This window comes from Shigella sp. SIG3 (assembly GCF_053555855.1).
Window position 1 is genome coordinate 1 of the sequence record NZ_JBQZXE010000016.1, and the last position, 44120, is coordinate 44120.

At 51.2% G+C, this 44120-nt stretch carries 38 protein-coding genes and 3 pseudogenes; 30 read left to right on the plus strand and 11 right to left on the minus strand.

Features of this window, described 5'->3' with window-relative positions; all coding sequences use genetic code 11:
- Positions 1 to 711: DNA-binding transcriptional regulator YqhC (yqhC, locus tag ACUU1I_RS05430; protein WP_449144813.1), on the plus strand; the 711-nt coding region annotated here is incomplete at its 5' end.
- A gap of 39 nt (positions 712 to 750) precedes the next feature.
- Here yqhC and yghB read toward each other — a convergent pair.
- Both yghB and metC read right to left on the minus strand, forming a co-directional pair.
- Positions 751 to 1410 (minus strand): DedA family general envelope maintenance protein YghB, encoded by a 660-nt coding sequence (gene yghB / locus ACUU1I_RS05435; RefSeq protein ID WP_000268419.1) that lies wholly within the window; start codon positions 1408 to 1410, stop codon positions 751 to 753.
- Between the two features lie 139 nt (positions 1411 to 1549).
- Positions 1550 to 2737 (minus strand): cystathionine beta-lyase, encoded by a 1188-nt coding sequence (gene metC, locus ACUU1I_RS05440; protein ID WP_001302355.1) that lies wholly within the window; start codon positions 2735 to 2737, stop codon positions 1550 to 1552.
- A 251-nt stretch (positions 2738 to 2988) separates the two neighbouring features.
- On the opposite strand from metC, the gene exbB reads away from it, so the two are divergent.
- Both exbB and exbD read left to right on the plus strand, forming a co-directional pair.
- Positions 2989 to 3723 (plus strand): tol-pal system-associated acyl-CoA thioesterase, encoded by a 735-nt coding sequence (gene exbB / locus ACUU1I_RS05445; RefSeq protein ID WP_000527844.1) that lies wholly within the window; start codon positions 2989 to 2991, stop codon positions 3721 to 3723.
- A 6-nt stretch (positions 3724 to 3729) separates the two neighbouring features.
- Complete coding sequence (gene exbD, locus ACUU1I_RS05450; protein WP_001240712.1) at positions 3730 to 4155, plus strand: TonB system transport protein ExbD; 426 nt, start codon at positions 3730 to 3732, stop codon at positions 4153 to 4155.
- A gap of 271 nt (positions 4156 to 4426) precedes the next feature.
- Here the strand turns inward: exbD and yghA are convergent.
- Positions 4427 to 5312: pseudogene (gene yghA / locus ACUU1I_RS05455) on the minus strand (NADP(+)-dependent aldehyde reductase).
- 190 nt (positions 5313 to 5502) lie between these two features.
- Between yghA and ACUU1I_RS05460 the strand changes: the two are divergent.
- A complete protein-coding gene (locus ACUU1I_RS05460; protein ID WP_005070900.1) occupies positions 5503 to 5997 on the plus strand; it encodes a TIGR00645 family protein in 495 nt (164 codons plus the stop codon).
- 39 nt (positions 5998 to 6036) lie between these two features.
- Here the strand turns inward: ACUU1I_RS05460 and gpr are convergent, their stop codons facing one another.
- Positions 6037 to 7077, minus strand: a complete 1041-nt coding sequence (gene gpr, locus ACUU1I_RS05465; protein ID WP_000262148.1) for an L-glyceraldehyde 3-phosphate reductase — start codon at positions 7075 to 7077, stop codon at positions 6037 to 6039.
- Positions 7078 to 7233: 156 nt separating this feature from the next.
- Between gpr and yghX the strand changes: the two genes are divergently transcribed.
- From yghX to hybG, 10 genes are all read left to right on the plus strand, one after another.
- Entirely contained in the window at positions 7234 to 8121 is an 888-nt protein-coding gene (yghX, locus tag ACUU1I_RS05470) for a YghX family hydrolase (RefSeq protein WP_005051897.1), read from the plus strand.
- Positions 8122 to 8239: 118 nt separating this feature from the next.
- The gene (gene yghW, locus ACUU1I_RS05475) at positions 8240 to 8527 is read left to right on the plus strand and encodes a DUF2623 family protein YghW (RefSeq protein ID WP_001059136.1); all 288 of its coding nucleotides are present in this window, start codon (positions 8240 to 8242) and stop codon (positions 8525 to 8527) included.
- 188 nt (positions 8528 to 8715) lie between these two features.
- A complete protein-coding gene (hybO, locus tag ACUU1I_RS05480; RefSeq protein WP_000145413.1) occupies positions 8716 to 9834 on the plus strand; it encodes a hydrogenase 2 small subunit in 1119 nt (372 codons plus the stop codon).
- Between the two features lie 2 nt (positions 9835 to 9836).
- Positions 9837 to 10823 carry a hydrogenase 2 operon protein HybA gene (gene hybA / locus ACUU1I_RS05485; RefSeq protein ID WP_001081870.1) on the plus strand — a complete coding sequence of 329 codons (987 nt, stop codon included), beginning with the start codon at positions 9837 to 9839 and terminating at the stop codon, positions 10821 to 10823.
- Positions 10813 to 11991, plus strand: a complete 1179-nt coding sequence (gene hybB / locus ACUU1I_RS05490) for a Ni/Fe-hydrogenase cytochrome b subunit (protein WP_000017699.1) — start codon at positions 10813 to 10815, stop codon at positions 11989 to 11991. Before hybA ends, hybB begins: the two co-directional genes overlap by 11 nt.
- The gene (gene hybC / locus ACUU1I_RS05495; RefSeq protein WP_000083076.1) at positions 11988 to 13691 is read left to right on the plus strand and encodes a hydrogenase 2 large subunit; all 1704 of its coding nucleotides are present in this window, start codon (positions 11988 to 11990) and stop codon (positions 13689 to 13691) included. The genes hybB and hybC overlap by 4 nt, the downstream gene beginning before the upstream one ends.
- Positions 13691 to 14185: a HyaD/HybD family hydrogenase maturation endopeptidase gene (locus ACUU1I_RS05500; protein WP_001221958.1), complete on the plus strand. Its 495-nt coding sequence runs from the start codon at positions 13691 to 13693 to the stop codon at positions 14183 to 14185. The genes hybC and ACUU1I_RS05500 overlap by 1 nt, the downstream gene beginning before the upstream one ends.
- Positions 14178 to 14666 carry a hydrogenase-2 assembly chaperone gene (gene hybE / locus ACUU1I_RS05505; RefSeq protein WP_000134012.1) on the plus strand — a complete coding sequence of 163 codons (489 nt, stop codon included), beginning with the start codon at positions 14178 to 14180 and terminating at the stop codon, positions 14664 to 14666. The genes ACUU1I_RS05500 and hybE overlap by 8 nt, the downstream gene beginning before the upstream one ends.
- Positions 14659 to 15000: a hydrogenase maturation nickel metallochaperone HypA gene (gene hypA, locus ACUU1I_RS05510; protein WP_000544953.1), complete on the plus strand. Its 342-nt coding sequence runs from the start codon at positions 14659 to 14661 to the stop codon at positions 14998 to 15000. Before hybE ends, hypA begins: the two co-directional genes overlap by 8 nt.
- A gap of 133 nt (positions 15001 to 15133) precedes the next feature.
- The gene (gene hybG, locus ACUU1I_RS05515) at positions 15134 to 15382 is read left to right on the plus strand and encodes a hydrogenase maturation factor HybG (RefSeq protein WP_000334896.1); all 249 of its coding nucleotides are present in this window, start codon (positions 15134 to 15136) and stop codon (positions 15380 to 15382) included.
- A 122-nt stretch (positions 15383 to 15504) separates the two neighbouring features.
- Here the strand turns inward: hybG and yghU are convergent, their stop codons facing one another.
- Entirely contained in the window at positions 15505 to 16371 is an 867-nt protein-coding gene (gene yghU, locus ACUU1I_RS05520; RefSeq protein ID WP_005051894.1) for a glutathione-dependent disulfide-bond oxidoreductase, read from the minus strand.
- 204 nt (positions 16372 to 16575) lie between these two features.
- Between yghU and gss the strand changes: the two genes are divergently transcribed.
- Complete coding sequence (gene gss / locus ACUU1I_RS05525; RefSeq protein ID WP_005070888.1) at positions 16576 to 18435, plus strand: bifunctional glutathionylspermidine amidase/synthase; 1860 nt, start codon at positions 16576 to 16578, stop codon at positions 18433 to 18435.
- Between the two features lie 291 nt (positions 18436 to 18726).
- Entirely contained in the window at positions 18727 to 20226 is a 1500-nt protein-coding gene (gene pitB / locus ACUU1I_RS05530; protein WP_000933274.1) for an inorganic phosphate transporter PitB, read from the plus strand.
- Between the two features lie 48 nt (positions 20227 to 20274).
- On the opposite strand, the gene ACUU1I_RS05535 is transcribed toward pitB, so the two are convergent.
- On the minus strand, positions 20275 to 20967 hold the full coding sequence (locus ACUU1I_RS05535) for a dTMP kinase (RefSeq protein ID WP_001190781.1): 693 nt from the start codon (positions 20965 to 20967) through the stop codon (positions 20275 to 20277).
- A 173-nt stretch (positions 20968 to 21140) separates the two neighbouring features.
- Between ACUU1I_RS05535 and ACUU1I_RS05540 the strand changes: the two genes are divergently transcribed.
- Genes ACUU1I_RS05540 through lptG form a run of 7 tightly spaced genes read left to right on the plus strand, consistent with a single transcriptional unit; the run spans position 21141 to position 27612 of the window.
- A complete protein-coding gene (locus tag ACUU1I_RS05540) occupies positions 21141 to 21854 on the plus strand; it encodes a dTMP kinase (RefSeq protein WP_001076236.1) in 714 nt (237 codons plus the stop codon).
- A gap of 31 nt (positions 21855 to 21885) precedes the next feature.
- Positions 21886 to 22644 carry a hypothetical protein gene (locus tag ACUU1I_RS05545; RefSeq protein ID WP_000339534.1) on the plus strand — a complete coding sequence of 253 codons (759 nt, stop codon included), beginning with the start codon at positions 21886 to 21888 and terminating at the stop codon, positions 22642 to 22644.
- Between the two features lie 45 nt (positions 22645 to 22689).
- A complete protein-coding gene (locus ACUU1I_RS05550) occupies positions 22690 to 24039 on the plus strand; it encodes a lipopolysaccharide biosynthesis protein (RefSeq protein ID WP_000896845.1) in 1350 nt (449 codons plus the stop codon).
- A complete protein-coding gene (locus ACUU1I_RS05555; protein ID WP_000984979.1) occupies positions 24039 to 24863 on the plus strand; it encodes a hypothetical protein in 825 nt (274 codons plus the stop codon). Before ACUU1I_RS05550 ends, ACUU1I_RS05555 begins: the two co-directional genes overlap by 1 nt.
- Before the next feature lie 11 nt (positions 24864 to 24874).
- Positions 24875 to 25435, plus strand: a complete 561-nt coding sequence (locus ACUU1I_RS05560; protein ID WP_005070884.1) for a YtfJ family protein — start codon at positions 24875 to 24877, stop codon at positions 25433 to 25435.
- 30 nt (positions 25436 to 25465) lie between these two features.
- Entirely contained in the window at positions 25466 to 26536 is a 1071-nt protein-coding gene (gene lptF, locus ACUU1I_RS05565; RefSeq protein ID WP_000779647.1) for an LPS export ABC transporter permease LptF, read from the plus strand.
- The gene (gene lptG / locus ACUU1I_RS05570; protein WP_001100482.1) at positions 26533 to 27612 is read left to right on the plus strand and encodes an LPS export ABC transporter permease LptG; all 1080 of its coding nucleotides are present in this window, start codon (positions 26533 to 26535) and stop codon (positions 27610 to 27612) included. Before lptF ends, lptG begins: the two co-directional genes overlap by 4 nt.
- A gap of 35 nt (positions 27613 to 27647) precedes the next feature.
- Here lptG and spt read toward each other — a convergent pair whose 3' ends face one another.
- From spt to ACUU1I_RS05590, 4 genes and pseudogenes are all read right to left on the minus strand, one after another.
- The gene (gene spt, locus ACUU1I_RS05575; protein ID WP_000524976.1) at positions 27648 to 28820 is read right to left on the minus strand and encodes a serine palmitoyltransferase; all 1173 of its coding nucleotides are present in this window, start codon (positions 28818 to 28820) and stop codon (positions 27648 to 27650) included.
- On the minus strand, positions 28820 to 29068 hold the full coding sequence (locus tag ACUU1I_RS05580; RefSeq protein ID WP_000248099.1) for an acyl carrier protein: 249 nt from the start codon (positions 29066 to 29068) through the stop codon (positions 28820 to 28822). Before ACUU1I_RS05580 ends, spt begins: the two co-directional genes overlap by 1 nt.
- A gap of 32 nt (positions 29069 to 29100) precedes the next feature.
- On the minus strand, positions 29101 to 30015 hold the full coding sequence (locus ACUU1I_RS05585) for an NAD-dependent epimerase/dehydratase family protein (protein WP_001077169.1): 915 nt from the start codon (positions 30013 to 30015) through the stop codon (positions 29101 to 29103).
- Positions 30012 to 31700, minus strand: a pseudogene (locus ACUU1I_RS05590) (fatty acyl-AMP ligase). The gene ACUU1I_RS05585 and the pseudogene ACUU1I_RS05590 overlap by 4 nt, the downstream one beginning before the upstream one ends.
- 403 nt (positions 31701 to 32103) lie before the next feature.
- Between ACUU1I_RS05590 and yghO the strand changes: the two are divergent.
- A pseudogene (yghO, locus tag ACUU1I_RS05595) lies at positions 32104 to 33246 on the plus strand (protein YghO).
- Positions 33247 to 33369: 123 nt separating this feature from the next.
- Here yghO and glcC read toward each other — a convergent pair.
- The gene (gene glcC, locus ACUU1I_RS05600) at positions 33370 to 34140 is read right to left on the minus strand and encodes a transcriptional regulator GlcC (protein ID WP_005070876.1); all 771 of its coding nucleotides are present in this window, start codon (positions 34138 to 34140) and stop codon (positions 33370 to 33372) included.
- Between the two features lie 245 nt (positions 34141 to 34385).
- On the opposite strand from glcC, the gene glcD reads away from it, so the two are divergent.
- The 6 genes from glcD (at position 34386) to glcA (ending at position 42810) form a co-directional block, all read left to right on the plus strand.
- On the plus strand, positions 34386 to 35885 hold the full coding sequence (glcD, locus tag ACUU1I_RS05605; protein WP_000026136.1) for a glycolate oxidase subunit GlcD: 1500 nt from the start codon (positions 34386 to 34388) through the stop codon (positions 35883 to 35885).
- The gene (gene glcE / locus ACUU1I_RS05610; protein ID WP_000943079.1) at positions 35885 to 36937 is read left to right on the plus strand and encodes a glycolate oxidase subunit GlcE; all 1053 of its coding nucleotides are present in this window, start codon (positions 35885 to 35887) and stop codon (positions 36935 to 36937) included. The genes glcD and glcE overlap by 1 nt, the downstream gene beginning before the upstream one ends.
- A 10-nt stretch (positions 36938 to 36947) precedes the next feature.
- Entirely contained in the window at positions 36948 to 38171 is a 1224-nt protein-coding gene (gene glcF / locus ACUU1I_RS05615; protein WP_001194824.1) for a glycolate oxidase subunit GlcF, read from the plus strand.
- Between the two features lie 4 nt (positions 38172 to 38175).
- Complete coding sequence (locus ACUU1I_RS05620; RefSeq protein WP_000853256.1) at positions 38176 to 38580, plus strand: GlcG family protein; 405 nt, start codon at positions 38176 to 38178, stop codon at positions 38578 to 38580.
- 21 nt (positions 38581 to 38601) lie between these two features.
- Positions 38602 to 40773 carry a malate synthase G gene (gene glcB / locus ACUU1I_RS05625; RefSeq protein ID WP_000084121.1) on the plus strand — a complete coding sequence of 724 codons (2172 nt, stop codon included), beginning with the start codon at positions 38602 to 38604 and terminating at the stop codon, positions 40771 to 40773.
- 354 nt (positions 40774 to 41127) lie between these two features.
- Positions 41128 to 42810, plus strand: a complete 1683-nt coding sequence (glcA, locus tag ACUU1I_RS05630; RefSeq protein WP_000259306.1) for a glycolate permease GlcA — start codon at positions 41128 to 41130, stop codon at positions 42808 to 42810.
- Positions 42811 to 44120 lie beyond the last annotated feature (1310 nt).

Here is a 44120-nt window from a genome sequence, read left to right on the forward strand (position 1 = left end):
AATGAACGCGTGTTTCGTTATGATGCCAATGAATACCTGCTGCTGACGGTGCCGTTGCCGTTTGAGTGCGAAACCTATGCCACGTCAGAGGTGCCGCTGGCAGGGTTGCGTCTCAATGTCGATATTTTGCAGTTACAGGAACTGTTGATGGACATTGGCGAAGATGAGCATTTCCAGCCGTCGATGGCAGCCAGCGGGATTAACTCCGCCACGTTATCAGAAGAGATTTTATTCGCGGCGGAGCGGTTACTCGACGTGATGGAGCGACCACTGGATGCGCGTATTCTCGGCAAACAGATCATCCGCGAAATTCTGTACTACGTGCTGACCGGACCTTGCGGCGGCGCGTTACTGGCGCTGGTCAGTCGCCAGACTCACTTCAGTCTGATTAGCCGCGTGCTGAAACGAATTGAGAATAAATACACCGAAAACCTGAGCGTCGAGCAACTGGCGGCAGAAGCCAACATGAGCGTATCGGCGTTCCACCATAATTTTAAGTCTGTCACCAGCACCTCGCCGTTGCAGTATTTGAAGAATTACCGTCTGCATAAGGCGCGGATGATGATCATCCATGACGGCATGAAGGCCAGCGCAGCAGCGATGCGCGTCGGCTATGAAAGCGCATCGCAATTTAGCCGTGAGTTTAAACGTTACTTCGGTGTGACGCCGGGGGAAGATGCGGCAAGAATGCGGGCGATGCAGGGGAATTAAATACGTTCCCGGTACAGCAGCCGGGAACGGGGAAAATCGTCAGGCGTTACAGTATTTTTTTTTAATCACCACAAACAGCGTGCCTAACAAGCCAGCGGTTAACAAGGCAATTGGCAGGATCATCAGGAACGTCATTACCTGATCTTCATGGCGTTTAACGAACGGAATCATACTTAAGGCATAGCCAAAACTGGTTACCACGCTGACCCACAGCAATCCACTTAACCAGTTGAAAAACTGGAAGCGGCGGTTTGGCAGACCGGAAATTCCCGCCATGGTTGGCAGCAGCGTACGGACAAATGCAAGAAAACGTCCAGCCAGCAGCGCCAGCAGACCGTGGCGGTCAAACATGCAGGTGGCGCGCTGGTGATATTTAGCAGGAAGCTGTGCCAGCCAGCCTTTCACCGTTTTGGTATTCCCTAACCAGCGCCCCTGAATATAACTTAGCCAGCAGCCCAGACTTGCTGCGGCGGTCAGAATCGCAATCGTAGGCAGAAAATCCATAACCCCTTGGGCAATCAATGCGCCTGCCAGTATCAACAAGCTGTCGCCTGGCAAAAATGAGGCGGGCAGCAGGCCGTTTTCTAAAAACAGCGTGGCAAACATGACAAAGTAAACAACGCTAACAATATGAGGATCCGCCAGCGCGGCAAAGTCGTGTTGCCAGAGCGCAGCGATGATATCTTGAATAACAGCCATGGACTTTCCTGTGGAACAGCGTTTAAGCTTTTATCTGCCTATTGTACTCCTGAATCGTCCGGGACGCCTTGATCCCGGACGCAACAATTTAAGACTTTTCACAATAAAATGTCTGCAAAATTGTCCAAAAGTGGCAATGTTATACAATCCGTGCAAAACCGGCGTCCAGATCGGCAATCAGATCGTCGACATCTTCCAGACCAATATGCAGGCGAATCAAGGTCCCGCTAAAATCGATCTCGCCTTGTGGGCGAATGGCGGCGATATGTTCTGGTTGATTTGCCAGGATCAACGATTCATACCCGCCCCACGAGTAGGCCATGCTGAATAAACTGAAGTTATCCAGATAGTTCGCCAGCTCTTCATCATTGAGTTTTTTCTTAAGCACAAAGGAAAATAGCCCGCTGCTGCCTGTAAAGTCTCGTTTCCAGAATTCGTGTCCTTTACTGCCAGGCAGGGCAGGGTGGTTAACTCGCGCAACTTGCGGATGTTCTGCCAGCCATTCGGCCACTTTCAGACTGCTTTCATGATGTTGACGCAAACGCACACCTAATGTGCGCAGGCCACGGCTGGTTATATAGGCGGTATCGGCATCGACCATCTGGCCCATCAGATAGGCATTTTCCCGTAGCTGCTCCCAGCAACGGGCATTGCACACGGCAGTGCCAATCATCGCATCTGAATGCCCAACCAGATATTTGGTGGCGGCCTGAATAGAAACATCGATGCCAAAATCCAGCGCCTTAAACAGCACACCGGCTGCCCAGGTGTTGTCGATCATAATGATGGCATCCGGCACCACACTGCGCACGGCGGCAACAATCGCCGGAACGTCGTGGACTTCCATAGTGATGGAACCCGGCGATTCCAGAAACACGATTTTAGTGTTTGGCTGCAGATGCTTAACGATATCGGCACCAATCAGCGGATCAAACCACGATGTCGTTACGCCCAGTTTGCTGAGGATTTTGCTACAGAAATCCTGACTCGGTTCATAGGCGGTGTTGGTCATCAACACATGATCGCCCTGTTCGACAAAAGCAAGAATCGAATTAGCAACCGCTGCCGCCCCGCAGGGAAATAGCGCGCAGCCTGCGCCACCTTCCAGTTCACACATCGCTTGTTGTAAGGAAAAATGGGTTAACGTTCCGCGCCGTCCATAGAACAACTCGCCATTGGCGCGATTGCGCGTCGCGTGCTTTTTGGCTTCCATACTCTCAAATACCAGCGAAGAAGCGCGCTGAATCACGCTATTTACCGCGCCAAGAGTGTATTTTTTGCTGCGTCCTGCATTCACCAGTTGAGTATCAAGCTTTTTGTCCGCCATGTCGGGATTCCTGTTTTTATACGTCTGGATGTCTAAACTAGCATGAATATTCGCGGGCGCATCCTGAAGAATTGGCATAAAGCAGAAAATTTTCGCAAATGGCGTGCTGGTGACTTTTTTACTGCGTAAACGCAAGGAAAAGAAAGCAAAGGTACGGCAGTATGCAAATAGTAATGAGAACGACTATCAATTCGACGTCGTTTTGATATTATTATGCGCAGATTTTGTGACTTGCGTCCTGGAGATACACAGTGGGTAATAATTTAATGCAGACGGACCTTTCCGTCTGGGGTATGTATCAGCACGCCGATATTGTCGTTAAGTGCGTGATGATTGGGCTTATTTTGGCCTCCGTAGTCACCTGGGCAATCTTCTTCAGTAAGAGCGTAGAGTTCTTCAATCAGAAGCGTCGCCTTAAGCGCGAGCAGCAACTGCTGGCTGAAGCACGTTCCTTAAACCAGGCCAACGATATCGCCGCTGATTTTGGTAGCAAAAGCTTAAGCCTGCATTTGCTCAATGAAGCGCAGAATGAGCTGGAACTGTCAGAAGGCAGCGACGATAACGAAGGTATTAAAGAACGTACCAGCTTCCGTCTGGAGCGTCGGGTCGCCGCAGTGGGTCGTCAAATGGGCCGCGGTAACGGCTATCTGGCAACCATCGGCGCGATTTCTCCGTTCGTTGGTCTGTTTGGTACGGTCTGGGGCATCATGAACAGCTTTATTGGTATCGCGCAAACGCAGACCACTAACCTGGCAGTCGTTGCGCCGGGTATCGCAGAAGCTCTGTTAGCAACGGCAATCGGCCTCGTGGCAGCGATTCCTGCGGTCGTTATCTATAACGTATTTGCACGCCAGATTGGCGGCTTTAAAGCGATGCTGGGTGATGTTGCAGCGCAGGTATTGTTGCTGCAAAGCCGTGACCTGGATCTGGAAGCCAGCGCCGCTGCGCATCCGGTTCGTGTCGCACAAAAATTACGCGCAGGATAATGTCCGATGGCAATGCATCTTAACGAAAACCTCGACGATAACGGCGAAATGCATGATATCAACGTGACGCCGTTTATCGACGTGATGTTGGTTCTGCTGATTATCTTTATGGTGGCGGCACCGTTAGCGACGGTAGATGTGAAGGTGAACTTGCCTGCTTCTACCAGCACGCCGCAGCCGCGCCCGGAAAAACCGGTTTATCTGTCGGTGAAGGCAGACAACTCGATGTTTATCGGTAACGATCCGGTCACCGATGAAACAATGATTACGGCGTTGAATGCGTTAACCGAAGGCAAGAAAGACACCACCATCTTCTTCCGAGCGGACAAAACCGTCGATTACGAGACGTTGATGAAGGTAATGGATACGCTGCATCAGGCGGGTTACCTGAAGATAGGTCTGGTCGGCGAAGAAACCGCCAAAGCGAAGTAAAGTAGAATTGCCTGATACGCTACGCTCATCAGGCCTACAAAATCTATTGCAACATGTTGAATCTTCGTGCGTTTGTAGGCCGGATAAGGCGTTCACGACGCATCCGGCATTAGGTGCTCAATGCCTGATGCGCTACGCTTATCAGGCCTACAAAATCTATTGCAACATGTTGAATCTTCATGCGTTTGTAGGCGGATAAGGCGTTTTCGCCACATCAGGTAAGAGTGAATTCACAATGATGCCCGGTTGCTTTTCACAACCGGGCATTTTTTTAACCTAAATGCTCGCCGCCGCACACGCCGTGCACTTCTGCGGTGACGTAGCTCGACTCCTGACTTGCCAGATAAACATATACAGGGGCCAGTTCCGCCGGTTGCCCCGCACGCTTCATCGGCGTTTTCTGACCAAACTGCGGGATCTTATCCTGCGTTTGTCCGCCGGAAATTTGCAGTGCCGTCCAGATAGGGCCTGGCGCGACAATATTCACCCGAATACCTTTCTCCGCGACCTGTTTTGCCAGGCCACGGCTGTAGTTCAGAATCGCCGCCTTCGTAGCCGCATAGTCCAGTAAATGCGGACTTGGCTGGTATGCCTGGATTGACGAAGTGGTGATGATACTTGCACCTTTCGGTAGCAGGGGGATCGCTTCCTGGGTTAGCCAGAACAGCGCGAAAACGTTAATGGCAAAGGTCTTTTGAAACTGTTCGCTGGTGAGGTCTGCAATATCCGGAATGGCAACCTGTTTCCCGGCGACCAGCGCCATAATATCCAGCCCGCCTAACGCCTTGTGCGCTTCGTGAACCAGCGAACGGGCGAATTTCTCATCGCTTAAATCGCCTGGCAGCAGAACGGCTTTGCGTCCGCATTCTTCAATGATCTTTTTCACATCCTGAGCGTCTTCTTCTTCCACGGGAAGATAACTGATCGCCACGTCAGCCCCTTCTCGCGCGTAAGCGATGGCGGCAGCGCGACCTATTCCGGAATCGCCCCCTGTCACCAGTGCTTTACGATCTTTCAGGCGAGCGCTACCAACATAGGTTTTCTCGCCGCAATCCGGTATCGGTGTCATCTTCGCCTGGATGCCTGGCGTCGGTTGTTTCTGTTTGGGATATTCACCAGTGTAATACTGCGTGGTCGGGTCATTTTAAATGAGACATCGTTTTTCTCCCTTCAGGTTCAACGTCCTTTAAGGGTAGACGCTCTCGATGCGTTGATAAGGGAACCAGGAAGATCCCTAAACCTCAGAATTATGCGACAAAGGTTTAACGTATATGTTGATTTGCTGTTGCGTGCTGTTTACTCAATTGCGATATACTGTTGCCCGTTTTAACTACACGACAGGAATGTATGGAACGTTTTTTTGAAAATGCAATGTATGCTTCTCGCTGGCTGCTTGCCCCCGTGTACTTTGGCCTTTCGCTGGCGTTAGTTGCCCTGGCGCTGAAGTTCTTCCAGGAGATTATTCACGTACTGCCGAATATCTTCTCGATGGCGGAATCAGATTTGATCCTCGTGTTGCTGTCGCTGGTGGATATGACGCTGGTTGGCGGTTTGCTGGTGATGGTGATGTTTTCCGGTTATGAGAATTTCGTCTCACAGCTGGATATCTCCGAGAACAAAGAGAAGCTGAACTGGCTGGGGAAAATGGACGCAACGTCGCTGAAAAACAAAGTAGCAGCGTCGATTGTGGCAATTTCTTCCATTCACTTACTGCGCGTCTTTATGGATGCGAAAAATGTCCCGGATAACAAACTGATGTGGTACGTCATTATCCATCTGACGTTTGTGCTTTCTGCATTTGTGATGGGCTATCTTGACCGACTGACTCGTCATAATCACTGATCTGATTCGGGCGCGGTTCGCGCGCCCGTTATTAACAGGTCATTTATCGGACGACGCCTGCCACAGATTCAGTTCGCCATCGGCGATATGCTGATCAATCTGCGCCAGCTCCTCGGTGCTAAATGTCAGATTATTCAGCGCCTGCACGTTCTCCTCTAGTTGCTCCGCGCGGCTGGCACCAATCAATACCGACGTCACGCGATCATCTTTCAGCAACCAGCTTAACGCCATTTGCGCCATTGATTGTCCACGCTGCTGTGCCATTTCATTCAATAAGCGCAGGCTGTTGAGGTTGGCTTCGGTAAGCATTTTCGGCGTCAGACCACGAATTTTATTCCCTTCACGATGCATCCGTGAATCTTGCGGAATGCCGTTGAGATATTTTCCGGTCAGCAATCCCTGAGCCAGAGGAGTAAAGGCAATACAGCCCACGCCGTTATTTTGCAGGGTATCCAGCAGGCCGCTTTTATCCACCCAGCGGTTCAGTAAATTGTACGAAGGTTGATGAATTAAAAGCGGAATTTTCCACTCGTGCAGCAACTCGACCATTTTTTGCGTCCGCTCTGGCGAGTAAGAGGAGATCCCGACATACAGCGCCTTACCGCTTTGTACCGCATGAGCCAGCGCAGAGGCGGTTTCTTCCATCGGCGTATTTTCATCGACGCGATGAGAGTAAAAGATATCGACATACTCAAGCCCCATACGCTTCAGGCTTTGGTCGAGGCTGGCGAGCAGGTATTTACGTGAACCGCCAGAGCCGTACGGGCCGGGCCACATATCGTAGCCAGCCTTGGTAGAGATAATCAGTTCATCGCGATAAGCAGCAAAATCCTCGCGCAGCAGGCGACCAAAGTTCTCTTCTGCGCTTCCTGGAGGCGGCCCGTAATTGTTGGCTAAATCAAAGTGCGTAATGCCTAAATCAAACGCTTTACGCAGGATTGCACGCTGTGATTCCAGCGCGTTAACGTGACCGAAATTGTGCCATAAACCGAGCGATAACGCGGGCAGGCGTAAACCACTTTTTCCGCAATAGCGGTACTGCATCTGCCCGTAACGTTCGGGATTCGCTAACCAGACCATGACCTCTCCTTTCCACCGTTCAATTTCGAAACAATGTTTCTAGTTTAGCGATTCGCCAGCGCGTATCCCGTAGTCTGGCTCACAGAGTGACGAAAAACTGGGCAAAAACACGCGCTTATGCTTTGCTTAAAAAAACACCAGTTGAGGAATGCAACGATGCCGCGTTTAACCGCCAAAGATTTCCCACAAGAGTTGTTGGATTACTACGACTATTACGTTCACGGGAAAATTTCGAAACGTGAGTTCCTCAACCTTGCGGCGAAGTATGCGGTGGGCGGGATGACGGCATTAGCGTTGTTTGATTTGCTCAAGCCAAATTATGCGCTGGCGACTCAGGTAGAGTTTACCGACCCGGAGATTGTTGCTGAGTACATCACGTATCCTTCGCCAAATGGTCACGGCGAGGTACGGGGTTATCTGGTGAAACCCGCAAAAATGAGCGGCAAAACGCCAGCCGTGGGGGTGGTGCATGAGAATCGTGGACTGAATCCGTATATCGAAGATGTGGCACGGCGAGTGGCGAAGGCGGGGTATATCGCCCTGGCACCTGACGGATTAAGTTCCGTTGGAGGTTATCCGGGAAATGATGATAAAGGTCGTGAGCTGCAACAGCAGGTTGATCCAACCAAACTGATGAATGATTTCTTTGCCGCAATTGAGTTTATGCAACGCTATCCGCAAGCGACAGGTAAAGTGGGTATTACCGGATTTTGCTATGGCGGTGGCGTATCGAACGCGGCGGCTGTCGCGTATCCGGAACTGGCCTGCGCGGTGCCGTTTTATGGTCGTCAGGCACCCACTGCCGATGTGGCGAAGATTGAAGCGCCTTTACTACTCCACTTCGCGGAACTGGACACCCGAATCAACGAGGGCTGGCCTCCTTACGAGGCGGCGTTGAAAGACAATAATAAGGTTTATGAGGCTTATATCTATCCGGGGGTTAATCACGGATTCCATAATGATTCCACGCCCCGTTATGACAAATCTGCCGCCGATCTTGCCTGGCAAAGGACACTGAAATGGTTCGATAAATATCTCTCCTGATAGGTTTATCTCTTACGGGATTACGTCTTAAACAAGTATGAAAAAATAGCGTGCGCAAAAGTCGTTCTTTGCCTAAAATATCGCTATATATGGCGATATATAACGAATGGGGTGAACGATGAATAACCATTTTGGTAAAGGCTTAATGGCGGGATTAAAAGCAACGCATGCCGACAGTGCGGTTAATGTGACAAAATTCTGTGCCGATTATAAACGCGGTTTTGTATTAGGCTACTCACACCGGATGTACGAAAAGACCGGAGATCGCCAGCTTAGCGCCTGGGAAGCGGGTATTCTGACGCGCCGCTATGGACTGGATAAAGAGATGGTAATGGATTTCTTTCGTGAGAATAATTCCTGTTCTACGTTGCGCTTTTTTATGGCCGGTTATCGCCTCGAAAATTGATCAAACATACGTATTATCTTGCTTTAATTAATTACACTAATGCTTCTTCCCTTCGTTTTAGCGCCCCGCCGCAGTATCATGATATCGATAACCATAATAAATGTGTGGTAAATGGCGCATCGATCGCATTATTGATTTTGCGATTGAGGCAAAATATATGCCAGGTCCTCGCAACGGAATAACTATAAATGACTGGAGATAACACCCTCATCCATTCTCACGGCATTAACCGTCGTGATTTCATGAAGCTTTGTGCAGCATTAGCCGCCACCATGGGGTTAAGTAGCAAAGCCGCTGCAGAGATGGCCGAATCGGTTACTAACCCGCAGCGTCCGCCAGTTATCTGGATTGGCGCGCAGGAGTGCACCGGTTGTACGGAATCTCTGCTTCGTGCAACGCATCCAACGGTAGAAAACCTCGTGCTGGAGACTATCTCTCTGGAATATCACGAAGTGCTTTCCGCCGCCTTCGGTCATCAGGTCGAAGAGAACAAACATAACGCTCTCGAGAAGTACAAAGGGCAGTATGTGTTAGTGGTGGATGGTTCCATCCCATTAAAAGATAACGGTATTTATTGCATGGTTGCCGGTGAGCCGATTGTGGATCACATCCGCAAAGCGGCGGAAGGCGCAGCAGCCATTATCGCTATTGGTTCCTGCTCCGCGTGGGGCGGTGTTGCCGCAGCTGGAGTTAACCCAACTGGCGCAGTCAGCTTGCAAGAAGTTCTGCCAGGCAAAACCGTTATCAATATTCCGGGCTGCCCGCCGAACCCGCACAACTTCCTCGCGACCGTTGCGCACATCATCACTTACGGCAAACCGCCGAAACTGGATGACAAAAACCGTCCGACCTTCGCCTATGGCCGTCTGATTCACGAACACTGCGAACGTCGCCCGCACTTCGATGCTGGTCGTTTTGCCAAAGAGTTCGGTGATGAAGGCCACCGCGAAGGCTGGTGCCTGTACCACCTCGGCTGTAAAGGGCCAGAAACTTACGGCAACTGCTCAACGCTGCAATTCTGCGATGTTGGCGGTGTGTGGCCGGTGGCGATTGGTCACCCGTGCTATGGCTGTAACGAAAAAGGTATCGGCTTCCATAAAGGCATCCATCAGCTTGCCAACGTCGAAAATCAGACTCCGCGTTCACAGAAACCGGATGTTAACGCTAAAGAGGGCGGCAACGTCTCTGCAGGCGCTATTGGTTTGCTCGGCGGTGTGGTTGGGCTGGTTGCCGGTGTCAGCGTGATGGCGGTGCGTGAACTGGGTCGTCAGCAAAAGAAAGATAACGCTGACTCACGGGGAGAATAACCGTGAACAGACGTAATTTTATTAAAGCAGCCTCCTGCGGGGCATTGCTGACGGGCGCGCTGCCGTCTGTCAGTCATGCGGCTGCTGAAAACCGCCCGCCAATTCCGGGATCGCTGGGGATGTTGTACGACTCGACCTTGTGCGTAGGCTGCCAGGCTTGCGTCACCAAGTGTCAGGATATCAACTTCCCTGAACGTAACCCGCAAGGGGAACAGACCTGGTCGAACAACGACAAACTGTCGCCGTATACCAATAACATCATTCAGGTGTGGACCAGCGGCACAGGGGTCAACAAAGACCAGGAGGAGAACGGCTACGCGTACATTAAGAAACAGTGTATGCACTGCGTCGATCCGAACTGTGTCTCTGTGTGCCCGGTCTCTGCACTGAAAAAAGATCCGAAAACCGGCATTGTCCATTACGACAAAGACGTGTGCACCGGTTGCCGTTACTGCATGGTCGCCTGTCCGTACAACGTGCCGAAGTACGACTACAACAACCCGTTTGGTGCGCTGCATAAGTGCGAGCTGTGCAACCAGAAAGGTGTGGAACGTCTCGATAAAGGCGGTCTGCCTGGCTGCGTAGAAGTGTGCCCGGCGGGCGCGGTGATTTTCGGTACGCGTGAAGAGCTGATGGCGGAGGCGAAAAAACGTCTGGCGCTGAAGCCTGGCAGCGAATACCACTATCCGCGTCAGACGCTGAAATCTGGCGACACTTACCTGCATACGGTGCCGAAATATTATCCGCATCTGTACGGCGAGAAAGAGGGCGGCGGTACTCAGGTTCTGGTACTGACGGGTGTGCCTTATGAAAATCTCGACCTGCCGAAACTGGACGATCTTTCTACCGGTGCGCGTTCCGAAAATATTCAACACACCCTGTATAAAGGCATGATGCTACCACTGGCTGTGCTGGCGGGCTTAACCGTGCTGGTTCGTCGCAACACCAAAAACGACCATCACGACGGAGGAGACGATCATGAGTCATGATCCACAACCGCTGGGTGGCAAAATCATCAGTAAACCGGTCATGATTTTTGGACCGTTAATCGTCATCTGTATGCTCCTGATTGTGAAGCGTCTGGTGTTCGGTCTGGGCTCTGTCTCTGACCTGAACGGCGGCTTCCCGTGGGGCGTGTGGATCGCGTTTGACCTGCTGATTGGCACCGGCTTTGCCTGTGGCGGCTGGGCGCTGGCGTGGGCGGTATACGTCTTTAACCGTGGGCAATACCATCCGCTGGTGCGTCCGGCGCTGTTGGCGAGTCTGTTTGGTTACTCACTGGGTGGCTTGTCGATCACTATCGACGTGGGTCGCTACTGGAACCTGCCGTACTTCTACATTCCGGGTCACTTCAACGTGAACTCGGTACTGTTCGAGACGGCGGTCTGTATGACCATCTACATCGGCGTGATGGCTCTGGAGTTTGCTCCGGCACTGTTTGAACGTCTGGGCTGGAAGGTGTCGCTACAACGTCTGAACAAGGTGATGTTCTTCATCATCGCGCTCGGTGCGCTGCTGCCGACCATGCACCAGTCTTCAATGGGGTCGCTGATGATCTCGGCGGGCTACAAGGTGCATCCGCTCTGGCAGAGCTATGAAATGTTGCCGCTGTTCTCGCTGCTGACGGCGTTCATCATGGGCTTCTCGATTGTCATCTTTGAAGGTTCACTGGTGCAGGCGGGTCTGCGTGGCAACGGTCCGGATGAAAAGAGCCTGTTCGTCAAGCTGACCAACACCATCAGTGTGTTGCTGGCGATTTTCATCGGGCTGCGCTTTGGCGAGCTTATCTATCGCGACAAGCTGTCGTTAGCGTTTGCCGGTGACTTCTACTCCGTGATGTTCTGGATTGAAGTCCTGCTGATGCTCTTCCCGCTGGTCGTTCTGCGTGTGGCGAAGCTGCGTAATGATTCCCGCATGCTGTTCCTGTCAGCACTGAGCGCACTGTTAGGTTGTGCAACCTGGCGTCTGACCTATTCGTTGGTGGCATTCAACCCGGGCGGCGGTTACGCCTACTTCCCGACCTGGGAAGAACTGTTGATTTCTATTGGTTTTGTGGCTATTGAGATTTGCGCTTACATCGTACTCATTCGTCTACTGCCGATACTTCCTCCTTTAAAACAAAACGATCATAATCGTCATGAGGCGAGCAAAGCATGAGCCAGAGAATTACTATTGATCCGGTAACCCGTATTGAGGGGCATTTACGCATCGATTGCGAAATCGAAAATGGCGTCGTTTCGAAAGCATGGGCTTCCGGTACCATGTGGCGCGGCATGGAAGAGATCGTGAAAAACCGCGATCCGCGCGATGCATGGATGATTGTGCAACGTATCTGTGGCGTATGTACTACCACTCACGCGCTGTCTTCCGTTCGTGCGGCAGAAAGTGCGCTGAATATCGACGTTCCGGTTAACGCGCAATACATCCGTAACATCATTCTGGCTGCGCACACCACGCATGACCATATCGTTCATTTCTATCAGCTTTCGGCGCTGGACTGGGTGGACATCACTTCTGCACTGCAAGCTGACCCAACCAAAGCCTCCGAAATGCTGAAAGGCGTTTCGACCTGGCATCTGAACAGTCCGGAAGAGTTCACTAAAGTTCAGAACAAGATCAAAGATCTGGTTGCCAGCGGTCAGTTGGGTATTTTCGCCAATGGCTACTGGGGTCACCCGGCGATGAAACTGCCGCCGGAAGTGAACCTGATTGCGGTAGCGCACTACCTGCAGGCGCTGGAGTGCCAGCGTGACGCTAACCGCGTCGTGGCGCTGCTGGGCGGTAAAACGCCGCACATTCAGAACCTGGCAGTGAGTGGTGTCGCGAACCCAATCAACCTCGACGGGTTGGGCGTGTTGAACCTTGAGCGCCTGATGTACATCAAGTCTTTCATCGACAAACTGAGCGACTTTGTTGAGCAGGTTTATAAGGTTGATACCGCGGTTATCGCCGCGTTCTACCCGGAATGGCTGACGCGCGGTAAAGGTGCGGTGAACTACCTGAGCGTGCCGGAATTCCCGACCGACAGCAAAAACGGCAGCTTCCTGTTCCCGGGCGGCTACATTGAGAATGCGGATCTGTCCTCGTATCGTCCGATCACTTCTCATTCCGATGAATACCTGATCAAAGGCATTCAGGAAAGCGCGAAGCACTCCTGGTATAAAGACGAAGCGCCACAGGCGCCGTGGGAAGGTACCACCATTCCGGCTTATGATGGTTGGTCTGACGACGGGAAATATTCCTGGGTGAAATCACCGACTTTCTACGGCAAAACGGTAGAAGTGGGTCCGCTGGCTAATATGCTGGTGAAACTGGCGGCAGGTCGCGAATCTACCCAGAACAAACTGAATGAAATCGTTGCGATTTATCAGAAACTGACTGGCAACACGCTGGAAGTGGCACAGCTGCACTCCACGCTGGGCCGTATTATTGGTCGTACCGTTCACTGCTGTGAATTGCAGGATATCCTGCAAAACCAATACAGTGCACTGATCACCAATATCGGCAAAGGCGATCACACCACCTTTGTGAAGCCGAACATTCCGGCAACGGGTGAGTTCAAAGGTGTTGGCTTCCTCGAAGCGCCGCGCGGTATGCTCTCTCACTGGATGGTTATTAAAGACGGTATCATCAGCAACTACCAGGCGGTTGTTCCATCAACCTGGAACTCTGGTCCGCGTAACTTCAATGATGACGTCGGTCCTTACGAGCAGTCGCTGGTGGGTACACCGGTTGCCGATCCGAATAAACCGCTGGAAGTGGTGCGTACCATTCACTCCTTCGACCCGTGCATGGCCTGTGCGGTACACGTAGTGGATGCCGACGGCAACGAAGTGGTTTCAGTGAAGGTTCTGTAATGCGTATTTTAGTCTTAGGGGTCGGCAATATTTTGCTGACCGATGAAGCCATCGGCGTGCGGATTGTCGAAGCGTTAGAGCAACGATACATTCTGCCGGATTATGTTGAGATCCTCGATGGCGGCACGGCGGGAATGGAGCTGCTTAGCGACATGGCAAATCGCGATCATCTGATTATTGCGGATGCCATTGTGTCGAAAAAGAACACGCCGGGAACGATGATGATCCTGCGGGATGAAGAAGTTCCGGCGTTGTTTACCAACAAAATCTCTCCGCATCAGCTTGGCCTGGCCGACGTATTGTCGGCCCTGCGCTTCACCGGTGAGTTTCCGAAAAAGCTGACCCTGGTCGGCGTGATCCCGGAATCGCTGGAGCCACACATCGGCTTAACGCCGACGGTTGAAGCAATGATTGAACCTGCGCTTGAGCTGGTTCTGGCTGCGCTGCGCGAATCAGGCGTGGAAGCCATCCCACGGGAGGCGATTCATGACTGAAGAGATAGCAGGTTTCCAGACCTCCCCGAAGGCGCAAGTACAGGCAGCGTTTGAAGAAATTGCCCGGCGTTCGATGCACGATCTCTCTTTTCTGCATCCTTCAATGCCGGTGTATGTTTCTGATTTTACGCTGTTCGAAGGTCAGTGGACGGGGTGTGTGATCACCCCGTGGATGCTGAGTGCAGTTATCTTCCCCGGCCCGGATCAACTCTGGCCGCTGCGCAAAGTGAGTGAAAAAATTGGTCTGCAACTGCCGTATGGCACCATGACCTTTACCGTTGGCGAACTGGACGGTGTTTCGCAATACCTCTCCTGTTCGCTGATGTCGCCGCTTTCGCACAGCATGTCGATTGAAGAAGGCCAACGCCTGACGGATGACTGCGCACGAATGATCCTTTCGTTGCCAGTCACCAATCCGGATGTACCACACGCAGGGCGTCGCGCCCTGCTGTTTGGCCGCAGGAGGGGCGAAAATGCATGAGTTGTCGCTTTGCCAGAGCGCCGTTGAAATTATCCAACGGCAGGCGGAGCAGCACGATGTTAAGCGCGTCACCGCCGTGTGGCTGGAAATTGGCGCGCTCTCCTGCGTTGAGGAGAGCGCCGTCCGTTTTAGTTTTGAAATTGTCTGCCACGGAACGGTGGCGCAAGGGTGCGATTTACATATCGTCTATAAACCCGCCCAGGCCTGGTGCTGGGATTGCAGCCAGGTGGTGGAGATTCATCAGCACGATGCGCAGTGTCCGCTCTGTCACGGCGAGCGGTTGCGTGTCGATACCGGCGATTCGCTGATCGTCAAAAGTATTGAAGTTGAATAAGACTGAGGACAACGCCTAAAAAGCGCACGGACGGGCCCCTCGCCCCTCCGGGGAGAGGGTTAGGGTGAGAGGGAACACCCGCTAAAGGTTCTTTTTCGTGTTTGTCCGGCAATCGAAATAACCGGAGTTAACAATGTGTATTGGCGTTCCAGGCCAGGTGCTGGCTGTCGGTGAAGATATTCACCAGCTTGCGCAGGTTGAAGTATGTGGTATCAAGCGCGACGTGAATATCGCCCTGATTTGCGAAGGTAACCCTGCCGATCTGCTGGGCCAGTGGGTGCTGGTACACGTCGGATTTGCCATGAGCATCATCGACGAAGATGAAGCCAAAGCCACATTAGACGCACTGCGCCAAATGGATTACGACATTACCAGCGCGTGATGATTAGCTTTTGTAGGCCTGATAAGACGCGGCATCGTCGCATCAGGCATTGTGCACGATTGCCGGATGCGGCGTGAACGCCTTATCCGGCCTGGATGGCTTGCTGCGACGAACACCAACCCTTACCCCTGACGCTTATCTTCTGTATTTGTCTCAAAATCACTGGCGTCATGGCGCTCATGCAACTGCTCGTTCAGCGGCCCGTTGGTGCGGTTAACAATACGCCCACGTTTCACTGCCGGACGTTCGCCCACTTCTTTCGCCCAGCGTTGCACATGTTTATAACTTCCCGCATCCAGAAACTCTGCGGCATCATACACGCCGCCGAGCACCACGTTGCCAAACCACGGCCAAATCGCCATATCCGCAATGGTGTACTCATCGCCCGCAACAAACTTATGCTGCGCCAGTTGCTTATCCAGCACGTCGAGCAGGCGCTTGGCTTCCATGGTAAAGCGGTTGATGGCGTACTCAATTTTCACCGGCGCGTAATGGTAAAAGTGACCAAAACCACCGCCGAGGAACGGCGCGGCACCCTGTAACCAGAACAGCCAGTTCAACGTTTCAGTCCGTTTTGCCAGATCCTGCGGCAGGAAGTAGCCAAATTTCTCCGCCAGATAAAGCAGGATCGAACCAGATTCAAACACGCGGATCGGCGGATTATGCGTATGATCGCGCAGCGCCGGGATCTTCGAGTTTGGGTTCACTTCGACAAAGCCGCTGGAGAATTGATCGCCATCGCCAATACGAATCAGCCAGGCGTCGTACTCTGCACCAGTAACGCCCAGCGCCAGTAGCTCCTCAAGCATAATCGTTACTTTCTGACCGTTCGGCGTTCCCAGCGAATAAAGTTGCAATGGATGTTTGCCAACGGGCAGCGTTTTTTCATGCGTCGGACCAGAAAACGGGCGATTGATATTGGCGAACGCGCCGCCAGCGGATTTATCCCACGTCCAGACTTTCGCGGGCTGATAAGTATTGTCTGTCATAGTGAGTTGCCTTCTGAGTGGTAGTGTTGAAGCAGTGTAGCAGGTCACTTGCTGTACAGAATGTGAATTTTTTAACCCTTTGCGCCAGCCGCTGCGATGAGGTGTATGATTAGTCTGACCTCTGTCCGGTTAATGTCGCTGAGCAGGTAATCAGAGCACAACAATTACGCCAACTGCTTAGGTTGTATTGTTAAAGGTAAAGTGATGAGCAAAGGAACGACCAGCCAGGATGCCCCGTTCGGGACATTATTGGGCTACGCCCCAGGCGGGGTAGCAATCTACTCTTCAGATTACAGTTCTCTCGATCCGCAGGAATACGAAGATGACGCCGTATTCCGTAGCTATATCGACGACGAATATATGGGCCACAAGTGGCAATGCGTTGAATTTGCTCGCCGTTTTCTCTTTCTGAATTACGGTGTGGTCTTTACTGACGTGGGTATGGCGTGGGAGATTTTCTCGCTGCGCTTCCTGCGAGAAGTGGTTAATGACAACATCCTGCCATTGCAGGCATTTCCTAACGGCTCGCCGCGTGCGCCGGTCGCGGGTGCGCTTCTTATCTGGGATAAAGGCGGTGAATTTAAAGACACTGGCCATGTCGCCATCATTACCCAATTGCATGGCAACAAAGTCCGTATTGCGGAACAGAACGTGATTCATTCCCCGTTGCCGCAAGGGCAACAGTGGACGCGCGAGCTGGAGATGGTGGTCGAAAACGGCTGCTATACCCTTAAAGACACTTTTGATGACACCACCATTCTGGGCTGGATGATCCAGACGGAAGATACTGAATACAGCTTACCGCAGCCGGAAATTGCAGGCGAGCTGCTGAAAATCAGTGGAGCGCGTCTGGAAAACAAAGGCCAGTTTGACGGTAAATGGCTGGATGAAAAAGATCCGCTACAAAACGCCTATGTGCAGGCCAACGGTCAGGTGATCAATCAGGATCCGTATCATTACTACACCATTACCGAGAGTGCCGAGCAGGAGCTAATTAAAGCCACCAACGAGCTGCATCTGATGTATCTTCACGCAACCGACAAGGTGCTGAAAGATGACAACCTGCTGGCGCTGTTCGACATTCCGAAAATCCTCTGGCCACGTTTGCGTCTCTCCTGGCAGCGTCGCCGTCACCATATGATCACTGGTCGTATGGATTTCTGCATGGATGAGCGTGGCCTGAAGGTTTACGAATACAACGCCGACTCCGCCTCCTGTCATACCGAAGCGGGCTTGATCCTCGAACGTTGGGCGGAGCAGGGCTATAAAGGCAACGGCTTCAATCCGGCGGAAGGGCTGATTAACGAACTGGCTGGTGCCTGGAAACACAGTCGTGCACGTCCGTTTGTCCATATCATGCAGGACAAAGATATCGAGGAAAACTATCACGCGCAGTTTATGGAGCAGGCGCTGCACCAGGCGGGCTTTGAAACGCGTATCTTGCGCGGGCTGGATGAACTGGGCTGGGATGCTGCCGGGCAACTGATTGATGGGGAAGGGCGACTGGTTAACTGCGTGTGGAAAACCTGGGCGTGGGAAACCGCGTTTGATCAGATTCGTGAAGTTAGCGACCGTGAGTTTGCTGCGGTGCCAATCCGTACCGGTCATCCGCAAAACGAAGTGCGTCTTATCGACGTATTGCTGCGCCCGGAAGTGCTGGTCTTTGAGCCGCTGTGGACGGTGATCCCCGGCAACAAAGCGATTCTGCCGATCCTCTGGTCGCTGTTCCCGCACCATCGTTACCTGCTGGATACCGATTTCACTGTTAATGATGAATTGGTGAAAACAGGTTACGCAGTGAAACCGATCGCCGGTCGCTGTGGTAGCAATATCGACCTGGTCGGCCATCATGAAGAGGTGCTGGACAAAACCAGCGGTAAATTTGCCGAGCAGAAAAACATCTATCAGCAACTGTGGTGTTTGCCGAAAGTGGACGGTAAATACATTCAGGTATGTACCTTCACCGTTGGCGGCAACTACGGTGGGACGTGTTTGCGCGGTGATGAATCACTGGTCATCAAAAAAGAGAGTGATATTGAACCGTTAATTGTGGTGAAAAAGTAATACATGTTGTAGCAACCCCGTACTGATTATGAAGAATAATTAGTACGGGGATTAATCAAAATATTCAATATTTATATATTCAAATATTTATTCATTTCATATGTGAATATATTAACCAGTGGAATACCTGTGTTTTGATTATTTCTAAAGGTTTTGAATGAATGCTTATTGTCTAATACACAAGAAATAACACTCTTTTTATCGTTAAAAAATGATATTTCACTTTGCCCATGCCGTTAAAGTCACTGATAATGCGTCCGTTCGTAAATTCAAAATGGCGTAATCTAATATATGCTAAATTTATTTGTTGGCCTTGATATATATACGGGGCTTTTGTTATTACTTGCTCTGGCATTTGTGTTGTTCTACGAAGCAATCAATGGTTTTCATGACACGGCGAATGCGGTGGCAACCGTTATTTATACTCGTGCCATGCAGCCACAACTTGCTGTGGTGATGGCGGCATTTTTTAACTTTTTTGGCGTGTTATTGGGCGGACTTAGCGTTGCCTATGCCATTGTCCATATGTTACCAACCGATTTGTTGCTGAATATGGGGTCAACTCACGGTCTGGCGATGGTCTTTTCCATGCTGCTGGCGGCGATTATCTGGAACCTGGGAACGTGGTTCTTTGGTTTACCGGCCTCCAGTTCGCACACCTTGATTGGTGCGATTATCGGCATCGGTTTAACCAACGCGCTGTTAACCGGCTCATCGGTGATGGATGCGTTAAACCTGCGTGAAGTAACCAAAATTTTCTCCTCGCTGATTGTTTCCCCTATCGTCGGCCTGGTCATTGCGGGTGGTCTGATTTTCCTGCTGCGCCGTTTCTGGAGTGGGACGAAAAAGCGTGACCGTATTCACCGCATTCCGGAAGATCGCAAAAAGAAAAAGGGCAAACGTAAACCGCCATTCTGGACGCGTATTGCGCTGATTGTTTCCGCTGCAGGCGTGGCGTTTTCGCACGGCGCGAACGACGGGCAGAAAGGGATCGGCCTGGTAATGCTGGTACTGGTGGGGATTGCCCCTGCTGGCTTCGTCGTCAATATGAATGCGTCCGGCTATGAAATTACCCGTACCCGCGATGCCGTTACCAACTTCGAACACTACCTGCAACAGCATCCTGAACTGCCGCAGAAGTTGATTGCCATGGAACCTCCATTGCCTGCAGCATCGACTGATGGCACGCAAGTAACAGAGTTTCACTGTCATCCGGCAAATACCTTTGATGCGATTGCGCGCGTTAAAACGATGCTGCCAGGCAATATGGAAAGTTACGAGCCGTTAAGCGTGAGTCAGCGCAGCCAGCTGCGCCGCATTATGCTGTGCATCTCTGATACCTCCGCGAAGCTGGCGAAACTGCCAGGCGTCAGTAAAGAAGACCAGAACCTGCTGAAGAAACTGCGCAGCGATATGTTAAGCACCATTGAGTACGCTCCGGTGTGGATCATCATGGCGGTAGCACTGGCGCTCGGCATTGGCACCATGATTGGCTGGCGTCGTGTAGCGATGACCATCGGTGAGAAGATTGGTAAGCGCGGCATGACGTATGCGCAAGGCATGGCGGCACAAATGACGGCGGCAGTGTCTATCGGCCTTGCCAGTTATATTGGGATGCCTGTCTCCACAACACACGTCCTCTCGTCTGCGGTAGCAGGGACGATGGTGGTGGACGGCGGTGGGTTACAGCGTAAAACGGTAACCAGCATCCTGATGGCGTGGGTGTTTACTTTACCGGCGGCAATTTTTCTTTCTGGTGGGCTGTACTGGATAGCATTGCAGTTGATTTAACCTTCCTGAAAATGCCCGGTCCTGGCGATCGGGCATTTCCATTTTTGACTAGTGATAACCACGCGCGGTCATAAAATCCGTAATCGCTTTTTCTGCATCAACCAACACCTGTTCCAGAGGCTGATTGGCATCGATATCAACCAGTTGTGCACCACCAAAGGTTAACTGTGGCGTTATGGCAATCTTCCTCGCCAGCGATTCCCGTTTATGGTCGGGTTTACGTGCACAGGCAACTTCAAGGTCAACATTGAGTTTGATGACCAGATCAGGCTTATGGCTCGCCATCCAGTGAAACGCTTTACGTTCCTGGCTTGCCAGCCATGAGACAAAACGACCACCTTCAACGTTAGGTGGGAACACCGTACCATCGTAAGCGCCAGGAATTTGGTCCTGAGGATAACGGTCGGTTAGAACAATTAACCCGCGACGACGACAGGCAAGCATATGACGAAAGCGCAGTAAGCGACGGGCGACAAACGCTGTAATTACCAGCGCCGGAACTGGTCCAGGCAATTTTTTTGCTGTTTTCACCTGATTTCGTTCAATTGTTTTATGTAAGGATTTTCCCATCAAAGGTAATTTTGTCACTGCACGACCGACATTTCCGGCCTGTTTTCCTAAATGAACTCTTTCGGCAGCACCATATTTTTCGACAACGGTAATAAGATGTTCACACACCGTTGACTTGCCTGAACCATCGCTACCAATAACGGCAATTAATGGAGGTGTTATTGACTGCATGAATATATCCTTTAATTTAAATATCCATTAAAAATATTTATTTGGTTAATATGTTTTTATGAAAGCGTAATTCAGGTCAATGTCACAATTAACCATTGTCACAATAAGGTTGAACGGATATTCTGAGCACGGACCACGTAATATTCAATACATTATTTACTGCCGGGTTTTTCGTGAATCAACGTAATATGTCAATAATTAATTCCACGCCAGTGCGTGTTATTGCCATTGTAGGATGTGATGGTTCAGGTAAATCGACCCTCACGGCAAGCCTGGTAAATGAACTGGCAGCAAGAATGCCAACAGAACACATTTATCTCGGGCAATCGTCCGGGCGAATTGGCGAATGGATTTCACAGCTCCCTGTTATTGGCGCACCTTGTGGGTGTTATCTGCGAAGTAAAGCGGCACATGTACACGAAAAGCCCTCAACACCGCCTGGCAATATTACTGCGCTGGTTATCTATCTGCTTTCCTGCTGGCGGGCGTACAAGTTTCGCAAAATGTTGTGTAAAAGCCAGCAAGGCTATCTGCTCATCACCGACCGCTACCCGCAGGTTGAAGTGCCGGGTTTTCGCTTTGATGGCCCGCAATTGGCAAAAACCACGGGCGGTAACGGTTGGATAAAAATGTTAAGGCAGCGCGAGTTGAAGCTGTACCAATGGATGGCGTCTTATTTACCCGTATTGTTGATTCGTCTTGGCATTGATGAACAAACCGCGTTTGCGCGTAAACCTGACCACCAACTGGCAGCGTTACAGGAAAAAATCGCCGTTACGCCGCAACTGACATTCAATGGCGCCAAGATCCTTGAACTGGATGGTCGGCAACCAGCCGATGAAATTATGCAAGCGTCACTACGCGCAATTCACGCCGCGCTTTCCTGATCACCAAAATGGATAGGGGATGATTTAACGAATGGATGCACTACAAACACAAACTGTTAATAGTACAACCGCGCCGCAGCCCAACTACATTCCGGGGCTGATTGCGGTGGTCGGGTGTGATGGCACCGGTAAATCCACGCTGACCACCGACCTGGTGAAATCGCTGCAACAACACTGGCAAACCGAGCGCCGCTATCTGGGGCTGCTCTCCGGCGAAGACGGAGACAAAATCAAACGATTGCCGTTGGTTGGCGTCTGGCTGGAACGGCGACTGGCGGCCAAATCCTCGAAAACCCAAAGCATGAAAACCAAATCTCCGGCGCTATGGGCGGCGGTGATTATGTACTGCTTCTCGCTGCGAAGAATGGCGAATCTACGCAAGGTTCAGCGACTGGCGCAAAGTGGCGTTCTGGTGGTCAGCGATCGCTTCCCGCAGGCTGAAATTTCGGGCTTTTATTATGACGGACCGGGGATCGGCGTCGAACGTGCGACCGGGAAAATCAGCATGTTTCTGGCGCAGCGCGAACGGAGTTTATACCAAAAAATGGCGCAATACCGTCCTGAATTAATCATTCGTTTGGGGATTGATATTGATACTGCCATCTCCCGCAAGCCTGACCATGAGTATGCCGAGCTGCAGGACAAAATCGGCGTCATGTCGACGATTGGCTATAACGGCACAAAAATTCTTGAGATTGATTCCAGAGCGCCCTACAGCGAAGTGCTGGAACAGGTACAGAAGGCGGTTTCTCTGGTTGCCATCGTTTCTGACCGCCGAAGTTTAACTTAAGGCTGGCGGGATATTTTTTACTATCAACGATAAGGTCAGGCTGAATTGGCTGGTTTTAACATCAAACATTGGTTTGCAGATGGCGCGTTTCGCACCATTATTCGCAATAGCGCCTGGTTAGGCTCCAGTAATGTCGAGAGCGCCTTGCTGGGGCTGTTGGCGCTCTCGTGTGCCGGTAAAGGGATGACGCCCGCCATGTTTGGTGTACTGGTGATTGTGCAATCGTACGCCAAGTCGATCAGCGATTTTATTAAGTTTCAGACATGGCAGCTGGTGGTTCAGTACGGAACGCCAGCCTTGACCAACAATAATCCGCAGCAATTTCGCAATGTCGTCTCATTTTCCTTCTCGCTGGATATCGTCAGCGGCGCGGTGGCGATTGTCGGCGGCATTGCCTTACTGCCATTCCTTTCCCATTCATTAGGTCTGGATGACCAAAGCTTTTGGCTGGCGGCGCTGTATTGCACGCTCATTCCTTCAATGGCTTCCTCCACGCCGACCGGCATTCTGCGTGCGGTAGATCGCTTTGATTTGATTGCTGTACAGCAGGCGACGAAACCTTTTCTGCGCGCAGCGGGGAGCGTCGCAGCCTGGTATTTTGACTTTGGTTTTGCGGGTTTTGTTATTGCCTGGTACGTGTCGAATCTGGTTGGCGGCACCATGTACTGGTGGTTTGCCGCGCGCGAATTACGCCGTAGAAATATCCATAACGCCTTCAAATTGAATCTGTTTGAGTCTGCCCGACACATTAAAGGCGCGTGGAGTTTTGTCTGGTCAACCAACATTGCCCACTCCATCTGGTCGGCGCGTAACTCGTGCAGCACAGTGTTGGTGGGGATCGTGTTAGGACCCGCTGCCGCTGGGTTATTTAAAATCGCCATGACATTCTTCGACGCCGCCGGAACGCCAGCGGGTTTGCTGGGTAAAAGTTTTTACCCAGAGGTGATGCGTTTAGATCCGCGCACCACCAGACCGTGGTTGTTAGGTGTGAAGTCCGGTTTACTGGCGGGCGGAATCGGTATTCTGGTGGCGCTCGCGGTGTTGATCGTCGGCAAGCCGCTCATTTCGCTGGTGTTTGGCGTTAAGTATCTCGAAGCGTATGACCTGATTCAGGTGATGCTGGGCGCAATTGTGATTTCGATGCTGGGCTTCCCGCAGGAGTCATTGCTATTGATGGCGGGAAAACAGCGCGCTTTTCTCGTGGCGCAAACCATCGCCTCAATCGGCTACATCGTATTGCTGTTCATGTTCTGTCATCTGTTTGGTGTGCTGGGAGCAGCGTTTGCTTACTTCGGTGGGCAATGTCTGGACGTGGCGCTCTCGTTAATTCCAACCTTAAAGGCATTTTTTCAGCGCCATTCCTTGCTTTATAACGCAGCCGGAGAGAAATCCTGATGATGAGAAAATATTTCCCGCTTGAGGCGAGCGAGCGTCTATTTGTTGCGATTGAAGAAGATGATGTCGTTGATGCACAGGTTAGTTTGCCGCCGACTATTGCACTAAGTTGTACCACCGAAATCATTCATGATAATTACGCGTTATGCCTGCAATTCTGGCTCAATGGCGTTGATCGTCAGGAATTACTGCGTTTAGTTCGCAAACAAGCCAAAGGCGATGAGCTGACTGCTGATGAGCGCAAACAATTTAAATACATGCGAGCGCGCTACAAGCACCTGCGTTTTGCGCAACGGCTGTATTTAAAGAAGCATCAGGCCGGATTTTTATTCGGCAAAACGACCGTTTTTCTGGGGCGTTTTCAGGACGGCTTTCGTAACGGTAAGAAAAATATTGTGTCGTATTACGGCAACCTGTTACGGATTTATTTAAGCTCTCCGGTCTGGTCGTTGGTGAACTATTCATTACGCCATAGCCAGTTAGAAAGCGTAAGCAGTTTTATTGCCTATCGGCAAAAGCAAATGCATACCCTGAAAGAGATTATTGCCAAACCGCGACTAACCGGCAGGGAATTTCATGATGTGCGAAAAATCATCAGCCAGCAGGTTTCTTATTACGACACCTTAAGATCGCTTGATCCTGAAAATAAAGAGGCGTTACAGATTTCCCGTTTCCTCGCCGCCATTAATGGCCTGATGGGAGATAAACACGACGACATGGTGGCGGATGATATGGAAAACCGCCAGTCGTATTATGCACCGTTGGCGCTGGATAGCGATATTTGTCAGCGCTTAGAGCTGCTGATTTCGCGTTTTCCGCTATAGCCGGAGCAATGATGTCATCTCGTTTGATTATTGCGTTGATTATCATGCTCTTAGCCCCGGGTGTGCAGGCACACAATTTCGTCACTGGCAAAACGGTTACCCCTGTTTATATCCAGGAAGGCGGCGAGCTGCTTCTGAATAGCGACGACGAAATTCACTACCAAAAGTGGAACAGCACACAATTAGCGGGAAAAGTCCGCATTATTCAGTATATCGCCGGGCGTAAGTCGGCGAAGAAAAAGAACTCACTGTTAATTAAAGCTGTTGAAGCGGCAAACTTTCCGCAGGATCGTTTTCAGCCCACCACCATTGTGAACACCGATGATGCCATCTTTGGTACTGGCTATTTTGTTGTTGGCAAAATCGAAAAAAATAAACGCCGCTATCCGTGGGCGCAATTCGTTATTGACGGCAATGGACAGGGACGCGTTGCCTGGCGATTGCCGGAGCAGAGTTCAACCATTCTGGTGCTGAATAAAGCCGGGCAAATTCAGTGGGCAAAGGACGGCAGCCTGACGCCGGAAGAGGTAGATCATGTCATTGCGTTGGCGCAGAAACTGAGCAATGAATAAAAAACTCAAAGGATTGAGGGCGTTAGTGAGATGAAGCTGGTTGAACACTACATCATGCGTGGTACGCGCCGTCTGGTGCTGATTATCGTCGGTTTTCTGATCTTTATTTTCGCCAGCTACTCCGCACAGCGTTATCTGACCGAAGCGGCAAATGGGACATTAGCTCTTGATGTTGTGCTGGATATCGTTTTCTACAAAGTACTGATTGCACTGGAGATGTTGTTACCTGTTGGTCTGTATGTGTCAGTTGGCGTGACGCTAGGGCAGATGTATACCGACTCGGAAATTACCGCTATCTCTGCGGCGGGGGGCAGTCCGGGACGCTTGTACAAAGCCGTTCTTTATCTGGCGATACCGCTAAGTATTTTTGTCACCCTTCTGTCGATGTATGGTCGTCCGTGGGCTTATGCGCAGATTTATCAACTGGAGCAGCAGTCGCAGTCGGAGCTGGATGTTCGCCAGTTGCGGGCAAAGAAATTTAACACTAACGATAACGGACGAATGATCCTTTCGCAGACGGTTGATCAGGATAATAATCGCCTGACTGACGCGCTGATTTATACTTCTACTGCCAATCGAACCCGTATTTTCCGCGCCCGTTCGGTTGATGTGGTTGACCCATCACCCGAGAAACCGACCGTTATGTTGCACAACGGCACTGCCTATCTTCTCGATCATCAGGGGCGTGACGACAACGAACAGATCTACCGTAATCTGCAATTACATCTGAATCCGCTGGATCAAAGCCCGAACGTCAAACGCAAAGCGAAATCGGTCACGGAGCTGGCGCGCTCCGCCTTTCCTGCCGATCATGCCGAACTGCAATGGCGACAAAGCCGTGGCCTGACCGCATTGTTGATGGCGCTGCTGGCCATTTCATTAAGTCGGGTAAAACCGTGGCAAGGGCGATTTTCAACGTTATTGCCACTGACGTTGCTGTTTATTGCCATTTTTTATGGCGGCGACGTCTGCCGTACACTGGTGGCTAACGGCGCGATTCCCCTCATTCCTGGTTTGTGGTTAGTGCCCGGACTCATGCTAATGGGCCTGCTGATACTGGTCGCACGTGACTTCTCTTTGCTGCAGAAATTTTCCCGATGAATGTTTTCAGTCGCTATTTAATCCGTCATCTCTTTCTCGGTTTTGCCGCCGCTGCAGGGCTATTGCTGCCGCTTTTTACCACCTTCAACCTGATTAACGAACTGGATGGTGTCAGCCCGGGCGGTTATCGCTGGACTCAGGCGGTGCTGGTGGTGCTAATGACCTTACCGCGCACACTGGTCGAACTTTCGCCGTTTATCGCGTTATTGGGTGGTATTGTTGGACTGGGGCAGTTATCGAAAAACAGTGAGCTTACCGCCATTCGCAGCACGGGGTTTTCTATCTTCCGTATTGCACTGGTGGCGCTGGTTGCCGGGATATTGTGGACTGTTTCGTTAGGCGCGATAGATGAGTGGGTGGCGTCGCCATTGCAGCAACAGGCGTTGCAAATCAAATCGACCGCCACCGCGTTGGGGGAGGACGATGACATTACCGGCAATATGCTGTGGGCCAGGCGTGGTAATGAATTTGTGACAGTGAAATCGCTGAACGAGCAGGGCCAGCCGGTGGGCGTGGAGATATTTCATTATCGCGACGATCTCTCGCTTGAATCCTACATTTATGCACGCAGTGCCACCATTGAAGACGACAAAACGTGGGTCCTGCATGGTGTGAATCATAAAAAATGGCTGAATGGCAAAGAAACGCTGGAAACATTAGATAATCTTGCCTGGCAATCGGCCTTCACCAGTATGAATCTTGAAGAGTTATCAATGCCGGGGAATACTTTTTCTGTCCGTCAGCTTAATCATTACATCCATTATTTGCAGGAAACCGGGCAACCCAGCAGCGAATACCGCCTTGCTCTGTGGGAAAAACTGGGGCAACCCATCCTGACCCTGGCGATGATTTTGCTGGCTGTGCCGTTTACCTTTAGTGCCCCGCGTTCGCCTGGGATGGGTAGCCGTCTCGCTGTAGGCGTCATCGTGGGCTTACTCACCTGGATCAGCTATCAAATCATGGTTAATCTGGGATTGCTATTTGCGTTAAGCGCACCTGTTACCGCGCTCGGTTTACCGGTAGCGTTTGTGTTGGTGGCGTTGAGCCTGGTGTATTGGTATGACAGACAACATTAAACCCGCCGTGGCGCAAACACCACGGCGGGCTCACATTACTGCTTCAGAGTAGCAAATGCCTGAATGATGGCATCGATTTGCTCACGACTGTGGGCAGCATTTACGCTACAGCGCAGCAGCGTGATGCCTGCAGGCGCGGCAGGCGGCAGGATAAGATTCACATACACGCCCGGCGAGATAAGCTCGCGCCAGATGCGTAAACCTTCCTCTTTCGAACCGATTATTACTGGCACTACCGGGCTAATATGTGAACTTAACTCATAACCCAGTTTTTGCAGACCGTCATACAGATGGTTGGCGTTATCCATCAGCTTTTGCCGCAGCTCTGGTTGTGTGGCAATAGTTCTTAACGACGAGCGCACGGTCGCAATGCAGGACGGAGAAGGAGAGGCGGTAAAAATATACGGGCGGCTGCCGTAGCGCAGCACTTCCATCGCTTCCGAACCGACAGCAAAACCGCCAATCGAGGCCAGACTTTTACTGAAAGTACCAACGATAATATCCACATCATCTTCAACGCCGACAGCTTCAGCCAGTCCGCGCCCCGTTGCGCCTAACACGACAAACGAATGCGCTTCATCGACAATCAAATAACCACCGAGACGACGTTTGATATCAACAATTTCCGCCAGCGGCGCAACGTCACCGAGCATGCTGTAGATGCCCTCAACGATGATAATCGCCTCTTTCGCCCGTTCACCGAGGCGAACCATGCGCCGTTCCAGATCTTTAGCATCGTTATGGCGGAAACGAATAATTTCCGCGCCACCGAGAGAACAGGCGTCATAAATACTGGCGTGGCTGTCGGCATCCAGTAACACCACGGCGTTATGGTCGGCAAGTGCGCTGATGACGCCTAAATTAGCGGTATAACCGGTTGAAAAAACGATAGCGGTAGGGCGATTGAAAAACTCGGCAATCTCTTTCTCTAACGCCAGGTGCGGCGCATAACTGCCGTTTGCCATACGAGAACCGGTGGTGCCGGTGCCTTGGGCCGCTAACGCGGCCTGACCTTCGCTGATGGCATCATGATTAAAGGTTAAACCGAGATAATTATTGGTCCCGGCCAGAATCACTTTTTTATTGCCGATCCGGCCTTCGGTGGCGGAATACACTTCATCAATACAGGTGCCAAACGGTGTTAACCCGTTGTCACTAAATTGCAGACGCTCGCCAGCAAGGCGCGCATATTTATCGTATAGCCCCATTATTTATTCTCCAGCCATGGAAGTAGAGTTTCCATTAATTGCGCAGGGGGTTTGACATTCAGCAGAATATTAATAGGAATGGAAATATCGAATCTGTCTTCCAGCATCATTAAGAGATCCATCACTTTGATCGACTCCAGGCCAAGATCGTTGACGAGATCGCTGTCGGGCTTAATTTCCACACCGTTTTCGACCAAATCCTGTAAACAGGAAAGGATGTAATCCATTACTATTTCACGATTTACCATAGAAACGTTAACACACCTTTAAAACAAGACAATCAAAATAGCCCGTTGCGTAATGCGTGTTCCAGGCTAATCCCGGGAAACCAATTGATATCTTCAGAAATACGGTTATTACTTGCCGACCAGTCGGCGTGGGTTAATTCACGAATTTTCGAGCGGGTCAGCATAGGTTCTTTACCTGCCAGGCGACTCAACGCGGTACTGATATCCGCAAGGCCTGTGAGTACCGGCAGAGGAATGTCAACCATTCGCACGGAACCACAACGGGCTTTGGCGGCAAGCTGTCGTACGCGTTGCCAGTCATAGCCACCGGCGACGCCATCGCATAATTCATAGGTTTGCGTCTGTACAGTTTCGGCGCTTAACCACTGACCCACTGCTTGCGCAAAATCGGTGACGTGAAGAAAAGAGAGTTGTGTATCTGGCGCACCAAGTCGTGGCAGCAGGCCGCGTAGCATCCAGTCAAACAGCGGTTTTAACTCTTTATCGCCGGGACCATACACGGCTGTCGGGCGAAAAACGCCCAGCGTAATTTCGTCCGCCATTGCTGCCAGTCGTTGCTCGGCGACGTATTTGGATTTTGCATACCAGGAGAGCTCGGGATGGCGCGCCGCCAGCGAAGAGATAAACAGAAAACGTTGGCAAAAGCCGCTCTCTTTTGCTGCTTGCATCAGGCGCAGGCTGCCGTCAACGTTACAGCGGGTGAAAATCTCTTCTTTGTGCCCGCGCACTTGCCCGGCGCAATGGACCACTACGCTGGCTCCGGCAACCAGCTCGCTAAGTGAATGAGTATCTTCCAGCGAACCGCGCACCCAGGTGAGATTATCATTGACGTGAGCGCGGGCAGTACGCGTCAATGCGCGAACGTGAAAGCCGCGGGCGAGCAGGTTATCGATAATATATTTACCGATAAACCCGGTAGCGCCCGTCACCGCGACAGTTTGATTCATGCCAGGGATTCCTGCACATTAAGACTGGCAGCATAAGCCTTCTGATAACGTTTTTTCGCTTCCGCACGGGCAGGCTTGCCGGAGGACGTTCGGGGAATACTGTGGGGCGGCAACAGATCGATAGCCGCGGTCACGCCAAATTCGCTTTGGATCCGTGCCGCCAGCGCGTGGATAAGCTGCCCGCGACGTTCTTCGTCGCTGATCCGACACTGGATCTGCAAAATGATTTTTTCCTGGGCGGTAACAAAAGCAATCGCATCGCCAGAATGAATTTCCGGTTCCTGTTCCGCTATATATTCAATATCCTGCGGCCAGATATTACGGCCACGAATAATAATCAGATCTTTAATGCGTCCGGTGACATACAGATAACCGTCCAGCAGATAACCGAGGTCGCCGGTGTCTAACCAGCCCGTCGCGGCAATCTCGTCTTGCGAAACCTGGTCGCCAAAGTAACCGCTCATCAGACTGGGACCGGAGATGCAAATATGGCCTACCACACGTTCCGCGACCGGCATACCTGCTTCATTGCGGATTTCAATACCATGTTCCGGCAACGCTTTGCCGCAGTTGACGAAAGTCGATACGGCGCGTGTCTCTGCACCCGGCGCGACGGCTTTACCCTGATATTCGAGGATGTCGCGATCCACTTCGTTAACCACAACCCCGGAGGCTTCATCAGAGAAGCTGACAGCCAGCGCATTTTCTGCCAGTCCGTAGCACGGCATGAAAGTTTTATTGTCAAAGTTAACCTGACGGAAACATTCAGCGAATTGATGGAGTTGTTCTGCGGAGATCGGCTCAGCACCAATACCAGCGACGCGCCAGTAGGAAAGATCCAGTTCAGCGAGATCTTTTTCATTCACGCGGCGTTGGCACAATTCATAGCCAAACGGCGGCGCAACGGAAACGGTGCCGCGATTTTTACTGATCAATTTAAGCCATTGCAAAGGACGCATGGCAAAATCCTGAGTGCGCAAATAATCTACTGAAAGTTGCGTGGCGACGGGGGGCAGGAGAAAGCCGACCAGTCCCATATCATGGTAGAAAGGCTGCCAGGAGACGCAGCGGTCGCTAGGGCGTAATTTAATGCCATCGTGGCTTATAGCACGTAGATTAGCCATCACTTCGCGATGGGTGATAATGACGCCACGGGGAAAACGGGTGCTGCCGGAGGTGTACTGGAGGTAGGCGATATCGTTCGGAACTGGACGCTGGAGCGCAACATCGGCTTCCGGTAATGCCTTAAACCAAGCGTGGCTTAAAACATGTAATTCGGGGTTGTTATGCGTCGCGGCATTGACCAGTGGCAACTACTCATCACCAGTGATAATGGCTGCGGGCTGGCAACTTGCCAGTAAACCCTAGAGTTTGGCGCTCCAGGAATCCCGCTGACCGACGCCCATTGGAATCGCCAACGGGAAGGCGACTAAGCCAGCATACTGACAGGCAAAAAAAGCCTCTACAAACCCGCTACTCGTTTCGGCAATCAGCGCCACGCGTTCGCCTTTTTTCAGGTTCAGCGATAACAACCGCTTCGCACCAGCTTCGGCACGCGTTTTTAATGTCTGATATTCCAGTTGATCTTCAAGTTGGCAACGTCTGTCATAAAAATTCATTCCGGCTCTACTCAGAGCGGCGTAGTCCAAAGCATCAACCAGCGTTGGAAAATCGGCATAGCGCATAGGTAGGGAATGCGTAAAGATTTTATTAGACATATACACCACGAAAAAATTGGATATCAAAAATAAAATGACAATAATGCGGTGGATTATATAGGCATAAAAGATAAATGAGATAGTATTTTCATCGGTGTGAAAATGAACATTGATTTAAATAATGAGTTTGAGTTTTTTATTTTTATTATGAATGATATTTAATTTATGAATATATTAAGAAGAAGCCTTGTCCGGTCGCCTTAAATCGACAAAAGGCATTGAGGCGTTTCTGTGTAGCCTCTGACCTTATCATAATCATTAATTAATACTATTTATTCGTCGTTTGTATTCATTGAGTTGATTATTAAGATGCCGCTCGTTGCTGTTGCAACCTGTTTTTCACCATTAATTATTTGTTATCCACAGAGATATGGAATGCGATCTGCTGATGATTAAAATTGAAAAAGTAATTAATAAAAATGACCTTAAGGCATTTATCGCTTTTCCGTCATCACTTTATCCCGACGATCCAAACTGGATACCCCCTTTATTCATTGAACGCAACGAGCATTTGTCTGCGAAAAATCCGGGGACGGACCATATCATCTGGCAGGCGTGGGTGGCAAAAAAAGCGGGGCAGATAGTTGGGCGTATTACCGCGCAAATAGATACCTTGCACCGTGAGCGTTACGGTGAAGATACCGGTCATTTCGGCATGATTGACGCCATTGATGATCCGCAGGATTTTGCCGCGTTGTTTGGCGCAGCGGAAGCGTGGTTGAAGTCACAAGGTGCAAGTAAGATCAGCGGGCCTTTCAGCCTGAATATCAATCAGGAAAGCGGATTACTGATTGAAGGTTTTGACACACCACCCTGTGCGATGATGCCACACGGCAAACCGTGGTATGCCGCGCATATTGAACAACTGGGTTATCACAAAGGCATTGATTTACTGGCGTGGTGGATGCAGCGAACCGATCTCACTTTCTCTCCGGCGCTAAAAAAACTGATGGATCAGGTGCGCAAAAAGGTGACCATTCGCTGCATCAATCGTCAGCGGTTTGCCGAAGAGATGCAGATCCTGCGTGAGATTTTCAACTCTGGCTGGCAGCACAACTGGGGATTTGTGCCGTTTACCGAACATGAATTCGCGACCATGGGCGACCAACTTAAATATCTGGTGCCGGACGATATGATCTACATCGCTGAGATTGATTCTGCACCCTGCGCGTTTATTGTCGGCTTGCCTAACATCAACGAGGCGATTGCCGATCTGAACGGATCGCTCTTTCCCTTCGGCTGGGCAAAATTGCTGTGGCGTTTGAAAGTCAGCGGTGTGCGAACTGCGCGAGTACCGCTGATGGGCGTGCGCGACGAGTATCAGTTCAGCCGCATCGGCCCGGTGATTGCGCTGTTATTGATTGAAGCCTTACGCGATCCGTTTGCCCGCCGGAAGATCGATGCGCTGGAGATGTAATGGATCCTCGAAACCAATACAGGCATGAATAACATGCTGGAACGCATTGGGGCGGAGCCGTACAAGCGTTACCGATTGTATGAAAAGCAAATTTAATACCAGATCCTGTTTAGCGCAGGGGCGGTCATTCGGGAGAGGGTATAGATGAACAGATTTAACACCAGATCCTGTTAAGTGCAGGGGCGGTCCCCTCGCCTTGGGGATAGGGTAAAACTCTGCTCACATTCCCACCTTGTTCATCTCCAGCGGCACCGCCGAGCGAATCAAATGGTGGCCTTCCAGCTCGATATCGTGGAGATTCTTTTTCACGGTCCGTACATGATCGCGCGCTGCGCGCTGAGCGACGTGCGGCAGCCGCTGCAACACCGCGTTGTAGATCCGCGCATGCTGGCGATCGATCTGCTTTTTTTGCTGTGGTCGATGGTAGAGATTATTTACGCTGGCAAACACTGAATTAAACATCAGATCGGTCAATGATTGCAGCGTAAACACCAGCACCTGATTGTGAGAAGCCTGACAAATGGCGAGATGGAAAGCGTGATCCAACTGCGCATGTTCGATCAGCGAAATCTCTTTGTGGTTCTCACTGGCGGCGAGCATTTTTTCATAACAGCGGGTTATCACAACAAAATCAGCCTGCGTTCCCAGCGTTGCCGCCAGCCTTGCCGATTCGCCCTCCAGTAATGCGCGAACGTCGAGCAGATCGTACAGCGTTCGCGGCTGCGTACTGAACAGATGGATCAGCGGGCTGGTGTCCTGCACCCGATTAAGCCGTGCGACATGAGAATCGCGACCCTGCGCCGTTTCAATAATCCCGCGCCCGCGCAGCACGGTCAGCCCTTCACGCAGTGCGGAGCGTGAGAAGCCGAGCTTTTCACACAGTCGACGTTCCGAGGGAAGCGGCTGACCGACCTTCAGTACGCCGTCGATAATTAACCGTTCGATACTCTCTGCAACCACTTCGCAAATAGGGCGACGTTCATCTTTCATTCCCGGACCTCGTGCACAGGTAGGACCAATTTTTCTGTTCTTAACTCGCAAAACACGCACATCACGCAAGTGATTATGTTACATCAATTTAACATTAAGTTAACCAAGACAAGGTCACAGAGCTGGAAAAAAAATGGTCTGACCGGTAGCTAAAGAGATAGACGAAAACGAAAAGCCCGCTTAATAACTGTTCACAGAAGCAGCGCGCAAAAATCAGCTGCCACACAACAAAGCGAAGCCTACTCATGAGCATCTTGTACGAAGAGCGTCTTGATGGCGCTTTACCCGATGTCGACCGCACATCGGTACTGATGGCACTGCGTGAGCATGTCCCTGGACTTGAGATCCTGCATACCGATGAGGAGATCATTCCTTACGAGTGTGACGGGTTGAGCGCGTATCGCACGCGTCCATTACTGGTTGTTCTGCCTAAGCAAATGGAACAGGTGACAGCGATTCTGGCTGTCTGCCATCGCCTGCGTGTACCGGTGGTGACCCGTGGTGCAGGCACCGGGCTTTCTGGTGGCGCGCTGCCGCTGGAAAAAGGTGTGTTGTTGGTGATGGCGCGCTTTAAAGAGAGCCTCGACATTAACCCCGTTGGTCGCCGCGCGCGCGTGCAGCCGGGCGTATGTAACCTGGCGATCTCCCAGGCCGTTGCGCCGCATAATCTCTATTACGCGCCGGATCCTTCCTCACAAATCGCCTGTTCAATTGGCGGCAATGTGGCGGAAAATGCCGGTGGCGTCCACTGCCTGAAATATGGTCTGACCGTACATAACCTGCTGAAAATTGAAGTGCAAACGCTGGACGGCGAGGCGCTGACGCTGGGATCGGACGCGCTGGATTCACCTGGTTTTGACCTGCTGGCGCTGTTCACCGGATCGGAAGGTATGCTCGGCGTGACCACCGAAGTGACGGTAAAACTGCTGCCGAAGCCGCCCGTGGCGCGGGTTCTGTTAGCCAGCTTTGACTCGGTAGAAAAAGCCGGACTTGCGGTTGGTGACATCATCGCCAATGGCATTATCCCCGGCGGGCTGGAGATGATGGATAACCTGTCGATCCGCGCGGCGGAAGATTTTATTCATGCCGGTTATCCCGTCGACGCCGAAGCGATTTTGTTATGCGAACTGGACGGCGTGGAGTCTGACGTACAGGAAGACTGCGAGCGGGTTAACTACATCTTGTTGAAAGCGGGCGCGACTGACGTCCGTTTGGCACAGGACGAAGCAGAGCGCGTACGTTTCTGGGCCGGTCGCAAAAATGCGTTCCCGGCGGTAGGACGTATCTCCCCGGATTACTACTGCATGGATGGCACCATCCCGCGTCGCGCCCTGCCTGGCGTACTGGAAGGCATTGCCCGTTTATCGCAGCAATATGATTTACGTGTTGCCAACGTCTTTCATGCCGGAGATGGCAACATGCACCCGTTAATCCTTTTCGATGCCAACGAACTTGGTGAATTTGCCCGCGCGGAAGAGCTGGGCGGGAAGATCCTCGAACTCTGCGTTGAAGTTGGCGGCAGCATCAGTGGGGAACATGGCATCGGGCGAGAAAAAATCAATCAAATGTGCGCCCAGTTCAACAGCGATGAAATCACGACCTTCCATGCGGTCAAGGCGGCGTTTGACCCCGATGGTTTGCTGAACCCTGGGAAAAACATTCCCACGCTACACCGCTGTGCTGAATTTGGTGCCATGCATGTGCATCACGGTCATTTACCTTTTCCTGAACTGGAGCGCTTTTGATGCTACGCGAGTGTGATTACAGTCAGGCGCTGCTGGAGCAGGTGAATCAGGCAATTAGCGATAAAACGCCGCTGGTGATTCAGGGCAGCAATAGCAAAGCCTTTTTAGGTCGCCCAGTCACCGGGCAAACGCTGGATGTGCGTTGTCATCGCGGCATTGTTAATTACGACCCGACCGAGCTGGTGATAACCGCTCGTGCCGGAACGCCGCTGGTGGCGATTGAAGCGGCGCTGGAGAGCGCCGGGCAAATGCTTCCCTGTGAGCCGCCGCATTATGGTGAAGAAGCCACCTGGGGCGGGATGGTCGCCTGCGGGCTGGCGGGGCCGCGTCGCCCGTGGAGCGGTTCGGTCCGCGATTTTGTCCTCGGCACGCGCATCATTACCGGCACTGGAAAACATCTGCGTTTTGGTGGCGAAGTGATGAAAAACGTTGCCGGATACGATCTCTCACGGTTAATGGCCGGAAGCTACGGTTGTCTTGGCGTGCTCACTGAAATCTCAATGAAAGTGTTACCGCGACCGCGTGCCTCTCTGAGCCTGCGTCGGGAAATCAGCCTGCAAGAAGCCATGAGTGAAATCGCCGAGTGGCAACTCCAGCCATTACCCATTAGTGGCTTATGTTACTTCGACAATGCGTTGTGGATCCGCCTTGAGGGCGGCGAAGGATCGGTAAAAGCAGCGCGTGAACTGCTGGGTGGCGAAGAGGTTGCGGGTCAGTTCTGGCAGCAATTGCGTGAACAACAACTGCCGTTCTTCTCGTTACCAGGTACCTTATGGCGCATTTCATTACCCAGCGATGCGCCGATGATGGATTTACCCGGCGAGCAACTGATCGACTGGGGCGGGGCGTTACGCTGGCTGAAATCGACAGCCGATGACAATCAAATCCATCGCATCGCCCGCAACGCTGGCGGTCATGCGACCCGCTTTAGTGCCGGAGATGGTGGCTTTGCCCCGCTATCGGCTCCTTTATTCTGCTATCACCAGCAGCTTAAACAGCAGCTCGACCCTTGCGGCGTGTTTAACCCCGGTCGCATGTACGCGGAACTTTGAGGAGCAGGCTATGCAAACCCGATTAACCGAAGAGATGCGGCAGAACGCGCGCGCGCTGGAAGCCGACAGCATCCTGCGCGCCTGTGTCCACTGCGGATTTTGTACCGCAACCTGCCCAACCTATCAGCTTCTGGGCGATGAACTGGACGGGCCGCGCGGGCGCATCTATCTGATTAAACAGGTGCTGGAAGGCAACGAAGTCACGCTTAAAACACAGGAGCATCTCGATCGCTGCCTCACTTGCCGCAATTGTGAAACCACCTGTCCTTCTGGTGTGCGCTATCACAATTTGCTGGATATCGGGCGTGATATTGTCGAGCAGAAAGTGAAACGCCCACTGCCGGAGCGAATGCTGCGCGAAGGATTGCGCCAGGTAGTGCCGCGTCCGGCGGTCTTCCGTGCGCTGACGCAGGTAGGGCTGGTGCTGCGACCGTTTTTACCGGAACAGGTCAGAGCAAAACTGCCTGCTGAAACGGTGAAAGCTAAACCGCGTCCGCCGCTGCGCCATAAGCGTCGGGTTTTAATGCTGGAAGGCTGCGCCCAGCCTACGCTTTCGCCCAACACCAACGCGGCAACTGCGCGAGTGCTGGATCGTCTGGGGATCAGCGTCATGTCAGCTAACGAAGCAGGCTGTTGTGGCGCGGTGGACTATCATCTTAATGCGCAGGAGAAAGGGTTGGCACGGGCGCGCAATAATATTGATGCCTGGTGGCCCGCGATTGAAGCAGGTGCCGAGGCAATTTTGCAAACCGCCAGCGGTTGCGGCGCGTTCGTCAAAGAGTATGGGCAGATGCTGAAAAACGATGCGTTATATGCCGATAAAGCGCGTCAGGTCAGTGAACTGGCGGTCGATTTAGTCGAACTTCTGCGCGAGGAACCGCTGGAAAAACTGGCAATTCGCGGCGATAAAAAACTGGCCTTCCACTGCCCGTGTACCCTACAACATGCGCAAAAGCTGAACGGCGAAGTGGAAAACGTGTTACTTCGTCTTGGATTTACCTTAACGGACGTTCCCGACAGCCATCTGTGCTGCGGTTCAGCGGGAACATATGCGTTAACGCATCCCGATCTGGCACGCCAGCTGCGGGATAACAAAATGAATGCGCTGGAAAGCGGCAAACCGGAAATGATCGTCACCGCCAACATTGGTTGCCAGACGCATCTGGCGAGCGCCGGTCGTACCTCTGTGCGTCACTGGATTGAAATTGTAGAACAAGCCCTTGAAAAGGAATAAAAAAATGAAAACTAAAGTCATTCTTAGCCAGCAAATGGCGAGTGCAATTATTGCCGCAGGTCAGGAAGAGGCGCAGAAAAATAACTGGTCTGTTTCCATTGCTGTTGCCGATGACGGCGGTCATCTGCTGGCGTTAAGTCGCATGGACGATTGCGCGCCGATTGCGGCTTACATCTCCCAGGAGAAAGCGCGTACCGCCGCGCTGGGGCGTCGTGAAACTAAGGGCTATGAAGAGATGGTGAACAACGGACGTACCGCGTTCGTGACTGCGCCGTTACTGACGTCGCTGGAAGGCGGCGTACCGGTTGTTGTTGATGGGCAAATTATTGGTGCCGTGGGCGTTTCTGGTTTAACCGGAGCACAGGATGCGCAGGTCGCGAAAGCGGCAGCAGCGGTGTTGGCGAAATAAGCGAAAACGAGGAGAGAAACAATGAGTCAAACCATAACCCAGGGCCGTTTACGCATTGACGCCAATTTTAAACGTTTTGTGGATGGAGAAGTTTTGCCGGGCGTGGAACTGGACGCTGCTGCATTCTGGCACAATGTTGATGAGATCGTTCACGATCTGGCACCAGAAAATCGTCAGTTGCTGGCAGAACGCGATCGCATTCAGGCGGCGCTTGATGAGTGGCATCGCAGCAATCCGGGGCCGGTAAAAGATAAAGCGGCCTATAAATCTTTCCTTCGTGAACTGGGCTACCTGGTGCCGCAACCGGAGCGCGTGACGGTGGAAACCACGGGCATTGACAGCGAAATCACCAGTCAGGCGGGGCCACAGCTGGTGGTTCCGGCAATGAACGCCCGCTACGCGCTGAACGCGGCGAACGCTCGCTGGGGCTCACTGTACGATGCGTTATACGGCAGCGACATCATCCCGCAGGAAGGGGCGATGGTCAGTGGCTACGATCCGCAGCGCGGTGAGCAGGTTATCGCCTGGGTTCGACGTTTCCTCGATGAATCACTACCGCTGGAAAACGGCAGCTATCAGGATGTGGTGGCGTTTAAGGTGGTCGATAAACAATTACGCATCCAGTTGAAAAATGGTAAAGAAACCACGTTACGTACTCCAGCACAGTTTGTCGGTTACCGTGGCGATGCCGCTGCGCCGACCTGCATTTTGCTGAAAAATAACGGCCTGCATATTGAACTGCAAATTGATGCCAACGGGCGGATTGGCAAAGACGATCCGGCGCACATCAACGATGTTATCGTCGAAGCTGCTATCAGTACCATTCTCGACTGCGAAGATTCGGTCGCGGCGGTTGATGCGGAAGATAAAATCCTGCTGTACCGCAATCTGCTGGGCCTGATGCAGGGGACTCTGCAAGAGAAAATGGAGAAAAACGGTCGGCAAATCGTACGTAAACTGAATGACGATCGTCAGTACACCGCCGCCGATGGCTCTGAAATTTCTCTGCACGGACGCTCGTTGCTGTTTATCCGCAACGTGGGTCATTTGATGACCATTCCTGTGATTTGGGACAGCGAAGGCAATGAAATCCCGGAAGGTATTCTTGATGGCGTCATGACTGGCGCGATTGCCCTCTATGATTTAAAAGTGCAGAAAAACTCGCGCACTGGCAGCGTCTATATTGTGAAACCGAAAATGCACGGTCCGCAGGAAGTGGCGTTCGCCAACAAACTGTTTACCCGCATTGAGACAATGCTCGGTATAGTACCGAATACCCTGAAAATGGGCATTATGGATGAAGAACGCCGGACCTCGCTGAACTTGCGGAGCTGTATCGCTCAGGCGCGCAACCGCGTGGCGTTCATCAATACCGGTTTCCTCGACCGTACCGGCGATGAAATGCATTCGGTGATGGAAGCTGGCCCGATGCTGCGTAAAAACCAGATGAAATCGACGCCGTGGATCAAAGCCTACGAACGTAATAACGTGCTTTCCGGTCTGTTCTGTGGGCTGCGCGGTAAAGCGCAAATCGGTAAAGGCATGTGGGCAATGCCGGACCTGATGGCAGACATGTACAGCCAGAAGGGCGACCAACTGCGTGCCGGGGCAAACACAGCCTGGGTTCCGTCACCAACCGCTGCTACGCTCCATGCGCTGCACTACCACCAAACCAACGTACAGAGCGTGCAAGCCAACATTGCCCAGACCGAGTTCAATGCTGAATTTGAACCGCTGCTGGACGATCTGCTGACTATTCCGGTGGCTGAAAACGCTAACTGGTCGGCGCAAGAGATCCAACAAGAGCTGGATAACAACGTGCAGGGGATTCTGGGGTACGTGGTGCGTTGGGTGGAGCAGGGGATTGGTTGTTCAAAAGTGCCGGATATTCACAACGTGGCGCTGATGGAAGACCGCGCAACGCTGCGTATCTCCAGCCAGCATATCGCCAACTGGTTACGTCACGGTATTCTGACCAAAGAACAGGTGCAGGCGTCGCTGGAGAATATGGCGAAAGTGGTTGATCAGCAAAATGCTGGCGATCCGGCTTATCGTCCGATGGCGGGGAATTTCGCTAACTCGTGTGCTTTTAAAGCTGCCAGCGATTTAATCTTCCTCGGCGTGAAACAGCCAAACGGTTATACCGAACCGTTATTACACGCCTGGCGTTTACGCGAAAAAGAAAGTCATTAATAGCGTCAAAAAAGCCCCGGCAAGTTTTATTGTCGGGGCTATGATAGTAACTGCGGTAGTACATTTATCCCGGAAATAACCGGAGCGATTATCAGGGTTTAACAATATTAAATACCCGTAGCGCATTACTAGCGGGCCTAAAACAACAATATGGACATCTTAACGATACTCTGCGCCTGCGTGTGCGGAACAGAAACCCTTACCCGATATACTTGTTATGCCAGAGGTAGCAATTGCGTTAGCGGCGTACTGTTGCTGTAAAGTATAACGCCTATATTTTACAGTTCAGTCCTCTTTTGCTTATTACAACCTTAAGTATATCAAGCATATAAAGATAATAAGAGACTGAACAATATGGTTACCTGGACCCAAATGTATATGCCGATGGGAGGACTGGGGCTATCCGCTCTGGTCGCCCTGATCCCGATAATATTCTTCTTCGTTGCACTCGCGGTATTACGTCTGAAAGGACATGTCGCTGGAGCAATAACCCTTATATTATCTATCCTGATTGCGATATTCGCCTTTAAAATGCCGATTGATATGGCATTTGCTGCTGCGGGCTATGGCTTTATTTATGGATTATGGCCAATTGCGTGGATTATTGTCGCGGCGGTGTTCCTGTATAAATTAACCGTTGCCAGCGGGCAGTTCGATATTATCCGCAGCTCGGTTATCTCCATCACCGACGATCAGCGTTTGCAGGTGTTACTGATTGGTTTCTCCTTTGGTGCGTTGCTGGAAGGAGCGGCTGGCTTTGGTGCGCCGGTGGCGATTACCGGTGCGCTGCTGGTGGGCCTGGGCTTCAAACCGTTATACGCGGCGGGGCTGTGTCTGATTGCCAATACTGCGCCGGTGGCGTTTGGTGCGTTGGGCGTGCCGATTCTGGTCGCCGGTCAGGTAACGGGAATCGATCCGTTCCACATTGGCGCAATGGCGGGACGTCAGTTACCGTTCCTGTCGGTTCTTGTGCCGTTCTGGCTGGTAGCAATGATGGACGGCTGGAAAGGGGTGAAAGAGACGTGGCCAGCGGCGCTGGTTGCTGGGGGAAGCTTCGCTGTCACTCAGTTCTTTACCTCTAACTATATTGGTCCGGAACTGCCGGATATTACTTCGGCGCTGGTGAGTATCGTCTCACTCGCTTTATTCCTTAAAGTCTGGCGGCCGAAAAATACCGAAACGGCAATCAGCATGGGGCAATCCGCAGGTGCGATGGTGGTAAATAAGCCATCTTCTGGCGGTCCCGTGCCTTCAGAATATAGTCTGGGGCAAATCATTCGTGCGTGGTCACCGTTTTTAATCTTAACGGTGCTGGTCACCATCTGGACCATGAAGCCGTTTAAAGCGTTATTTGCTCCGGGCGGCGCGTTTTATTCACTGGTGATTAATTTCCAGATCCCTCATTTGCATCAACAAGTGTTGAAAGCGGCACCCATTGTCGCCCAACCAACGCCAATGGATGCGGTGTTTAAATTCGAACCTCTCTCGGCTGGCGGCACCGCTATTTTTATTGCGGCGATTATCTCTATCTTCATCCTCGGCGTGGGCATCAAGAAAGGGATTGGCGTCTTTGCCGAAACGCTAATTAGTCTGAAGTGGCCGATATTGTCGATTGGCATGGTGCTGGCATTCGCCTTCGTCACCAACTATTCCGGCATGTCCACCACGCTGGCGCTGGTACTGGCAGGTACAGGCGTGATGTTCCCGTTTTTCTCACCGTTTCTCGGCTGGCTGGGCGTATTCCTTACCGGGTCGGACACTTCTTCAAACGCCCTGTTTGGTTCACTGCAATCGACCACGGCGCAGCAAATCAACGTCTCTGACACTCTGCTGGTGGCAGCAAATACCAGCGGCGGCGTAACTGGCAAGATGATCTCCCCGCAATCTATCGCCGTGGCCTGCGCCGCGACGGGCATGGTGGGCCGAGAATCTGAACTGTTCCGCTACACCGTGAAGCACAGTCTGATTTTTGCCGGCGTTATCGGCGTTATCACCCTGCTGCAGGCGTATGTGTTTACCGGGATGTTAGTCTCGTAAATCAATAAAGCCGGATGAAGGTAAATATCACCCGGCTTTCCATTTGTCTGCCGTTTATCTCGCCAGGGAACCGTTTTTACGATTGGCTTCTTTATACGTAGTCTCCGTTTCACGATGCGAATTGTTTAATATTTATACAACTTGGCTTCTGTGCTGGTTATAAAGTACCCACTTTCATGAGATCAATTTTAGTATGTTATTACATTGCTTCATCTGTTGCTTTCATGACGAATGGCGTTTTTTCTCTTATTTATATTTTTCACTAGAACAATGAGTAGATCAAAATTCCCAAAACTCCCAAAAACATAAGATTATTCGCAAAGCTGATTTTGCAGAATAATGAGAACTTTTAAGATTTGTCGAGGATCAATTTTAAGCAATTTATCTCCACTTGTTACATAAAAGATGCCGTTAGGTTAATAAGTTAATCTTGCTATAACAGTGTTCGTTACTGCCTATTAATAAAGATATTTGGGATAGGGTAACGTGGATGAGGATTCGAAATCATCCGTCTTGCGGAAAGTGAAATGTTGGCAGATGTTAATATTATGTATGTATTTTAACTCCAACAACACACCAATCATTTTGTTAGAAATAAGAAAATTTATGGTTAAATAATTTGGTGATTATGAAGCATTAAATCGTAATGCCAAATATTGTTCGCTTTGGAGAGTATTATTGCCTGTTTGTGTCTGTTGAGCAGAAAAATCATCTGAATTTGAATACTTTTATTAGGCGCGAAGAAATGAAAAAATCATTAAAATCATTAATTTATATGAATATTTCAGAGTTGGAGTTCGAATGTTGACACCTGAGTATTTCCTGCTAAAAATAGCCCTGCTTTACGGATGGTTGTATTGCAATAACACGAAAGTAGTAAGAGATTAAAGGTATCTGTCAGCGATAACTCTGCAAGTGATGACATTTTGTAAACCAAATAATGTAAATCAGCAATGTATCTTTTCACTTAATTATAACAAATGTGGTATTCACTAAGAATCTGATACGAGCTTACATCACGACTATTTTAGTCTCATCGCGGGATACAGGGATGCACCGATGGATCTCAGCACACCGTAATGCAATACCTGAACAAATAGAACAGTAAAGTGGTTCAGTATTAATGAAAGCTCTTATTTTCCGTTGGGAAAACTTAAAATAGATGAGAAGGCTTTTTGATTTCTTATGTGATCTCATTTCGAGTATTGAGAAATTTGTGATTTTTAAATTTTTCAATAAGCCCTGTAAGGGATTGGGGTTTTATGAGAAATAAAGAGACGTATTGTCTTTGTTTAAACGGTACGTAAATT

Bases quoted from the DNA above. Each gene is read 5' to 3' on its own strand.
- yghB (WP_000268419.1), bottom strand. From the start codon at position 1,410: ATGGCTGTTATTCAAGATATCATCGCTGCGCTCTGGCAACACGACTTT.
- metC (WP_001302355.1), bottom strand. From the start codon at position 2,737: ATGGCGGACAAAAAGCTTGATACTCAACTGGTGAATGCAGGACGCAGC.
- exbD (WP_001240712.1), top strand. From the start codon at position 3,730: ATGGCAATGCATCTTAACGAAAACCTCGACGATAACGGCGAAATGCAT.
- ACUU1I_RS05460 (WP_005070900.1), top strand. From the start codon at position 5,503: ATGGAACGTTTTTTTGAAAATGCAATGTATGCTTCTCGCTGGCTGCTT.
- gpr (WP_000262148.1), bottom strand. From the start codon at position 7,077: ATGGTCTGGTTAGCGAATCCCGAACGTTACGGGCAGATGCAGTACCGC.
- yghX (WP_005051897.1), top strand. From the start codon at position 7,234: ATGCCGCGTTTAACCGCCAAAGATTTCCCACAAGAGTTGTTGGATTAC.
- yghW (WP_001059136.1), top strand. From the start codon at position 8,240: ATGAATAACCATTTTGGTAAAGGCTTAATGGCGGGATTAAAAGCAACG.
- hybO (WP_000145413.1), top strand. From the start codon at position 8,716: ATGACTGGAGATAACACCCTCATCCATTCTCACGGCATTAACCGTCGT.
- hybB (WP_000017699.1), top strand. From the start codon at position 10,813: ATGAGTCATGATCCACAACCGCTGGGTGGCAAAATCATCAGTAAACCG.
- hybC (WP_000083076.1), top strand. From the start codon at position 11,988: ATGAGCCAGAGAATTACTATTGATCCGGTAACCCGTATTGAGGGGCAT.
- ACUU1I_RS05500 (WP_001221958.1), top strand. From the start codon at position 13,691: ATGCGTATTTTAGTCTTAGGGGTCGGCAATATTTTGCTGACCGATGAA.
- hybE (WP_000134012.1), top strand. From the start codon at position 14,178: ATGACTGAAGAGATAGCAGGTTTCCAGACCTCCCCGAAGGCGCAAGTA.
- hypA (WP_000544953.1), top strand. From the start codon at position 14,659: ATGCATGAGTTGTCGCTTTGCCAGAGCGCCGTTGAAATTATCCAACGG.
- hybG (WP_000334896.1), top strand. From the start codon at position 15,134: ATGTGTATTGGCGTTCCAGGCCAGGTGCTGGCTGTCGGTGAAGATATT.
- yghU (WP_005051894.1), bottom strand. From the start codon at position 16,371: ATGACAGACAATACTTATCAGCCCGCGAAAGTCTGGACGTGGGATAAA.
- gss (WP_005070888.1), top strand. From the start codon at position 16,576: ATGAGCAAAGGAACGACCAGCCAGGATGCCCCGTTCGGGACATTATTG.
- pitB (WP_000933274.1), top strand. From the start codon at position 18,727: ATGCTAAATTTATTTGTTGGCCTTGATATATATACGGGGCTTTTGTTA.
- ACUU1I_RS05535 (WP_001190781.1), bottom strand. From the start codon at position 20,967: ATGCAGTCAATAACACCTCCATTAATTGCCGTTATTGGTAGCGATGGT.
- ACUU1I_RS05545 (WP_000339534.1), top strand. From the start codon at position 21,886: ATGGATGCACTACAAACACAAACTGTTAATAGTACAACCGCGCCGCAG.
- ACUU1I_RS05555 (WP_000984979.1), top strand. From the start codon at position 24,039: ATGATGAGAAAATATTTCCCGCTTGAGGCGAGCGAGCGTCTATTTGTT.
- ACUU1I_RS05560 (WP_005070884.1), top strand. From the start codon at position 24,875: ATGTCATCTCGTTTGATTATTGCGTTGATTATCATGCTCTTAGCCCCG.
- lptF (WP_000779647.1), top strand. From the start codon at position 25,466: ATGAAGCTGGTTGAACACTACATCATGCGTGGTACGCGCCGTCTGGTG.
- lptG (WP_001100482.1), top strand. From the start codon at position 26,533: ATGAATGTTTTCAGTCGCTATTTAATCCGTCATCTCTTTCTCGGTTTT.
- spt (WP_000524976.1), bottom strand. From the start codon at position 28,820: ATGGGGCTATACGATAAATATGCGCGCCTTGCTGGCGAGCGTCTGCAA.
- ACUU1I_RS05580 (WP_000248099.1), bottom strand. From the start codon at position 29,068: ATGGTAAATCGTGAAATAGTAATGGATTACATCCTTTCCTGTTTACAG.
- ACUU1I_RS05585 (WP_001077169.1), bottom strand. From the start codon at position 30,015: ATGAATCAAACTGTCGCGGTGACGGGCGCTACCGGGTTTATCGGTAAA.
- glcC (WP_005070876.1), bottom strand. From the start codon at position 34,140: ATGAAAGATGAACGTCGCCCTATTTGCGAAGTGGTTGCAGAGAGTATC.
- glcD (WP_000026136.1), top strand. From the start codon at position 34,386: ATGAGCATCTTGTACGAAGAGCGTCTTGATGGCGCTTTACCCGATGTC.
- glcE (WP_000943079.1), top strand. From the start codon at position 35,885: ATGCTACGCGAGTGTGATTACAGTCAGGCGCTGCTGGAGCAGGTGAAT.
- glcF (WP_001194824.1), top strand. From the start codon at position 36,948: ATGCAAACCCGATTAACCGAAGAGATGCGGCAGAACGCGCGCGCGCTG.
- ACUU1I_RS05620 (WP_000853256.1), top strand. From the start codon at position 38,176: ATGAAAACTAAAGTCATTCTTAGCCAGCAAATGGCGAGTGCAATTATT.
- glcB (WP_000084121.1), top strand. From the start codon at position 38,602: ATGAGTCAAACCATAACCCAGGGCCGTTTACGCATTGACGCCAATTTT.
- glcA (WP_000259306.1), top strand. From the start codon at position 41,128: ATGGTTACCTGGACCCAAATGTATATGCCGATGGGAGGACTGGGGCTA.